The sequence below is a fragment of the Paenibacillus sp. 598K genome (genome assembly GCF_003851045.1).
In the GTDB taxonomy this organism is placed as follows: Bacteria; Bacillota; Bacilli; order Paenibacillales; family Paenibacillaceae; genus Paenibacillus_D.
On the sequence record NZ_BFBX01000025.1, the window covers coordinates 1 to 40970 of the forward strand.

General features: G+C 59.7%; 36 protein-coding genes. 11 read left to right on the forward strand and 25 right to left on the reverse strand.

The features are described 5' to 3' along the window. The 12 genes from PA598K_RS09455 to PA598K_RS09510 form a co-directional block, all read right to left on the reverse strand. The coding region (locus PA598K_RS09455; RefSeq protein WP_148091923.1) for an MFS transporter at nt 1-564 on the reverse strand (564 nt) is incomplete at its 3' end. A 10-nt stretch (nt 565-574) separates the two neighbouring features. Then, complete coding sequence (locus PA598K_RS09460) at nt 575-1246, reverse strand: cysteine hydrolase family protein (protein ID WP_185601768.1); 672 nt, start codon at nt 1244-1246, stop codon at nt 575-577. Nucleotides 1247-1348: 102 nt separating this feature from the next. Then, nucleotides 1349-2458: an ABC transporter substrate-binding protein gene (locus PA598K_RS09465; protein WP_128656717.1), complete on the reverse strand. Its 1110-nt coding sequence runs from the start codon at nt 2456-2458 to the stop codon at nt 1349-1351. A 53-nt stretch (nt 2459-2511) separates the two neighbouring features. Then, complete coding sequence (locus PA598K_RS09470; protein WP_185601770.1) at nt 2512-3285, reverse strand: ABC transporter ATP-binding protein; 774 nt, start codon at nt 3283-3285, stop codon at nt 2512-2514. Between the two features lie 17 nt (nt 3286-3302). Next, a complete protein-coding gene (locus PA598K_RS09475) occupies nt 3303-4130 on the reverse strand; it encodes an ABC transporter permease (protein WP_128656719.1) in 828 nt (275 codons plus the stop codon). Continuing rightward, nucleotides 4127-6229, reverse strand: coding sequence for a hydantoinase/oxoprolinase family protein (locus tag PA598K_RS09480; protein WP_185601772.1), 2103 nt, complete (start codon nt 6227-6229; stop codon nt 4127-4129). Before PA598K_RS09480 ends, PA598K_RS09475 begins: the two co-directional genes overlap by 4 nt. Nucleotides 6230-6234: 5 nt before the next feature. Then, nucleotides 6235-8460, reverse strand: coding sequence for a hydantoinase B/oxoprolinase family protein (locus tag PA598K_RS09485; protein ID WP_128656721.1), 2226 nt, complete (start codon nt 8458-8460; stop codon nt 6235-6237). Nucleotides 8461-8635: 175 nt separating this feature from the next. Then, on the reverse strand, nt 8636-9814 hold the full coding sequence (locus PA598K_RS09490) for a TetR/AcrR family transcriptional regulator (RefSeq protein ID WP_128656722.1): 1179 nt from the start codon (nt 9812-9814) through the stop codon (nt 8636-8638). A 347-nt stretch (nt 9815-10161) separates the two neighbouring features. Then, entirely contained in the window at nt 10162-10776 is a 615-nt protein-coding gene (locus tag PA598K_RS09495) for a carbohydrate-binding family 9-like protein (RefSeq protein ID WP_128656723.1), read from the reverse strand. Further along, nucleotides 10776-11546, reverse strand: coding sequence for an ANT(4')-I family aminoglycoside nucleotidyltransferase (locus PA598K_RS09500; protein ID WP_128656724.1), 771 nt, complete (start codon nt 11544-11546; stop codon nt 10776-10778). Before PA598K_RS09500 ends, PA598K_RS09495 begins: the two co-directional genes overlap by 1 nt. Nucleotides 11547-11790: 244 nt before the next feature. Then, the gene (locus PA598K_RS38855; protein ID WP_307719878.1) at nt 11791-12486 is read right to left on the reverse strand and encodes a CD3324 family protein; all 696 of its coding nucleotides are present in this window, start codon (nt 12484-12486) and stop codon (nt 11791-11793) included. Between the two features lie 56 nt (nt 12487-12542). Beyond that, complete coding sequence (locus tag PA598K_RS09510) at nt 12543-13247, reverse strand: hypothetical protein (protein ID WP_128656725.1); 705 nt, start codon at nt 13245-13247, stop codon at nt 12543-12545. Between the two features lie 291 nt (nt 13248-13538). Between PA598K_RS09510 and PA598K_RS09515 the strand changes: the two genes are divergently transcribed. Continuing rightward, on the forward strand, nt 13539-14519 hold the full coding sequence (locus tag PA598K_RS09515; RefSeq protein WP_128656763.1) for a BtrH N-terminal domain-containing protein: 981 nt from the start codon (nt 13539-13541) through the stop codon (nt 14517-14519). Nucleotides 14520-14535: 16 nt separating this feature from the next. Here the strand turns inward: PA598K_RS09515 and dnaN are convergent, their stop codons facing one another. Next, nucleotides 14536-15672: a DNA polymerase III subunit beta gene (dnaN, locus tag PA598K_RS09520; RefSeq protein ID WP_128656726.1), complete on the reverse strand. Its 1137-nt coding sequence runs from the start codon at nt 15670-15672 to the stop codon at nt 14536-14538. 5 nt (nt 15673-15677) lie between these two features. After that, nucleotides 15678-15932, reverse strand: a complete 255-nt coding sequence (locus PA598K_RS09525; RefSeq protein ID WP_128656727.1) for a ribbon-helix-helix protein, CopG family — start codon at nt 15930-15932, stop codon at nt 15678-15680. Between the two features lie 322 nt (nt 15933-16254). Between PA598K_RS09525 and PA598K_RS09530 the strand changes: the two genes are divergently transcribed. The 6 genes from PA598K_RS09530 to PA598K_RS09555 all read left to right on the forward strand — a co-directional run bounded on the left by PA598K_RS09530 (nt 16255) and on the right by PA598K_RS09555 (nt 23651). Next, complete coding sequence (locus tag PA598K_RS09530) at nt 16255-17244, forward strand: LacI family DNA-binding transcriptional regulator (protein WP_128656728.1); 990 nt, start codon at nt 16255-16257, stop codon at nt 17242-17244. 378 nt (nt 17245-17622) lie between these two features. Next, nucleotides 17623-18699 carry a glycoside hydrolase family 53 protein gene (locus tag PA598K_RS09535; protein WP_128656729.1) on the forward strand — a complete coding sequence of 359 codons (1077 nt, stop codon included), beginning with the start codon at nt 17623-17625 and terminating at the stop codon, nt 18697-18699. Between the two features lie 23 nt (nt 18700-18722). Then, a complete protein-coding gene (locus tag PA598K_RS09540; RefSeq protein ID WP_128656730.1) occupies nt 18723-19949 on the forward strand; it encodes a sugar ABC transporter substrate-binding protein in 1227 nt (408 codons plus the stop codon). A gap of 21 nt (nt 19950-19970) precedes the next feature. Beyond that, the gene (locus tag PA598K_RS09545) at nt 19971-20879 is read left to right on the forward strand and encodes a carbohydrate ABC transporter permease (RefSeq protein WP_128656731.1); all 909 of its coding nucleotides are present in this window, start codon (nt 19971-19973) and stop codon (nt 20877-20879) included. Between the two features lie 45 nt (nt 20880-20924). Next, complete coding sequence (locus PA598K_RS09550; RefSeq protein ID WP_128656732.1) at nt 20925-21752, forward strand: sugar ABC transporter permease; 828 nt, start codon at nt 20925-20927, stop codon at nt 21750-21752. Nucleotides 21753-22004: 252 nt separating this feature from the next. Beyond that, nucleotides 22005-23651 carry a glycoside hydrolase family 53 protein gene (locus PA598K_RS09555; protein ID WP_128656733.1) on the forward strand — a complete coding sequence of 549 codons (1647 nt, stop codon included), beginning with the start codon at nt 22005-22007 and terminating at the stop codon, nt 23649-23651. Nucleotides 23652-23760: 109 nt separating this feature from the next. Here PA598K_RS09555 and PA598K_RS09560 read toward each other — a convergent pair whose 3' ends face one another. From PA598K_RS09560 to PA598K_RS09575, 4 genes are all read right to left on the reverse strand, one after another. Further along, nucleotides 23761-24306 (reverse strand): 50S ribosomal protein L25, encoded by a 546-nt coding sequence (locus tag PA598K_RS09560; RefSeq protein ID WP_128656734.1) that lies wholly within the window; start codon nt 24304-24306, stop codon nt 23761-23763. 235 nt (nt 24307-24541) lie between these two features. After that, entirely contained in the window at nt 24542-25420 is an 879-nt protein-coding gene (locus PA598K_RS09565; protein ID WP_221414114.1) for a carbohydrate ABC transporter permease, read from the reverse strand. 32 nt (nt 25421-25452) lie between these two features. Further along, on the reverse strand, nt 25453-26328 hold the full coding sequence (locus tag PA598K_RS09570; protein WP_128656735.1) for a carbohydrate ABC transporter permease: 876 nt from the start codon (nt 26326-26328) through the stop codon (nt 25453-25455). 102 nt (nt 26329-26430) lie between these two features. Beyond that, on the reverse strand, nt 26431-27708 hold the full coding sequence (locus tag PA598K_RS09575; RefSeq protein ID WP_185601774.1) for an ABC transporter substrate-binding protein: 1278 nt from the start codon (nt 27706-27708) through the stop codon (nt 26431-26433). A 433-nt stretch (nt 27709-28141) separates the two neighbouring features. Between PA598K_RS09575 and PA598K_RS09580 the strand changes: the two genes are divergently transcribed. Continuing rightward, on the forward strand, nt 28142-29698 hold the full coding sequence (locus PA598K_RS09580) for an S-layer homology domain-containing protein (protein WP_128656737.1): 1557 nt from the start codon (nt 28142-28144) through the stop codon (nt 29696-29698). A 23-nt stretch (nt 29699-29721) separates the two neighbouring features. Continuing rightward, the gene (locus PA598K_RS09585) at nt 29722-32280 is read left to right on the forward strand and encodes a hypothetical protein (RefSeq protein WP_185601776.1); all 2559 of its coding nucleotides are present in this window, start codon (nt 29722-29724) and stop codon (nt 32278-32280) included. Nucleotides 32281-32379: 99 nt separating this feature from the next. Here the strand turns inward: PA598K_RS09585 and PA598K_RS09590 are convergent, their stop codons facing one another. Then, complete coding sequence (locus PA598K_RS09590) at nt 32380-33093, reverse strand: GntR family transcriptional regulator (protein ID WP_128656739.1); 714 nt, start codon at nt 33091-33093, stop codon at nt 32380-32382. 153 nt (nt 33094-33246) lie between these two features. Between PA598K_RS09590 and PA598K_RS09595 the strand changes: the two genes are divergently transcribed. Together PA598K_RS09595 and PA598K_RS09600 are read left to right on the forward strand one after the other, a co-directional pair. After that, nucleotides 33247-34233, forward strand: a complete 987-nt coding sequence (locus PA598K_RS09595) for an N-acetylglucosamine kinase (RefSeq protein ID WP_185601778.1) — start codon at nt 33247-33249, stop codon at nt 34231-34233. Further along, complete coding sequence (locus PA598K_RS09600) at nt 34226-35560, forward strand: 6-phospho-beta-glucosidase (protein WP_128656741.1); 1335 nt, start codon at nt 34226-34228, stop codon at nt 35558-35560. The genes PA598K_RS09595 and PA598K_RS09600 overlap by 8 nt, the downstream gene beginning before the upstream one ends. A 406-nt stretch (nt 35561-35966) precedes the next feature. On the opposite strand, the gene PA598K_RS09605 is transcribed toward PA598K_RS09600, so the two are convergent. From PA598K_RS09605 to PA598K_RS37285, 6 genes are all read right to left on the reverse strand, one after another. Then, a complete protein-coding gene (locus PA598K_RS09605; protein ID WP_128656742.1) occupies nt 35967-37124 on the reverse strand; it encodes a copper amine oxidase N-terminal domain-containing protein in 1158 nt (385 codons plus the stop codon). A 185-nt stretch (nt 37125-37309) separates the two neighbouring features. Further along, nucleotides 37310-38206 (reverse strand): AraC family transcriptional regulator, encoded by an 897-nt coding sequence (locus PA598K_RS09610; protein WP_128656743.1) that lies wholly within the window; start codon nt 38204-38206, stop codon nt 37310-37312. A 103-nt stretch (nt 38207-38309) separates the two neighbouring features. Next, entirely contained in the window at nt 38310-38753 is a 444-nt protein-coding gene (locus PA598K_RS09615; protein WP_128656744.1) for an SMI1/KNR4 family protein, read from the reverse strand. A 40-nt stretch (nt 38754-38793) separates the two neighbouring features. Then, nucleotides 38794-40095: a DUF1963 domain-containing protein gene (locus PA598K_RS09620; RefSeq protein ID WP_128656745.1), complete on the reverse strand. Its 1302-nt coding sequence runs from the start codon at nt 40093-40095 to the stop codon at nt 38794-38796. Then, nucleotides 40092-40637 (reverse strand): helix-turn-helix transcriptional regulator, encoded by a 546-nt coding sequence (locus PA598K_RS09625; RefSeq protein ID WP_128656746.1) that lies wholly within the window; start codon nt 40635-40637, stop codon nt 40092-40094. The genes PA598K_RS09620 and PA598K_RS09625 overlap by 4 nt, the downstream gene beginning before the upstream one ends. Nucleotides 40638-40757: 120 nt before the next feature. Next, a partial coding sequence (locus PA598K_RS37285) for a hypothetical protein (protein ID WP_221414115.1) occupies nt 40758-40970 on the reverse strand: 213 nt, incomplete at its 5' end.

Sequence of the window (40970 nt, forward strand, 5' to 3'; positions counted from 1 at the left end):
GACGGCGAGCAGCAGCAGCGCCCCGGCCGCTGCGACAAATACGAGCCAGACGACCGAGCCGTCGCCGAGCGGATGCAGCCAGCCCGAGACCGCAGGACCGGCCAGCGCGCCGAGACTAGCGGTCAGCGCCAGCATCTGCACGCGCTTGCGAGTCGCCTCGCCAGCCGCTGCGCTGGAGAGCCCTGGCGTCCCCGCCGACGATACGAGCGCCTGCGTCGCGATCCAGACGAGCAGCCACGCCAAGCCGTTCAGCACCTGTGCGATCAGCATCGCCACCACATACCCGCGATCCGGGAGCACGAGACTGCCAGTTGCCCAGTACACAACCCCGCTGCATAGCATTAACGCTGCGCCGACTGGCAGCATGAGGCGCGCGCCGAGCCGATCGCCGGCGATGCCGATCGGGATCGCCAGCAGGAGCGGGAGCAAGGACTGGACAGACAGCAGGAGGCCCAACGAGGTTGTCGACGACAGCCGCTCGGCCAGACTGAAGGCGACCGCAGGGCGGGACAGCTCCAGCGCGAACCAGAAGACCAGGTTGAGCAGCTGCAAATACCGATTCATCGGCGAGCGCTTACTTGGCTACAGCGGCTACGTCGGCCGCCTGATCGATCAACTGCACGATCGCGTCGGTGCTCAGGCACGCGCCGAAATATTTGGCCGCTGTCCGCATGCTCTCCTCATGGGCCTCGGGCGAATCGGTAGCGATCGCATCGGCAGCGATCAGGACATCGTAATCGCGCTGGTACGCGTCCCGGATCGTCGTCTCGACGCATAGCGAGGAGGATACGCCGCTGATGATGACGGTCCGGATGCCTTTCATGCGCAGCAGCGTATCGAGCCGCGTATCAAAAAATGCGCTGAAGCGATGCTTGATGATGATCTCCGCTGGCGCCTGCGACAGCGACTTTAACTCGTCGACGACCTCGGCATCCCATGTATTCACGAGCGCAGCCGGGCCGGAGCCAAAACGCAGCGTGTGGGGGATGATCCGGTGGCGGCCGCGCGTCGCATCGTCGGGATAATGATGCTGGATCGTCCACGCGTCGAGCATGGACGCACGGCGGCTGGCCTCGATCAGCTTGCGAACAGGGGCAATCGTATTGCGCATATGCGAGACATCAACGCCGTTTTTGCCCAGGGAGCCTTGCTGCGAGCAAAAGCCGTTCTGCATATCGATGACGAGCAGCGCCGTCTCCTCCGGGATCAGACGGTAGCCTTCGGGAAGCGAATGGGTAGTGGACATGAGATCTCCTCTTTTCTCTAGGGTAGGGTGTGAGCGCCCCGGGAGCGTTGCGGCTCCCGAGGCAAATCGTCTCATGGCTGGCGGCAGACACTGCCGACTGGCCTACGGCTGACGGAATATGCCCTCGGGCAGACTGCCGATCCCGAGCTGCTTTTCGCCCGCCTCCTGCAGCAGCACCTCGAAAATCGCCTCGATATGACCTTCCATCTCCGCATTCATCTCCGTGAAGATGTTGGTGCGCGCATTATCCTTCATCAGCTCGATGGTCGTCTCGTTATCGATCTTCATCCGCTCGGCGATGTCCTGCCAGATCGCATCGTCGCTGTTCAGCGTCTCGATCGCTTCCTTGTAAGCGGCGGCGAAGGCCTTCACCGTGTCCGGATGCGCGTCGACATAGCTCTCGCTAAAGGTGTAGAACAGGAATGGCGCATCGGTGGACAACCCGAGCTGGGTCATGACGTCCTCGATGAGGAACGGCTTCTTGTAGCCGCCCATACCGAGCAGGATGTTGTTCAGGTCGCCATAGTTCAGGGCTGCCTCTACCTTGCCCTCCTGCATTAGGCCTAGCAGCAGACCCGGGGCGGATTCGCTAACCGTGTTCTCCTTCTCCGGGTCGAATCCGTACAGCTCCTTGGCCGCCGCGCGGATGAACAGCCAGTCTGGGGCGAGCCGGTTGTAGACGCCAATGCTCAGTCCCTTCAGCTGCTCCAGCCCGCTCACCTCGGTCGCCTCGGGCACGACCAGGCCGTTGCCCCAGCCGAGGAATGGCACGACCGCCACCGCTTCGTCGCCCTGGTTGACGCTGCGCGCCAGACTGATCCAGTCCGAGATAATCGCGTCGACCTGCCCGGTCTTGAACGCCGTCCAGTTGCCGTTGACAGCGCCGGAGTCCGGCACGGACACCAGCTTGAAGCCATGCTTCTGATCCAGCGCGAGCTTCTCGATCAGGTAGGCCGGCAACGACTGGGTGCCGGTAGAGACGACGTTAAGTCGCAGTTCAGGCAGCTCGCCGGACGCCTCGCCCTCCTCCGGCGCAGACGGCGACTCCGCAGCCGCCGCTTCCTTCGTGCCCTCCGCGCCGCCTTTACCGTCAGCGCTACCGCCCTCCCCGCTGTTGCCGCCGCATGCCGCGAGCAGCATCAGCAGCAGTACGGCCCCCAGCAGCTTCCACGTGAATCCTCTCGTTGGTGACGCCTCGCTCATGTTGACCATGCTCCCCACTCCTCTATCTAGTCTGTTCCTGTCTTTGCCGTCATGTCTTCGTCTTAAGCGGGCTTGCCGCTGATGGCCACGAATTGGGAGATGACTTCCTTGTGCATGAAGAACAGCTCATCGCTCTCATACTGCCGCGGGCGGCTGAGCCGAACCTGCTCCACGGTGTCGATCTTGCCGGGATTGGCCGACATCATAAGGATGCGGTCGGCCATATACGTCGCCTCCAGCGTATTATGGGTGACGAACAGCACCGTCTTGCGGTCCCGCTGCCACAGCTCCAGCAGGTTGGCGCGGATGTCCCGCGCCGTCAGCTCGTCGAGCGCGCCGAACGGCTCATCCATCAGCAGGATGTCGGGGTTGACGGAGAAGGCTCTGGCGATCGCGACCCGATGCTGCATGCCGCCAGACAATTGGTGGATATAATGCCGCTCGCTGCCCGAGAGATTGACCATCCCGAGGTAATGCCCGGTGCGCTCGGGCCACTCCGCCGCCGGGACGCCGGCAGCCTGCAGGGCGAAGTGTATGTTTTTCTCCACGGTGAGCCACGGCAGCAGCCGCGGCTCCTGGAACAGGTAGCTGAGATGGGCGCTGCTCTGGGCGCGCGGCACGCCGTCGATCCGAATCTCGCCGCTATACTCCTTATCCAGACCGCTGATCAGATTCAGGATGGTGGACTTGCCGCAGCCCGACGAGCCGAGCAGACAGATGAACTCCCCGGCATCGACCTCGAAGTTGATGTTGTGCAGCACTTGCTTCCTCGCGTCCTGTACGGTGAAAAATTTATTCAGCCGCTGGACCGATATTTTCCTCGTCTCCGAGCTCATGGACATGGCCTCCTCTCTTATGGCGTCGTCTTGGGCCGCCAGGAGAACAGGCGCGGCTCAATGACCCGGCTGATGAGCAATTCGATAAACAGCATGACGATGATGAAGATGAGGGCGCTGCTGAGCACATAGGTCATGTTGTACAGCGAATACCAATGGTTGATCATGTAGCCGATGCCGTCGGGACGACCCATCAGCTCGACGAAGATGACCATCTTCCACGTCAGCCCCAGTCCGAAACGCGCCGAGGCCATAATATAAGGGAGCAGTTGCGGGACGATGACCTTGCGGAAGGTCAGAGACCGGTCAGCGCCGAACATCCGGCTCATCTCCATCAGCTTTTTGTCGAGCGACTTGACGCCCTCCCAGATGTTATAGCTGATCGTGAAGACGGTCGTGCACATCACGGCCAATATGGCAGAAAATTCTGATAATCCAAGCCAGAGGAAGATTACGACGATGTAGACCAAGGCCGGAACTGTCATCCCGACGACCATCCAGAGGTTGAAAAAGCTCGCCGCCTTCCTGGATAAGCCCAGCGTACAGCCGATCGCGATACCTAGCGCCATCGTCAGCGCGAAGGCCGCCGCTACCCGGAAAAGAGTGATGCCTAGATGCGAGAAAATCTCGCCGTCGACCATCTCCTCGAGCATCGCCGAGACGGCCTGCAGCGGCGTAGGCAGCACCTTGGCCGTCAGCATCAGCGACACGGCCCACCAGAGCGCGACCAGCGACAGCAGCGACAACAGCCATTTGAACTTGCCGAGCAGCTTCGCCGGATACAGCTTGCGTTCCTGGAGCCCGAAGTCGCCTTCGTTCGCAGGCAGGACGGTATCTTGACTCATGTGGCGTCTCCCCCTTCATTGTTCGTCAGCACCAGATTGCGTCCCTCGTCCAGTCGTACGCTGTAATCGGGCGCGACGTAGATCGTCGTATGATTAGAGATAATGATAGCCGGACCTTGACGGTCGAAGCCGACCGGCAGCTCGTCGAAGACGTAGAACGGCGTCGCTCGCCATCCGCCCGTCTCGCGGTAGTAGACGTCCCGGTATTGCGGCTCCGGCTCGGCGACAGCGCGCCCGCCTCCCGGCGAGTAGCTGCGCGGCGGCTGCACGGCCGCTGCCTTGACGCGCAAGCCGGAGATGCGCAGCCCTGCCTTGCGATAGGCGGTGCCCTTGCCGTACTGCTGCTCATACACCCGATCGTAATCGTCCATCAGTCGCTGGATGTCCGCCGCTGACTGCAACGGATAGTCGCACGCCACCGGTACGCCTTGCTTCTGCCCCTGATAACGGATCAGCACCTCGCGCCGGATCTCGATCGTCTCGAAGGAGGCCGCGATATCGCGCAGCTCCGCCAGCGCCCGCTCCTGCAGCCGCCCCAGCGCCGACGCGAGCGCGGCCGGCTCGCAGGGCAGGACGAGGGTCAGCGTCTCCTCGGCGACCGCAGCCGGATCGGACTGTACGATGCCGTAAGCGGAGAACACCGACGACATCGGCGGGATAACCGCCGTCTCGATGCCCGTGCCCCGCGTATAGCCGCATACATGGAGCGGACCAGCGCCGCCGAACGCATACAACGCGAAGCTCGCAGGATCATAGCCCTTCTCCACGGACATCTTGCGGACCAGATCGCCCATATGCGAATCGGCAATCTCGACGATGCCCAGCGCCAGCTCCTCGACGCCGATGCCCAGCCTCGCTGCCAGCGGCTCCATCGATCGACGCGCGCCCGCCGCATCGAGTCTGTGCTTGCCGCCGAGGAAGAAGTCCGGGTTCATCCGGCCCAGCACCAGATTGGCGTCGGTCACGGTCGGCTGCGTGCCGCCTCTGCCGTAGCAGACCGGCCCTGGCACGGCCCCGGCGCTGCGCGGCCCGACCTTGAGCAGTCCGGTGCCCTCCTCCACCCAGGCGATGCTGCCGCCGCCCGCGCCGATCGAGTCGACCTCGATCATCGGGTAGGTGACCTGATACTTCGAGAAGACCGGCGACTGTGCGAAGACTGGCTCGCCCTGCACGATCATGCCAACGTCGAAGCTCGTGCCCCCGACATCGGTCGTCAGGATGTTCCGCTGCCCCAGTCTGCCGCCAAGCGTTGCCGCGCCCATGACGCCGCCCGCCGGTCCCGAGGTGAGCAGTGCCACTGGCGTCTCCATGGCATGCTCGATGGAGGCGATGCCGCCCGACGACTTCATGACCAGCGGACGGTGGCGATAGCCTTCCTCCGCCAGGAGCGACTTCAGCTTGTTCATATAGGTTTTGGTCTCGATACTCAGGTAAGCGTTGATCGCTGTCGTCGCCGTCCGCTCGTACTCGCCGATGACCGGCGTCAGCTCCGAGGACAGCGTGACGACCCACTGTGGATGACGCTCTAGCAGATAATCGCGAATCTGCCGCTCATGCTGCGGGTTGGCGAAGGACCAGAGCAGGCTGACCGCGACCGCTTCGATGCCAGCCGCCTCCAGCTCGCCCTCGATCGCCGCCAGCGACACCATCGACAGCGGCACGACGATGTTGCCCGCATAGTCCACCCGCTCCACGACGCCGCGCACATAGCGCGGATCGTATGCCGGCGTCGCCTTCTCATGGCGGCTGTAGTCCATCACTTCATCGGAGCTGAGGCCTGCTACCTTCTGATACGTACGCCCGATCAATATCGCATCCTCATGACCGCGCGTCGTGATGACGGCAGTCCGACAGCCCTGGCGCGTCAGCAGCGCATTGGTCGCGACCGTCGTGCCGTGGGAGAACAACGCAGTGCTGCCCAGCAGCTCCTGCAGGCTCATCCCCATCACGGAGGCGGCATCGCGCACCGCGTCGACGACCCCGAGCTGGAAGGAAGGAGGCGTCGACGGCGCCTTGCCCGTCCACATCTCGCCGCTCTCGCCGATAACGACGCAATCGCTGAAGGTGCCGCCGGAGTCTACCGCTACGTAGTAGTTCATCTTCATCACATCCTCGTTCCGATTGGGGTAGGCGCAAGATGGAGCAAGTGATCGGAAGGCAGGCTCTCGTCGCCGACGCGGATCATGCTGCTGTCGAACTGACGATAGCAGGCCGGACAATAGTGAGTCCGCCAGCGGAACTCCGCTTCGCCCAGGCCGCAAGGGTCGACATACGGCCCGGACAGGCGAGCCGGCTGCTGCGCGCTGGCCATATAGCCGTAGGCGTCCTTGCCGTGAGGGGCGATCGTGCAGCCGCAGTCGCAATAGAAGTAATGTCCGCCATCCGCGCCCTCCCCGATCGACAGACCGTGGAACAGCCTCGCGACGGTCCGCTCGAGTCTCACGGGCGCTTGCGACCGTTGCGGCAGCTCGGCCGCCGCGCGCCGCTGCGCCAGCAGCGCCGCCCGCTTGGACCGGGTGGCCTCCTCATCGACGGCTCCGCCGCTAGTCAGCACGACGCCGTAGAGCGCCTCGGCGGCGGCGGCTGTACAGCGGCCGAGCGCCACATCCTCGCACACCAGGCCGGGATCGCGCAACAGCGCATCGCCGTAGCCGCCGCCCCCGTTGGAGATCGAGCGATAGACATCGCCCGCCGCCAGATAGCTGTGCGACATATTGTTATGGACCTCCGTCTCGCCCGCGATCTCCTCGAAGGTCGCCGGGAGCTCGCCGCCTGCCATCTGGGCATCGGTCAGCGCGCCGCGCTTAATATAGAACTGATTGGTCGCCGACGGATGGCCGCCCGCGATGCCGACCGTCGCCGGCGACTTGGAGCCCATACTATGCATGATGACATCGGCGATCCGCTCGACGCCATGCGGCACATACATCCGGTCGATGCCGTTGCCGCCTCTGAACATCCCGGCCCCGCCGGAGTCGGCTAGCTGCTTGCGGTACAGATAGAGGATCGGGTACTCCAGCTCGTATTGCTCGACATTGGCGATACTGCTCTTGGCCGCGCCGACGAGGCCGCCGGTGTCGATGCCGTCCTTGAATGTGCGCGCGCCGCCGCCGCCCGCCATGCCATCGAGGATATCGGCGCCGAAGGGCATTCCGAACTGATTGATCCCGTTCAGCTCCTCTTGCGCCTTGGAGCCGGGCCAGCCGCCCATCGCCCGATCGGTGAAATGTCCGGAGGCGAGCAGCATCTTGGAGACGATATTGCCGACGAGCGCCATGATCAGCAGACCGATGCTGGTCGTCGACTTGGAGACGCCTGCCGGGAAAGTCGGATTGACCAAGGTACCCTGCTCGGCATGCACCTCGATCGTCCGCTCTACGCCTGCCGTTGTCCACGGGATATCCCAGCATAAGGTCGAGACGAGCGTGCCGCTCAGCAGGGCGTGCAGGGAGGGGAGGGTAATATTGATTGTCGCGGGGGCTTGCTTGGCTGTGCCCGTAAAGTCGAAGCGGAGCGTATCTGCCTCCTTGGTGAGCTGCAGCGCGATCGGATAGATGGCGTCGTCGAACTCCATGTAGGCCCGGGAGTACCAGCTGCCGTCGGGAATCTTGCGCAGCTTGGCCCGCAGCAGCAGCTCGGCGTCGTTGAGGATGTCGGCCATGAAGTCGACCAGCCCTTGCTTGCCGAGCTTGCCTGCCAGTTGCAGCAGATTGGCGCTCAGCGTATTGCAGGCGGCGAGCTTGGCCCGCAGGTCCAGCGCCAGCAGATCGGGCACCCGACTCTTGCGCAAGTAGTTGCGCTCCACATCATGCAGCAGCTTGCCGTTTTGCAATATTTTGATCGACGGCATCAGCGGCGCTTCGCCGTAGATATCCTTGGCCCCGAGCTGCACCTGACCCGGCGTCGGACCGCCGACGTCAATCTGATGGATCTCGGCGCCTACCCAGGCGACTAATTCGCCCTCATAGAAGATTGGCATGACAAGCGCGATATCATTCTGATGCATGATGCCGATATACGGGTCATTGCACAGGAAGCCGTCCCCTTCGGCAATGCCCGGATTGTCCTGGTAGTGAGCCAGCACGTCCTTGACGACACAGCTTAGCGTCGAGCCTTTGGTGACGATGTATTGGCCGATCAGCACACAATCGCCGTCCCGGTCCATAATCGCTACATTCAGGTCGCCGATCTCTGTGGCGACCGGCGAGCCGGACACCCGCTTCATCGCCGTGGCTGCTTCCTCCGTGATCGATTGCAGACGATGGCGGAGAATCTCATAGTGGATCGGATCGGTCTTGCGCGTCGAGGTCGAGCTGCGAATGGTCTCCATCCCTATCCTTCACTTCCTCCCGTATAATCTTGCTGATGCGGACACTCCCCGCGGCGGGCCAAGATGCGCTGTCGGCCAGAGCATCCGCGCATGACAGACAGCACCCCTGTGCTGCCAGCTTCCTGCGTTCAATTCACCTGACCGATATCAGCTTGCCGTCTGTCGCGCCCGACATCTACAGCTTCATGCGCCGAGCGAACTCGGCGAATCGTGCGCCGTACTGCTCCGGCGTCTGTTCCGCTCGGCGGCTCAGCGGGAATGCGCCCAGCCGCCCGAGCTGCTGCTCCAGATGGAGCTGCAACGACTGCGCCTCGCGGTCGCCGCCGACGACCCAGACCGCTGCAGGCCGATCAGCCCATAAGCCGCCTGTGCCCGCCGCCCGCACCGCCTGCCATGCTGCCAGGCCCGCTTCCGTCAGCTCGCCGTCCTCTGTATGAACGACGATCAGCGTCGCATCCCCTTCTCGCAGCCGCCGCTCGATCTCAGCCGTCTCCGCTTCTCCTGTCCCGGCTTCCGCTGGCATGACGGTTCGAACACCTTGCGCTTGTGTCAGAAAACCTAATATTGACGAGACTTCCGTTTGCGCCTGATCGCACGTACCCAGCGTCATGACGGCAACCGTCACCTCCTCCGTCGCATCTACGGCAGCGTCGGAGCCAGCGTCAGACTTCTCGGCGACGACGCTCGAAGCCTCCTCCATTGAAGCGCCCGCCGTCCCTCGCGGCATCGCACCGTAGAGCGCCAGTTGGAGTATCGCATCTGTGCAGGCGTTCAGGATATCCTGCTCCCCGCCGAGATCAGTCTCGTCTCCGAGGAACAGCGCCAGCGACTGGCTGTTCAGCAGCAGCAGCCGATCCATCATGCCCCAGATCAGCGTCAGCAGCGCGCGCTCGTTGAGCTGCCCGGCCAGCTTTCCCTGCTGCTTCCAGCGCTCGAGCACCTTGAACTTGTCATGTACATCCTTCTCCCAGTACTGGTGGATATAATGCTCATAGATGCCCATATTGATGAGACTCTCCCATTGGAAGATACGTACCATGTTCAGGTTGCTGCGCTTGAATTCGAAATGCTTGCGAATATAGGCCGCCAGCACTCGCTCCGGGTCGTCGCCGTCCCATACCGCCTCGCGCACATGCTGCTCCCATAGTCCGAACAGCCGCTCCAGCACCCCGCGGTACAGGTTCTCCTTGGATTCAAAATAATAGCTGATCAAGGCCACATTGACGTCCGCTGCCTCAGCAATGTCGCTTACCCGAGTTCCCGCATAGCCGTTCTGTGCAAATTGCTCCTCGGCCGCCAGCAGGATTCGTTCCTGCGTGCTAGCCTTCTCCTCCTGCATCGTCTGTGCCGTCAACCTCGATCCCTCCCCAATTTAAATATCCATTTAACTTCTAACCCAATTATAGCCGCGTTTTCATCAATGTCAATATATCTTACGTAAAATATTGATATTTTCTCGAAATCACTTAAATATCCATTTAACTTCCCTGATATCCTCCATTAACCTTACACAAAACGATCAATACATAACACGTACCTATCGTATCACTAGCCAATACCACCGAACTAGCAGTCCCACTGCCCACGCTTGTAACCTCATCGGCAAGCGCTCGCTGATTAAATGCAACAAAAGAACGGCACCAGGGATCATCCCGGCACCGCTCTTTCGTTCATCTTCCTATTCCTGATCTCTCCTGCCAGCTACACAAAATCAAGCCACCCGAAACGCCGAGGCACATGGTAATCGACTGCGCCTGTCGGCGACCAGGCCCAATAATGCCGCTGACCGTCAGGCTCCGCGTCGATGCGGTATGCGTTCCAACGCCAGGATGTGCCGCGAGTCGGCGGCGCGGCGAAGTTCGCAAACGGGACGCCGATGACATAGACGCGTACGGATGCCTCCTCTGCGCATGACGTATACAGTCCCTCCGCATCCCATGCGGTGTCGACGCTGATCGATCCCTGCCCGTCATTGTCGATGATCGCATCGAAGATCACGCCGCGCGGGCTCAGCTCGAGCTCGAGGTAGCGCGCACCCGCGCCGGACTCGTCGAGGAACACCTCGACCACATCCTCCTCGTAGATCGGATCGTCTCGCTGCTCCATCGTCGCTACGATATAATCGTCCTCGCACTCAAACCGGAACCACACCGTGTCGTCCGTCCAGCACGCCTTGACTTGTGTAGCCAGTCGCGGGTTGCTGCCATCCACCGTATCGACCAGCGCTATCGGCGGCAAAGCCGTCCAATCCGACGCGGTCGGCTCGCCTTGTACATAGTTGCAGTTGTAACGGATGTTAACTCCTCCTTCGTTCATCAAAACGGAATGCGAGCGCTGCGGATCTTATAGCTATGCTCGCCCGCCCACTTCACCAGACCGCTCCATAGCCGCTCGCAGGCGGAGACGATAGCCGCAGGCTCGGACAGCTCGCCGGACATCGTCATCCGCATCACCTCATCCAGCCCTTCGGGGCGATCCGGCAGCTGCGAGGCCTCCGGCAGCACCATCGCGCCCGTGGAGAAGATCGCGCGATGATGCAAGCCGACCAGCATCGCCCCATACTGGGCAAACTCCATCGCCAGATAAGGCAAGTAGGTGGCCGGACCATGATAGCCGGCGTTGCGCAGCTTGCCGATGAATTCGTACATCTCTCCCACCAGCACCGCCTCGATCGCGGCCTTGAACTGCTGCGGCGTCGGCGACTCGGCAGCGGCTTGCAGTCTAGGGAAGAAGCTATGCGGGTCATATAGACTTCGCTGCGAAAAGTAGGGCCCGTGTGTGAGCGGCCAATCGCCCTCGACCGTCGCAGCCATGTCCAGGAGCAGGTCGGCGCGCAGGACATTAACCTCCGCCTTCCATGGGCCTGCCGACCACTCGTAGCTATAGTCGACGGGCTCATCCGTCTCGCTCAGGACGCAGAGCATCTCGATGTCCGAGAACGGGCCGTCGGTGCCTCTGGCCATCGAGCCGTAGACGCCGATAGCCAGGATGCGCTCGCCATACACCTCATGCAGTCTCGCAGCAATGTCGTCGCAGATTTGCAGTCGTTCCTGTCGTGATTGGGTTACCGGTCCATTCGTAAGCATACGCGTACATCTCCCTTGTTTTTAGGCTTGGGCGACTAACGACCATAGCTGCGAATGGCGGGGCACGGGCTTAACGAGGTACTTTGGCAGGCTGCATCTGGCTTTCCTCCTCAGCATTATTAAGACGATTGTACAGCACCTGCGTCGCAGGCGCTAGCTCGCATCAGCCCCAGGCGAATCCTTAGCAGAGATGTCGGGGAGCGCCCAGCCGAGCGGAACGACCAGTCGTTCACTCCGCAGCCGCTCACTCCGCGTCGACGAAGAATAGCACCGTGCCGTAATAGGTCATGAACCGCTTGTAGTCCTCGTTACCCTCCATCATGACGATGCTCGGGAAGGCATTGACCTTGGACGCCCTCAGCGCGCCCAGCAGCTCGCGCTGCTCCGGGCAGCAGAACTGTCCGCCGCTGTACGAGATGAGGAGCGGCGGATGCTCGGAGCGATCCCGGGCACCCGTCGTCTGTCGCTCCGCCCCTGCCTCCTCCTGCTCCCGCTGGATCAGCCGGATCGGGAACTTGACGACGCCGATATAACGCGTCAGCGATGTCTCGACTTCGGGGACAGCGCGGGCAGGCAGAGTCAGCGACCGGCAGCATTCGACCCATTCCTCCAGCAGCCCGGCCCGGGCATAGGCGACCGCCGAGGCTACCGTGGACGCATACGTCAGGTGATGCTCGCTCTTTTTGGCGTAGACGATTTTTTTGATCGAATCGAGCGAGAGGCAGTATTGGTCCGCCAGCTCCGATACGGTCATACCGTGGGCATACTTGTTGCGGATCATCCGGTTGCGGCGGATCAGCTGCTCCCGGTAGCCCGAGGCCTCGCCCCATGCTTTTTTGTCGGCTCCCTTGGGGATATACAGCAGCTTGCCTGCCGCATACTGCTGCACCTCCCGCAAGAGCGCTTCGGGCAGGATGTCGCCCGCGTTCTCGTATTTCATCGGATCACCTTCTATGTGAGCGTCGTCCTCACTTATAATGCGTCGCGAACAACCTCTTATAGCGCGTCCAGTCGGCCCTTCAGCTCGCGCATCGAGGTCATGATCGAGGCACAGGACACCTCGTCGTCGATGGAGGCGTGCCAGCGCAGCGTATCCAGCCCTTTGTAATAGCCCATGCACAGGAAGCGCTCGCGGAAATCCGGGATGTCGATCCCCCGCTGCCTCGCATAGGCGTGCAGACGCTCCGGGATGAGCAGATACGGCTTGTTGAGATCCATGATGGCGAAGTCCAGCAGGCCATCTGCGATCCCGGAGCGGCTCCAGTCGGGGAAGCCGATCTGCGACTTGCCGTCTGTCCTCATATGCACAAAGAAGGTATTGTTGTACACCAGGTAGCGGCGACCCTCGCAGTAGGGGATCAACGGCAGCATCTCCGCATAATAGTGCTCGAAAAACGACCGGTCCAGCACCGTCGTCTCGAACAGCTCGCGCCAGTTGTACCAGTACCCCTCGCGATCCTCGGCGAAGGTGTCCGTCAGATAGGTCCGGCAATCGGCATACCTCGTCCGGCAATCCTCATCGAACTCCCCGTAGCCCGCGATCCCGGACAGATCGGACTGGTGTATGCTCATAATCTTGTCGAAAAACAGCTCCTGCATCGCTGCAAATTGGTCCGGACTCAGCTCGTCGGCGACAAATCCGGTCGGCGTCATATCCACCTCGGCAGACAGCAGCGCCTTGATGATCGTGTCTTTACTCATGCTACATCGCTCCATTCTCTTGGCAGCCTCCTGCCATGATACTCAGATGCGCATCTGATTCACCCTGAGGATACCACGAGCCGCGTTGCCATTATAGACCGCGATCAAGTATAGCGAAGATTACACTGCGGCGGGGACTGCGCCAGCAAGCGGCGGAGATCCGCCTCTACCGCGACCCTATACCCGCCGTGCATGCCGATCGATCATCTTACAACTTATGGGCTGACAGCGCCGAGGGGATCGCGTAAAGTGAATAGCGTAAGATCAATTCAGGAATGGTGGTGCATGAGGATGCTTCATACCGTGAACCAATTCGTCGCCTACCCGGGCGAGCATTGCGAGACAACCGCGGTCGGCAATCTGCTCCAGCACAACGGTATTCGACTCGCCGAGCCTTTGCTGTTCGGATTGGGGCATGGGCTAGGCTTCATCTACTGGGATGCCAAGAGCATGGAGATCCCCTTCGTCGGGGGAAGGATCAAGGCTGACCTGCTGACAGAGAATCTCGCTGCGCGGCTCGGTCTGACCGTCCATACCCAGGAGACATCGTCTGTCGACAAGGCTTGGCAGCAGGTACAGCGGCATATCGAGCGCGGGGTGCCGGTTGGCCTGAAGCTGGATTGCTACGATCTGGATTACTTCACGAGCAAGGTGCACTTCGCCGGGCATTATGCCGTGCTGTATGGCTACGACGAACAATATGCGTACATGGCGGATACGAGTCAGCAAGGCGGCCTCGTCCAGACGCGTCTGTCTGGTCTGGCCCAGGCGAGAAGCGCCAAGGGTCCGATGAGCTCGCGCAATCGCTCCTTTACGCTGGAGCCCCCGGACGCGCTGCCGCCGCTCGGCCCTGCCATGCGGGCTGCCCTGACGGCTAATGCGCAGGACTACCTGCATCCGAAAATTCGCAATATCGGCTACAAAGGGATCGCCAAGCTGAGCAAAGAGATCCTCGCCTGGCCGGATCGTCTGAGCGATCCGCAGCGTGAACTGTCCCTGATCGCCAGCCTCATGGAACGAGGCGGCACTGGCGGAGCGCTCTTCCGCAATCTGTATCGGGACTTCCTGCGCGCCTGCGCCGAGCAGCTCGGCGAGACGTCCATCGAGCAAGCCTATCGCGCCTTCGTCGAGATCGCGCCGCTCTGGGTGAGCGTCTCCGATGCGATCGATCGCGCCGGCAGGACAGGCGAGCTGCAGGAGCTGGGACAAGCCTCCCGTCTGCTCCTCGAGCTCGCGGACCGAGAGCGGGCAGCGATGACGCTGCTCCTCTGAGAGCGTCAGCCTCGATTCAGCATGCTGAGCTCGCCGCTGCGGTCCTGACCGGAGTGATGAGATAGAGCAAGGAAGCCGGCTGCGGTGCGGGCACGATGACCAGCGGGCGCGAGTGACCCGCGTACCGCAGCCGGACCTGCTCGCTATCGTTGTGACGCAGCAGCTCGAAGAGCAGCTTGCCGTTGAGCGATAAGGCGAAGGCTTCGCCCTCTGTCGCGAGGGTCGGCAGCCGCTGCTCCATATCTCCAACCTCCGCCGTACGAGCTAGCAGCGTCAAGCCCTCGACCGTAGCCGTTAGCCGGATGACGCCGCCATCTCCCAGTACGGATGCGCACTCGATAGCGGACAGCAACCGGCGGGTGTCGACGACGATCTCGCTCGCATAGGAGGACGGGATGACATGATCGAGCGAGGGGAACACTCCCTCGATCAGCGCCGACTCGAGCTGCAAGCCCGGCATGCGGAAGCGAATGCGACTCGGACTGAGCCGCAGCTCTGTCGTGCCTTCGCATGGCAGCATCCGCGACAGCTCTTGCAGATGTCTGGCCGGGACGACCCCCTCCATACGAGCGTATCGCTGCCCCTCCAGGCGCAGCGTCCGGGACGCAAGGCGGATGCCGTCGGAAGCGGCGAGGCGCAGCGCATCTCCCTCGCACACGAGAGAGACGCCTGTCAGCACAGGACGCTGCTCCGATGTGGACGCCGCCGTCGCCACCTCGCCGATCGCCGACTTCAATCGCAAGTTGTCGATGACGAGGCCCGCATCGGCATAGCCCGCGCCTCCATCGCCCGGGTATTCGCTCGCCTCCATGCCGCATAGCCGGATACGAGCTGTGCCGGAGGACACTGTGACGAGGCCCGGCTCTCGCTGCTCGAGGACGAGGAGATCGCCATCGAGCTTGCGCAGCACCTCATAGCCATACCGCGCCGGGAGCACAACAGCTCCGGTGCGGCGCACGACGACTGTCTGATCGGCTGCCAGCAGCTCGCAAGCGATGGTCAGACTCGTGCTGGAGGCCGTCAGTCGGAGGCCCTCTTGCTGTGCGCAGAGGCGGACGCCCTGCAAGATCGGCAGCGGAGCATTGGCCGACACGGCACGCATCGCCTGCTGCCATGCGCGCAGCAGCAGCTCCCGGCTAACCTCTACCAGCATAGCGCTCACCTGCCCCCGTCTCGATGGTCGCTCACACTTGCCTCCAATAACTGACGAATCGCTTCGGAGCGGGAGACGCCAGCCTCTTGAGACAACGTCTCGATCGTATTCCACAGCGCCTCCGGCAATGTCAGCGACACCTTCCTCGTAATGCCGATTCGCTTGCGCCCTGCGCCTTCGCGCAGCCCGCCCCTGGCGAAGACGAAGCCCAACTGCCCCTCTTTATTGGACACGCCGACCTTGACTTGATCTGAAGACATTGGTCGCTCTCCTTTTTGATTAAAGTAACTAATTTCAATATCCACTAATTTTAGAATAACATGCCCTTCTGCCGATGACAATAGGTGGAATTCCTGCGCCTCGCTTATCGCATTCATAGCTAGCCCGGCCTTTAACGTCCGCCCCGCTCAGCGCCGAGGGAGAAGGCATCACCTTCCTGAATCAGTCCGGCTCTCAGTTTGTCGCCTTGCCAGACATTAGTTCCGGCAGATACATGTCACCGGTATGAGCGGTACAGCCTGGTTGACATCCGCCGAGATCCGAAGTAAAGTATTTACTTAATCCAAAACTCGGAGGTCCACAATGGCTACCGTCAAGAAAATCGCCGAAATGCTCGGTCTCTCCAATGCGACCGTCTCCAGGGTGCTGAACCACGACCCCAAGCTGTCGGTTAGCGAACAGACCCGGACCGCCATCTTAAAGGCTGCCGAGGAGACCGGCTACAAGAAGAAAAAAATTAATCCGAAGATCGACAACATCGCCCTGCTCTACTGGGTCGACGAGGGAGAGCAGCTCGATAATGTGTTCTCCGAATCGATCCGCAGCGAGGTGCTCGAGCAAGCCCGGAGCCGCAACATGGAAGTCGTGCAATACGACAAACAGGGCGGCATCGCCGCCGTCCAGGGAGATATCACGGCGTTTATCGCGATCGGCTGGTTCGACATGGCCGAGATCGAGCATCTCAAGCAGATTACGACCAAGGGCGTATTCATCAATACGAACCCCGACGAAAGCCTGTTCGACAGCGTGCAGGCCAACCAGGAATCGATGGTCAGACAAATCGTCGACTACTATGTGCAGAAAGGCCATACGCGCATCGGCTTCATCGGCGGGCCCGACTACGAGATGACGACCCGCAAGCCGCTGATGGACGTCCGCGAGTGGTCCTTCCGCCAGACAATGGCGTATTACAACTTGCTGGACGAGGATCGCATCTTCATCGCCGACCGCTTTACCGTCAAAGAGGGCTACCGGATTGGCTTGCAGGCGATCGAGCAGCTTGGCAATGCGATGCCGACCGCCTTTTGCGTCGCCAGCGACGCGTTGGCGATTGGCGCGCTCCAAGCCTTCAACGAGCAGAAGTGGGAAATTCCCGAGCAGGTCGCTTTTTTCAGCATTCACGATATCGGCATCGCCCAGTATGTATCGCCGCCACTGACGACGTTCCATATCGACATCTCCATCATCTGCAGCTCCGCCCTCGACTTGCTGCGCGAGCGCGTCCTCCACAACCGGACGACGACGAAGTCGGTCTACATCAACGGCACGCCGGTCTTCCGCAAGAGCTGCTGAGGGCGCTGCCCAAGGAGGCTTGCGTCCCCTATCTGCGCCTCCTGACAGCGAGGGACTTTTATCGGGGCCGTTTTGGCGGCACGGATGAATTTCGCGCACAAACAACCCCGTCCCGAACGTGAGATCATACCATTTTTCCGCCTGACCTTCATCACCAAACAAAGCGCCGTAGCCGTCGTTACTGTAACGCTCGCCACGGCGCTTATTTGCCGTTTTTTGCGTGCGTGAATATCTAGAATGGAAACTTTACTCCTTAGCACGTCACATTCTGGAAAACGCTATCTTTTTCGTTGACAGCTTTTTCGTCCCTGTGCTATTATGTCGTTGAGTAAATAATTTACTTTATTAAATTAAATAATTTATTTAAAGGGTGAGGTAATGACGTTTTTCAAAGGCGTGGACATCTCGATACAACAGGAGATCGAACAATTAGGGGCAAAGTATTATGATCAGGGTAAGGAAGGCGATGCGGTACAGATCCTCGCTAGCTATGGAGTCAATGCGGCACGGCTCCGGCTCTGGCATCATCCATACGACGAGAGTGGGCAGCCGTATGGCGGCGGGACCAACGATCTGGCTGCGACGATCGCGCTTGCCCGGCGAACGGCGCAGCACGGCATGCAGTTCATGCTTGATATGCACTACAGCGACTTCTGGGCGGACCCGACGACACAGGTGAAGCCCAAGGCTTGGCAGGAGCTGACCGGGACTGCGCTCGAGGACGCCGTATACCGACACACCTACGATACGCTGCAGGCGCTCGGCTCGCAGGGTCTGGCGCCGGAGCTGATCCAGATCGGCAACGAGATCACGAACGGCCTGCTCTGGCCGGATGGCAGCACAGACAACCGCGACGCGATGATCCGGCTGCTCGCGGCTGGCGTCCAGGCGGCCAAGGATTGTCAGCCCGAGATCCGCACGATCATCCATCTGGACTGGGGCGGGGACAATGCGCTGTACCGTCGCTGGTTCGACCCGATCGCAGAGGCGGGCCTGGACTACGATATCATCGGAATGTCCTACTATCCCTTCTGGCACGGCACGATGGAGCAGCTCCGGCACAACATGAACGATGTCACCGCGCGCTACGACAAGGACGTCCTGATCGCCGAGACGGCTTTTCCGTTTACGACGGAGCAGATCGCCAGCGAGACGATGATCTTCACCGCGGAGCATGCGGATACGGTGCCTTATACGATCGACCCGCAGGGCCAACTCGACTACATGGTCGAGCTGATGCAGACGATCCAGGCTGTCGAGGGCGGGCGCGGCCTTGGCTTCTTCTACTGGGAGCCAACCTGGGCCAATCTGCGGTCGGCCTGCTGGGCGGCCGAACCAGGCACCCGCTATCTGAACAAAGACAACAATGTCGCCAACGTCTGGGCCAATCTGGCCTTGTTCGACCTGGAGGGCCATGCGCTGCCTGCGCTGCAAGCCATCCGCGAGTTCAAATAATCAACATACGAGGGGGATACGCTATGAACAGAACACTTCGCATCAGTCTTGCATCGACAGCGCTGCTCGCCGTCCTGTCCGGCTGCGGCAACTCATCGACGCCGTCATCTGAAGGCGACAACAAAGGAACCAAGGAAGATAAAACATCCATTACGCTGTGGACCAACTTCCAGGTGGAGGCCGAGCTGCTGCAGCGCTACGCGGACAAATGGTCGCAGGAGACCGGCAACGAGGCCAAGATCGTCCACAATAGCATCGAGGTACAGCAGTTCGTCCAGGCGGCCAACAGCGCAGGCGGACCGGACGGCGTATTCGGGATCCCTAACGATCAACTCGCCAGCTTCGCGACTGCCAATCTCACCGCCGAGGTGCCGGCCGATCTATATCAAGACAGCGATTATGTCGACGCCGCCGTGCAAGCGAGCTACGTCAACGGCAAGCGCTACGGCGTGCCGATCGCCGTCGAGACGATTACGCTGTTTTATAATACGGACAAGGTCGACGCGCCTCCCGCCACCTGGGACGAGCTGCTCGAGAGCGCTCGCGCGAGCGGCGGCATCAAGTTCGATGCGACCAGCATCTACTACGATCTCGGCTTCCTCCGGGCCTTTGACAGCTATATCTTCCAATGGTCGGACAACGCCTATGATGTCGCCGACATCGGGCTGGGCAACGAAGGGGCCGTGCAGGCCTACAGCTACCTCAGGCAGATGGTCGACGATGGCTTCCTGTCCGCCGACATCACCTTCGATATCGCCCGCAGCGCCTTCGAGAATGGCGAGACAGCCTACTATATCGGCGGCCCGTGGGATATCGACGCCTTCTCCTCTGCTGGCGTGAACTTTGCCGTGGCGCCGATGCCGACGCTGAACGACAAGCGCTTCGTCACCCCGGTCGTCACCCAGGTCGGCTTCGTCAGCTCCAAGTCCAAGAATCAGGACGCCGTGTGGGAATTCTACAAATATCTGATCGACGAAGCGGCCGTGGAGTTGTATGAGACGGGCGACCGACTCCCGGCCAAGCTGGCCGTACAGGAGCAGATCGAGACGGATGCGATCGCGGAAAGCTTCATCAACCAGATCGCCGCTGGGGAGCCGTTGCCTTCCGTCGCCGAGCTGGGGCAGCTTTGGACGCTCTACACGGACAACATGCGCCTGCTCTTCGGCGGCTCGATCTCGCCGGAGGAAGCGGCCCAATACATCGAATCGCAGCTGCGGGATGCGATCGAGCTGATGCATTCCGGCTCATAGCGCAGTCAGGAGACAAGGACGATGAACAAAGTAAAATCCAATCTCACCGCGTATAGCTATTTGTCGCCGGCGCTGCTGTCGATCTTCTTCCTGACGCTGCTGCCGGTCGTCTACACGGTGTATATATCCTTCACCAACTACAACCTGTACCACTTGGACGACTACGACTTCGTCGGGCTGAAAAACTATCAAACGCTGCTCGGCGGGGCGATTCAAGAGGTGTTCTTCTCGGTGCTGCTGTGGACGATCGTCTTCGCCGCGCTCAGCACGCTGCTGGCTTATGCGACCGGGATGGGGTTGGCGGTGCTGCTGAACAACCCGCTCATGAAGGAGTCCAAGATCTATCGCTCGATCCTGATCATCCCGTGGGCGCTGCCGGCCACGATCGCCCTGCTGTCCTGGCAGGGGCTGCTCAACGAGCAGTACGGCGGCATCAACCAGGTGCTGATGGCGCTTGGCTTCGCGGAGGGGCTGCCGTGGATGACCGATGCGTTCTGGGCGCGGACGGGGATCATCCTCGTCAATATCTGGCTTGGCTTCCCCTTCATGATGAGCATCTGTCTGGGCAGTCTGCAGTCGATCCCGCCGACCTTGTACGAGGTGGCCAACGTCGAAGGGGCTTCCCGCTGGCACGCGTTCCGGCGCATCACGCTTCCGCTTACCTTGAAGGTGAGTCTGCCCTTGGTGGTCGCCTCCTTCGCGTCCAACTTCAACAACTTCGGCAATATCTACATGATCACCCAGGGCGGCCCGGCCAAGGTCAACTCGCCCTTCGCTGGCAGTACGGATATCTTGGCGAGCATGGTCTACAAGATGACGGTCTGGTCCAACCGTTACGACCTGTCGGCCACGCTCAGCATCGTCATCTTCGCGATCGTCGGTGTCCTCACGCTGGTCAATCTCCGATTGTCCGGCGCGTTTAAGGAATAGTGCCGCCATGACTGAACATAGCACCTGTTACGGGAGGCCCACTGTATGAAAAAAAATCAACGTCTCGGGCTCTGGCTCAGCCGGCTCGTCATCTGGCTCGTCATCCTGTGCACCCTGTTTCCGACCGTCTGGATCCTGATGGCCTCCTTCTCCGCCGGTCAGAGCTTCTTCAGCGCCTCGCTGGTGCCGACGAAGCTGACCGCAAGCAACTATTCGCGCTTGCTGGCGGAGACGGACTTCCTGACCTGGGTCGGCAACTCGCTGAAGATCTGCCTCTGTGTATCGGTCATTCAGCTATTCCTGACGAGCACGGCCGGTTACGCCTTCTCCCGCATGCGCTTCCCCGGCCGCAAGAACGGGCTGCTCGCCCTGCTCGTCCTGCAAGTATTCCCGAGCAGCATGGCTGTCTCGGGCTTCTACATCCTTATCTACCGGTTTGGTCTATCGGATAGCCTGCTGACGCTGGTACTCGTGCTGGCTGGAGGGAGCGCCTTCAACATCTGGCTGCTCAAGGCTTATATCGATACGATCCCCAAGGAGCTCGACGAGGCTGCCTTTGTGTCGGGCGCCAGTCATTGGGTCGTGTTCCTGCGCATCATCCTGCCGCTGGCGCGGCCGCAGCTCGCCGTCATCTTCGTATTTTCCTTCATCGCGGCTTACAGCGAGTACGTGATCACATCGATCTTCCTGAACAACCCGGCCAACCATACGCTGGCGCTCGGACTGCAGACGTTCATCACCAATCAGTTCGCCGCCAACTGGACGCTGTTCGCAGCGGCCGCCGTCCTGGCCTCGCTGCCGATCATGCTGATGTTCCTGTTCATGCAGCGCTACATCCAGAACGGTCTGGCCTCGACCGGTACGCAGGGCTAAAGCAAGAGAGATCTCGGCGCAGACGACGCAGACAGCGCTGATGAATTAGACGGCGCTGTCTGGCGCGCCGCGCGCCGTCTGCGCGAGAGGAGGTGAGGCGGTCGGCTTTACAGGCTGCCCTCAAAAGGAAGCCTACGATCACGAAATCGATCTTCCGACCGACCAGACCATCACATTTCAGCAGATTCGATTCCGTGCCTCTACGGCATTTTGAGGCCAACCTGCCATATGAAACATGGGAGGGACTAAGCGATGGTAAGGAATTGGGTGCGAAGGACGGGCATCGCCGCGCTCGCAGCGGTCGTGCTGCTGGGCGGGCAAGCCGTCACGCCGGTGACGGCGGCTAACGAGGCTTCATTTATCCGAGGTGTGGATGTATCGATGTTAAGCATGGTGGAGGATCTGGGCGGCGTCTACTACGACAACGGCGTAGCTGGCGATGCGCTGGAGATCCTGCACGATCATGGCGCGAACTTCGTGCGGCTGAAGCTGTGGGTCGATCCATACGATGCCAACGGCAATCCGTACGGCGGCGGGACCAACGACTATGAGACGACGCTGGCGCTCGCCAAACGCGCCGATGCGCTCGGCATGGGCGTACTGCTCAACTTCCATCTGAGCGACTGGTGGGCGGACCCCGCCAAGCAGATCAAGCCCAAGGCGTGGAGCGGTCTCTCTTATTCCAGCCTGCGGACGACCGTCTTCAATTACATGAAGGACACGCTTAACGACTTCGCGGCGGAGGGCATCATCCCCGAGATGGTACAGGTGGGCAACGAGATTCCGACCGGCATCCTGCATAACGACGGCAAGGTCGGCGGCGGCATCACCGACTTCAGCAATCTGGCGGGGCTTCTCGAAAGCGGTATCAACGGCGTGCGCGCCTCGGCAGCGGCGAACACCGAGATCGTCCTCCATCTCGACCACGGCGGCAGCTATTCGCTCTATCGCTGGTGGTTCGATAATGTGTTCGCTGTGAAGCCGAATCTTGACTTCGACGTCATCGGCCTCTCCTTCTACCCGATGTGGCACGGCACGATGGAGGAGCTGGAGTACAACCTCAACGATATCAGCAAGCGGTACGACAAGGATGTCGCGATCGTCGAGACCGCCTACGCGCACACGCTAGCCGACGGCGACGGCGCAGGCAATGTATTCATCAGCGGCGACGAGAACATCGCCGGCTACCCGGCCACGCCGCAGGGACAGTTCCAATTCATGAACGAGCTGGAGACGATCCTGCTCAATGTCGCCAATGATCGCGGGCGCGGCTTCTTCTACTGGGAGCCGACCTGGACGCCGGTGCCGGGCGCCGTATGGGGGACGGCGGCAGGCGTCGCCTACGCCAACGACTCCGTCACGCCGACCAACACGTGGGACAATCTGACGCTGTTCGACTTTGGCGGCCACGCGCTCCCCTCGATGTCGGTGCTGAACGAGCCGACAGCCAATCGGGTCGTCAACCCCAGCTTTGAGGCCGACGGCTACACCAATACGCCGTCCGGCTGGAATGTGTGGCTCCAGAGCGGCACGCCTGCGACGGCGATCAAGACCGAGAGCAGCTATGTGTTCGACGGCAGCCACAAGCTGACCTTCTGGCATCCGTCCAGCTACAGCGCCTCGATCTATCAGACCTTCAGCGGACTCGAGAATGGCACCTACTCGCTCAGCGTGTGGGCGATGACAAACGGGGATCAGAATGCGCTCCAGCTCTATGCCAAGCACTACGGCGGACCCGAGAAGACGAAGACGATCGAGACGAGCGACGTCAATTGGAACCGCTTCACCATTGACAACATCCAGGTGACAAACGGCTATCTGGAGATCGGCATCTATACCGATGCCAATGCGAATGACTGGGTCAATCTGGATAAAGTTACACTTCGCAAGGTTCAGTAGTACTTTGTATTACCTGGCTTCTATAGCCTCTATAAAGAGATCCTCGCATTAAGAAAGCCTCAAGCGAAGCTACATCGCTTGAGGCCTTTTCTTTTCAAAACTCACTTGATCAATGCTTCAACACCGACAACAGAATCTCGTTGGGCCCGGAGATGACGGTCACCTCGTCCGCGAACGGCACGTCCCGGACGAAGATCGTCTCGCCGATCTCCATCGCGCTAATGTCCACCTCGACCGTAGCCGGCAGATGCTGAGGCAACGCCTCGACCTCCACGTACGGATCCTGGATCTGGACGACGCCGCCATAGCGGGTGCCGTTCGGCGTGCCTGTGAACTTCACCGGCAGCTTGGTGCGGATGATGCCATCGGTCTGGACGAGCTGGAAGTCGACATGCAGCAGCTCGCGGGTGACCGGGTTGCGCTGGAGATCCTCCAGCATGACGGTGAGCGGCTGCTCGCCCTCCAGGTTTAGCTGGATGAAGCCCGAGCCTCCCTGCTTGAGCCACCGCTTGAAGTCGCCGGTCGATATATGAATGTGCCGATTGTCCGCGTGTCTGCCGAAGACGACGCCAGGCAACCGCCCCTCCTGACGCAGGTTTCGCAGGCCCGAAGGGTTCAGCTTGGGGCGCAGTTCCGTATGAATTAATGCTGTCATGTTTTACCTCTCCTTTGTATGAGTGATCTTCGCGCTATTAGCAGCCGTTGAACCTCCCCCGATTGGGGACAAATAGAGAAACATAACATCGCAACCTCCATCCCTTTTATCATCGCGAGACATTAAATGTAAAAACCCGCAAATACAGACGAAGGCACTCCGCTCGCGAAGAGCGGAATGCCTATGGGTTTCATATACCATATCATAATTTGACAGTTCTGTCACGGGATCGATCTTACTTGACCGCACCCTCTGTCAGGCCAGCGACGATATAGCGATGGAAGAAAATATAGAGCACGATCATCGGCAGCGTGATGAGCGCGAGCGCCGAGAAGAGCAGCTTGTAATCGGTCATGTAACGACTGGAGAAAGCCAGCAAGCCGACGGGAATCGTCTTCAGCGCATCGTTCTGGATGTAGAGCATCGCGAGCAGCAGCTCGTTCCACGTATTGAGCGCCGAGAAGATGCCGACAGTCGCCAGCGAGGGCATCAGCAACGGGAAGACGATCCGCTGGAACAGCACCCAGTCGTTGCAGCCGTCCATACGCGCAGCCTCGATAAGATCCTTGGGGATCGAATCGAGATACGCCTTGAGCAGGAAAATCGCCAGCGGCAGGCCGACACCGATATAGGGCAGGATGAGCCCCAGATGTGTATCCTTGAGATTCAACTGCTCGAAAATATAGCTCTGCGCGATAAAAAACGACTGCAGCGGCATGAACAGACCGAATAAAAACAGAAGCAGCATCAGCCCGCTGCCGCGAAAGCGCAGCTTGCTGAAGGCAAACGCGGCCATGCTGGCGAACAGCAGGATGCCGACGAGCGACAGCCCGGTCACGATGACGCTGTTCTTGGCGTAAGTGCTCATATTGCCAACTTCCCAGGCATCGATCCAGTTCTGGAAGTTGATCCGCTCCGGCAGCGCGAAGGGGGTGGTGAAAATATCGATATTTTCCCGGAAGGAGGAGAGCAATAGCCAGATCAACGGGTAGAAGGTTCCAAGCGAGATCAGGATCATCACGATATAATACACAAACCGGGCCTGCTTCCGCTTGCGGGAAGCGGTCGCGTAACTCCGGTTCGACTCTTGCAGCTTTAAGGCAGCACTCGACACCACAGGCACCTCCAGAGAAGTTGATCGTTCATTCAGTATTCCAGCGTGTTGCCCTTACCCTTCAGCTTGCCGGCCACCAGGCCGATCACAGCGATCACGACCGTCAGGATCACCGCCAGCGCCGAGCCATAGCCGATGCTCATATGACTGAATACGACCTTGACGAGGTACGTCGGTACGATCTCCGTCGCATTGTACGGCCCGCCATTGGTCATGACGTAGAACAGGTCGAAGGACTGGAAGCCGGTCAGCACGCAGAGCATGATGGCGGTATCGACGAGGCTGCGGATCATCGGGATCTTGATGCGGAAAAATATCGTCGCTTCATTCGCGCCATCCAGAAAGGCGGACTCATAGATCTCCTTGGAGATGCGCGAGATGCCGGAGTAGAAGATCGTCATGTAAAACCCGGCGTATACCCAACCCGAGACGACGCAGATCGCCAGCAGCGCGGTGTCCGGATTGCCGAGCCACACCTGCGCCCAGCTCTCCAGCCCGACCGACCGCAGCACGGTGTTAATCAAGCCAAAATCCGAGTTGTAGACGAAGCGCCATAGATAGGAGACGACGATCATCGGCAGCATAACGGGCGTGAACAGCGCGATCCGAAACAGGCTGCTGCCCTTGCGCCCCATCGTGATCAAGCCTGCAAGCCCCAGGCCGACCAGCACCTCGACGACAACCGTCACCGCGATATAGATCAGGATATGGGTATACGAGCTCAGATAGATCTTGTCGCCAAAGGCGCGCGTATAATTGTCGATGCCGGTGAAGCTCATCTCGCCGTAGCCGTTCCAGTCAAAGAAGCTGAAGGCAAACGTCATCACGATCGGCACCAGGATCGTAAACGCAAAGATGAGGACAGCAGGGGCGACAAACAGGTACGGCGATAATTTGCGCAAAGACATTTTGTGGCCTCCAGTTGCGTTTTTGGATCAACCTCATAATGCAAAATGGAGGCCGCAGACCTTGCGGAAAGCAGGCTTGGCTGCGGCCTCAGGGAACCAGCGTTATTTTTTGAGCGGCGCGATCGTGTTCTCCAGCTCCTTGAGCGCATCCTCCGGCGACTTGGCGCCGCCGATGACCTGCGATGTCGCCATGTTGAGCGCGTTGGCCACCTCGATGGAATAGCCTGTATCCGGCGGGGACACCAGCTCTGGCGCATCCTGCATCAGATCCGTCAGGCTGACGGAGATCGGATGCGTATTGTCGCGATCCAGTCCGGTCTTGGTGATTGGCACCGCGCCTGCAGCCGACAGCTTGGCCGAGGAAGCATCGGAGCTGTACAGCTTCATGAAGTCGATGGCCTCATCGATGAGCGCCGATTTCGAGTTGACGACCATGCCGTTGAGGACGCCGATGACGCTCTCCTGATTGCCCTTACCGCCGGCGATCGTCGGCGTGTTGAAGTAACCGAGCTCCAGATCCGGCGCTTCAGATGCCGCTTCCGGGACCAGCCAGCTGCCGATCGGGTGCATTGCCGCCTTGCCGGTAAGGAAGAGCATGTCGGATTCATTGTCGGCGATCGCGTTAATATTGTCGTTCAGATAGCCTTTGTCCCACAGCTCCTGGACCAACGCGTACGCCGCGATGAAGTCGTCGTTCAGGAACGGCTGCTCCAGCTGCAACGCATCGCTATACGCCTGCTCGCCGACGACCCGGGAAATAATATGGCCGACCCAGTTGCCCGCCGTCCATAGATCGAGGTTGCCGACCGTAATCGGGGTGATGCCGGCGTTTTTGATCGTCTCCGACACCTCGAGGAATTGCTCCCAGGTGGTCGGCACCGAAAGGTTGAGCGAATCGAAGATTTTCTTGTTATAGAAGATGACATTGGTAACATCGCCTGCGGTCGGTACCATATACGTCTTGCCGTCGACCTTCATGCCGTTGAAGGTACCCTCCTCGAACATGTCGCCGAGCCCGGACTGCTGCAGCTGCTCCGTGATGTCTGCGGCGAAGCCGTCCTTGATGCGGGTCTGCAGCCGCTCCCCCGCCCATTCGAAGTACAGATCCGGCGGCGTCTTGCCGCTCAGCAGATTCGGCAAGCCGATCGTCTGATAGGTGTCGTCGTCCTGATATGTAAACTCGACCTTGACGCCCGGATGCTGGCTTTCGAACTCGTCGCCGATCTCCTCCCATACCTTGATCAGCGCCTCGCCCGGCGAGCCCATCGCGATGCGCAGCACCTTATCCCCATTGCTTGCCGTGCTGTTGTCGCTGCTGCATCCCGCTGCCGCGGTGACGACAACGGTCAGTGATACCAGTCCTGCTAGCCATTTCTTCATCTTCAACACTCCTTGTTTGTATGGTGCCGTTACCTGCCAGACCACCCGATGCATGCTGCTGTGCAGCGCCCCCCTGCGAAATTGTCATTTTGCGGACATGCCCACCGTGGCCTATCGACCTTTTACATAACAACTGTCCACTTGTAGTAACAATTTAACTCTATATTAGGACGTTTCTTCATGATGTGTCAATGTATTTTTTCGATGATAGCGTAATCATCATTTTATCATGGCAAGAAACCTTCCCTAGACTATAAAATGTCTCTAAATCCCTTCTGCATATATTATAGAATCGATGGAAAAAGTTCACATTATGCTTCCACGTCAAAATAAATTGATTGACAATTTGTCATTAATAAAAATAGAATGAACCTATATGTTACTACAAATCGGGTGACATAGGACGATTGTTGACAATAAGGGAGGCGTAAACATGTTCATGCAATGGAGGCGCATGGCCGCTCCGCTATCCGCGGTTATGCTGCTAGGCGCGTTGTACTCTGCAGGATCGGCGTCAGCCGCTGGACCCGAGGCAGAGAAGCTGCCGGAGTGGGCAGCTGCGGAGATGACGTACTGGCAGTCCGCAGGACTGCTGCAAGGCAATGAGAAGGGCGAACTGCTACCCGCGCAACAGGTAACCCGGGCCGAGCTAGCCGCCATGCTCGATCGGATCTTCCAATTCAACGCACGCAGCGAGGCAAGCTTCACCGACGTACCGGCTAATGCCTGGTATGCGGACAACGTCAGCAAGGCTGCCGCAGCAGGTATCATCAAAGGAACCGGCGACGGTCGCTTCCAGCCGCAGAGCATCGTGACCCGCCAGGAAGCGGCGACGATGGCGGCGCGCGCCTTCCATGTATCGCAGGAGAGCGCGTCTGCTGCCCCGTTCGCTGACGATGCGCAGGTCGGCGCGTGGGCCCGCGAGTCGGTGTACGCCCTGAAGGCCGCCGGCTATGCGCAGGGCAATCCTGCCGGCCAATTCCAGCCACTCCAGGCGCTGACACGGGCCGAAGCCGTCAAGCTGCTGCACAACATTATGGGCGGACTGATCCATGACGCGAGCGAGCATCGCGAGGTCAACGGCCGCAACCTGGTCGTCAACACGGCTGGCGGCTCGCTGCTCGGCGCCGATCTGTCCGGCAGCCTGTACCTCGCGCCAGGCCTCGGCGAAGGGGACTTCGCCATCGGACAATCGACCATCGCTGGCACGGTCTATGTGCAAGGCGGCGGCGTCCACACCATCACCATCACAGACAGCACGATCGGCCAACTGGTGATCGACCGCGCAGACGGACCTGTGCGCGTCGTCATCGAGGGCGACTCCGCCATCGACGCGATCCTTATCCAGTCAGAGGATGCGCAGCTCGAGCTCGGCGAGGGCGTCTCGGTCGATCAGTGGGAGCTCGATGCCAGCTCGGTACTGGTCAATGGCAAAGCGAAGACGAGCGACACGATCGGCAAGCCAGAAGAGCAAGAGCCAGAAAAAGAAAGCGAGTCTGGATCGAACAACGGTGGCGGCTACTATGGAGGCGGCACTGTCGTCACGCCAGAGACGCCGAAGACCACTGCTCTCTATACGTATGAGCAAGCGCAGAGCCAGCTCGCGAATACCGGCGCCGAAGCGCTGGTCAAGCAATACCTGACCTTCCTGGCCGACCCGACGTACACGCCTGCCTTGGCCAGCCCGAAAGCCCCGATGCCTGATCTGGTCAATGCGAAAACCTTCGTCGACTACCAATTCACGGTCAAGCCGTCGATCTTCCCGTCGATGCGGGACATTAACAGCTCCGTCCTCAATGCCGCGCGGACGACGCTATGGCTAGGCACCGATGAAGGCGTCACTAAGGTCGACCTGGCCACCAATACGATGACCCCGTACACGACAGCCGAGAAGCAGCTGGTCGATAATCGGGTGCTGCTGCTCATCGACGATGGCGCAACCGGCGTCTACGTCATCACCGAGACTGGCGTCTCGCATATCTACCACTAATGGAGAGGGGATTGGGCATGTCTATGATGAAGAAAAATCGCATCGCGCTCACCGTCACGCTGGCCGCTTCCATGCTGTTTACGATGCCGGTATCGTCGGTATTCGCCGCGAAGCTGCCATCCGCCAGCTACGACACGATGCAGCTGCATGCAGTGCCGACCAAGCAAGTCACCTATTACAAGGCGGGCGTCGCCAGCCTGCCGCAGATTCAGTGGATCGAGAGCGTACAGGACCTGGCGTTCCTGCCCGTCCAGACGATCGGCGATGTCACCGCATCGCTGCGCGACAGCTCCGGCGTCTACTGGATCGGTACCGAGAACGGGCTGCAGCGCGTCAACTTCGCCGAGCAGGATGCGCGTGACATCGTACAATACTTCGCCGGCCCGCGCTACCTGTACGGCGGCGACGACCATGTGACCGGGATCGCCAGCGACGGCGCCGACGGCATCTGGGTGCGGACAGCCAGCGGGGTCACCCATATCGCGATGCCCAAGCAGACGATGCAGCAGAAGACCGAGACCTACGAACGGATCGTCCGTGATGTGCACGACCGCCGGGGTATGGTCTCCTCCTCCAGCTTCAGCTTCGCCGATCCCACCGCCGAAGCCGGCGTCGTGAACTACAACTCGCCGAAAGGCATTTTCTCCTCCGTCCCTGCCACCTCGGACAATGACGGCCTGTGGACCGCGATGTATGCGATGGGCGAGATCTTCCGCTACAAGTCGCTGCAGGAGCAGTATGGTCCCAATCCGGATGAAGCGCAGACCGCTGAGATCCAGAAAGCCAAGAATGCCGCCGTGCGGGCGACCAAAGCGGTGCTGGTGCTCAGCTATGTATCCGGCCGCGGCAACGGCTTCCCGTCGCGCTCCTATATGCTGACGAGCGAGTATGGAGCACAGACCAAGGACGAGACCATCTACAGCTTCCAAAATCAAAGCGGCTTCTGGTTCCAGAACATCGTAGGCGAGGATGCAGTCAATCCCAACGGCATCATCCCGAGCCTGAAAAAAGAAGGCGTCGAGCCGATCGGATACTCGATCGCCCGCGTGACAAAGGATGCGCAAAACAAAAAAGGCTCCCGTCTGTTCCCTAGCGGCGGCACCGATGTGATGAACTACAACGGTCTGGGCCTCAGCCAGGAAGCGATCGACGCGCTTAATGAATCGCGTCCCGACGGCCAGAAGCTCGGCATCGACATCAAAACGATCGTCGAGGTCGTCGATGGTCAGCCGGTATACCAGGTGCTGCCCGTCATCACCGCTGCTACTAACAACGCCAATGCCGCCGAGGACAAAACAACCGGCATCAACAACAAGCCGCTGTTCCAGCTGACGGCGCCGGTGTACGAGCAGATCCCGACGTTCTTTAATGAGCTGTTCCCTGAGTCAGTTATCAAGAACGGCAAGATCGATATGAACCAGATCGTCTACAAGGCCGATACGTCCTCTGATGAAGTGGACGGCCACTATGCGCTGTTCTTCACGGCTTACAAGTATCTGGTCGGCGACTCGCAGGATCAGGACATGCTGGAGATGAAGGGATATATCGAAGAGGTCACGCATCGCATGACGGAGCTGATCATGAAGGACAATCACTACTACATCGAGGACGCGACAGGCAAGTCGACGCAATGGTCGCGCTGGTCGGCGAAATACTTTAACGACAGTCTGCAGGTGATGGAGCAGCAGCTGGAGTGGGCGCACAAGGTTGGTGTCGATGCCAATGGCGACGATGCGCTGTCCTACGGCTACGAGGACGGACCGCTGAAGGCGTTGGAGATTATGGCGATCCTCAAGGCCGCGCTCTACATCACAGCCGGATCGCATCCCGAGACGCAGCAGAAGTATCAGGAGGCGTATGACCTGGCCTTCGCCAGCAGCTACAGCAAGGAAGAGCCTTTCATCAACGGCAAGGGTTACATCAACATGGCGCTGGAGTATATCGACCGCAGGCTCGTCCGTCAGGCCACCAATGCGTACAACGACAACGACAATACCGTCGTTACCCGCGACAGCCTGAAAGAGCCGAGCACCAACGCCAATGCGACGATCCACAACGACTGGACGCAATATATCAACTACTCGGATGAGGAGCTGGCCTGGTTCCCGACATACATCCTCATCCTGCTGGAGCAAGATCCGGTGCGGCATCAGCAGATCGTCAACGTATTCGACCAATGGTACACCAACGAGGTTCGGGAGAACAATCCGTTCTATACGTTCCTGTATCAGCTCGCCCACCCGAACAAGAAGGACATCGATATCGCCTCGGCTGTGCGTTACCTGTACCGCTCGTACGAATACATGATCGAATTCAATGTGCAGTGGAACCGTCAGGATGTGCTGTATATCGAGCCTGGGGATCGGGACGAGTCCAATAAGATTCCGAACAAACAGACCAACTATGCGCTCACCCCTGATGAGCGGAGAACGATCAAGCATAACAGCAACCCGTTCGAGTCGCGCAGTCAGACGACAGGCGCCAATCCGGGGTACAACTACAATACCGGCTCCATGGAAGCCGGCACGGTCTTCACCCTGCCGTATTGGCTGGGCCGTTACTTCGAGATTATTAAGGAGTAGCGCGAGCTGCTCGGGCCGGCAATAACGCTCCGATCTATGACTGAGGAGAGGGATACCCCTCTCCTCGCCTTATCGTCTGTTCCGTTAGGGCGCGCTCTGCTAGAAATGTCTCTCGATGGTGTAGCTGGGGTAATCGCCCCGGAACACCCCGAAGCTGTATTCGATCGGCGTCTGATCGGCGAGATACGTAATGGTCCGCACCTGCAGACAAGGCGCGCCCTCCTTGACGCCGAGCAGCTTGCGCTCCTGCTTGTCCGCAAGGATCGGCTTGAGCTGCTCGACGGAGCGATGGATCTTATGCCCGTACCGGCTCTCCAGGAAGGCGAAGAGCGAGCCTTCCTTGTAGTCGTTGACGAGGCCGGGCGCCAGGCTCCAGGGGATAAACGTGCGCTCGTACAGAAGCGGCTCGCCGTCGGCGAAGCGCAGACGCATGAGCTGGTTGACCGGAGCCTGCGGCGGGATGCCCAGATGCTCCTGCAGCGGGTACTCTGCGGGCACGACCTTCGCTTCGAGGATCTGGCTCGCAGGCTCCTGACCGTTCATCAGCACGTCCTCCGTGAAGCTGCGCGACTGGATGAGCTGCAGCTCCTTGCGCTTGACGAAGGTGCCTTTGCCTTGCAGCCGTTCCACGAGGCCCTGCACCTCCAGCTCGCTCAGCGCCATGCGGATCGTCGTCCGGCTGGCATTAAAGATTTTGCCGAGATCGGCTTCGGTCGGCAGCCGCTGCCCGACTTCATAGACGCCCGCTTGAATTTGCTTGAGCAATTGTTCTTTAATGGTGAAGTACAATGAATTATGGCTACGTTTTGTCATGACAACATGCTCCTAAATGTGAGTTTGTTGTATTATATTACGACAAGTTTTGAAAATAAACAACCAACGATACAAATTGTTAACGTGTGTGTTCAAAAAGATCGGTTTTCAGCACCGAGAAGATTGGAACAACCTCTTAAAGGAGATGAGCATGTGTTCGTAGCAGGAGTTGACGGTGGAGGCAGCAAGACAATCGCAGTCGTGGCGGATGCGCAGGGGCAGGTGCTCGGCAGCGGCCATGCCGGCTGCGGCAACTATCAGATCAACGGCATCGAGGAGGCATCGGCCCATATCCGGCAAGCGTTGCAGTCCGCGCTGGAGCAGGCCGGTCTGGAGGCAAGTCATCTGGCCTTCGTTCAGTACGGGCTGGCTGGTGCGGATCGCCCCCATGACTTCGCTGTGCTGGAGCCGGCGCTCGCCGCACAGCTGCCCCATGTCGCCCATGCGATCACTGGCGACGTCTTCGAGGGCTTGCGGATCGCGACGCCGGACAATACCGGCGTCGTGCTCGTCTGCGGCAGCAATACCAATGCGGCGGGCCGGCGCAAGGATGGCAGGATCGCCGTCGTCGGCGGCGCGGGCACCCTGTTCGGCGACCGGGCCGGCGGCTCTTACCTGGCCGATCAGGCCTTCGGCCGGGCGATCCGGGCCTGGGAGGGTCGAGAGCCGCATACGCAGCTCATCGATCGTATCCCGGCTGCGCTGGGCTTCCCCGGCATGGTCGAGATGCTCGACCGCTATCTCGAGCTCGACCCGCCCACCGCGCCGCTGGAGCTCGCACGCACCGTCCACGCAGCCGCCAGCGACGGCGACGCGCTGGCCGTAGAACTGCTCTTGGACATGGGGCGCGAGCTCGGTCTCGCTGCGACAGCGGTGCTGCGTCGGCTAGGAGAGATGGACGGGCAGCGGGTCCCGGTCGTCCTGACGGGCAGCATCCTGCAACAAGGTCGGCATCCGCTGCTGCTCGGGGCGCTGGAGCGCCAGCTGCACGCCGCATATCCCGAAGCCTATACGGTGATCCCCGCACTGCCGCCGGTATTCGGCGCATTGCTCATGGCGATGGACGAGGCGGGCATTGAGACATCTGAGGCTATGTTAGTACAATTTGAATCCTACCTGGAGGCCATAAGCCATGACTAAGACAAGCTTGAAAATTGCAGTAATCGGCGGCGGTTCCTCCTATACGCCCGAATTGATCGACGGACTGATCCGTTATTATGACGTATTCCCGGTCAGCGAGCTGTACCTCGTCGACATCCCGGAGGGCGCAGAGAAGCTCGGCATCATCGGCGCGCTGGCGCAGCGGATGGTCGAGGCGAGCGGCGTGCCGATGCGCGTCGTCACCACCTTCGACCGGCGCGAGGCGATCGCTGGCGCGGACTTCGTGACCACCCAGATCCGTGTCGGCATGCTCGACGCCCGCTCGCGCGATGAGCGGATCCCGCTGGCCCATCATCTGATCGGCCAGGAGACGACCGGCGCGGGCGGCTTCGCCAAGGCGCTCCGGACGATCCCGGTCATCCTCGACATCTGCCGGGAGATGGAGGAGTTGGCGCCCCAAGCCTTCCTGATCAACTTTACCAATCCGGCGGGCCTGGTCACCGAGGCGGTGCTGAAGTACTCCTCGATCCGCACCGTCGGCCTCTGCAACCTGCCGATCGACACCAAGATGCAGATCGCCGAGCTGTACGAGCGCAAGCCCGAGGAGCTGTTCATCGAGATGGCCGGCATCAACCATCTGAACTGGACGACGCGCGTCGTCATCGACGGCATCGACATGACGGACGACTTCCTGGGGCGGCTCTCGGATAGCAAAGGCTTCTCGATGACGAACATCCCCGATCTCGCCTGGGATCAGGACTTCATCCGCTCTCTCGGAGCGCTGCCATGCGCTTACCATCGCTACTATTATATGAAGCAGGAGATGCTAGGTGAGCTGGAGCGCAAGCTGGCGGATAAGGGGACGACGCGGGCCGACGATGTGAAGGCGGTCGAGGCGGAGCTGTTCGAGCTGTATAAGCAGCCGGAGCTGAAGCATAAGCCTAAGCAGCTCGAGCAGCGCGGCGGCGCTTATTACTCCGAGGCGGCCGTGCGCCTCATGCGGTCGATCTACAACGACACCGGCGATGTGCAGACGGTTAATGTGCGCAACAACGGCATCCTCTCCTGCCTGCCGGACGATGCGTCGATCGAGGTCAACTGCGTCATCAAGTCCGACGGCCCTCATCCGCTCGCCCTCAGTCGACCGCTGCCATCGCAAATACGGGGACTGCTGCAGGTCGTCAAGGCGTACGAGGAGCTGACCGTCGAGGCCGCCGTCCATGGCGACTACGGCAAGGCGCTGCAGGCGCTGACGATCCACCCGCTCGTCGGCGACGAGCAAGCGGCGCGCGCCGTGCTGGACGATCTGCTCCATGCCAACGCAGCCTACCTGCCGCAGTTCCAGCAGAGCTTGCCGACGGCGTGATTACCCATCATAGTGTGATGAACGACAACAACAACGGCTGCCCTCGCCACGGGGCAGCCGTTGTTGTTGTGATGTACGCAGTCTCAGCCCGCCCCACGCATCGGCGGTGTTGGCGGTGTTGCATAGCACGATCGCTAGATGGCGAACCACATCACCAAGCTTCCTTTCATTTGGACCTGGCAAAGGAACATTCATAACGTTATTTCGCTCAAATCGACGATTTTAGCGGGGTATACGAACATGGGTAACGCTATTCGTGATCCAATCGTCAAATTTGGGGGCCCACGGACAAAATAAGAACACTCATGTTCCTATCACCACTCCAATCGCCTGTTTTTCGCCAAATAACGATACAGAAGTTCCTTTCCTATTAAGCAGCGAGAAAGGCTGTTGTGCGATAGCCCATTCACTGGATGAACTCATGGTGATGACCGGTCAGCTCGATTTGGTACTGTCCTAACGTCTTCAATCGCTCCTCCTTGGTCAGATCGCCATAGCGGTACCACCCGAGCGTCGTGATGCCGTTCGCCCCGATGGACCAATCAAACGCCTTGCCCATGATGTCATAGCCGTAATAGTAGCCGGGCTCGCCCAAATACGTAACCGACCATTTTCCCTCGATGAGCGCTGCCTTTTTGAGATTGCTTGTTTGATCGGGATCAGCGATGCCGTACATATATTGCGTCAAGTAAAAGACCTCGTCTTGGTACGTTTTTACCGACTTAATTGGTGCCTTTTCAATGCCTATCCTTGAGATCGCATCGCCATCCACACGATATAACATAAAGTCCTTCGTAGTATCCCATGCGTGATCGAGATAAAACTGGCTCGTCTCCGTTTTAAACCACAAGTCTCCGATCTTGCTTTCATATTGCGTTGGAATATATTCTTCGTATGCAAAAGGGCGGAAAGAAATATCAAAGCTAGGAGAGAGATGGGTGACAAGCAACTTGCTATTCTCTTTAATGACAGCAAGATAACGGTCGCTATAGACGACGGCTTTTCCTTGGTATAACAGATCCAGCACACGAATGAGATTAAGATTTTCAATTGCTGTGGCGTCACCACCCCGAAGGATAATGAAGCTATTGGCTTGAGAATCTTCCTTTTGTAGATAGATTGCCTTTTTATTTAAAGCCTCGCCAATGTCCCTCAGAGGAATGTACGTGACATGGTTTTGAATCCTTGGCACCACGTCCATATTCTTGGATTGACCGTCGATGGAGATGCTTTTACTCCCCAGCTTCAAGGAAACGGTTTTGCCGTTATATGCAATGTTGATGGATTGATTGCTCGAATTGAAATCGACCTTCGCGCCCAATCCCTCCGATACAAAACGAAGAGGCACGAATGTTCTACCGTCTTGCACAATCGGTTGCACAGCTGACACCTGTTGTCCGTCCACAAATCCAATCGAGCTTTCTGGCGAGAGAATGATGCTGTTCTTCAAATCGGCTGCCGTTACATCCTCATAAAGGTGGGGCAGGCTGTCGGCATGAACGGTATAACCAAAAGCCAAGCAGCATACAACTGCGAATAACACGGATATTCGTCTAGCTTTCATGAGATCCACCTCTCAACAGATTAGAATGCCATATCATCGGGCAGTTGGCGGAAGCTAGAGTATCGACAACGGGCAGCATGCCGCTACTCGAGCAGTTGGCGATGCTGCAGACGGAACGCCCCGCGCAAGGCTATCCGAAAGACGGAATGTCTGCACATCGACATCCGCGAGGCTGAACCCGCAAGCTACACCTTCCGAACCGCAAACCATAGCTCTACGTAGTTCAAGCCGTCCTTGGCGCCGTATACCTCCAGCTCGACGCCGTCCGCCTGCTCATAGCCGGCTGTCGGCAGCCACTCGGTGTAGAAGCGCTTGTACAGCGACTCGATCGTCTCGTCGAACTGCTCCCACGGATGCGGCTCCGACGGGAAGATCGCCCACTGATGCGCAGGGATCGTAGCCCGCGTGTAGCCCTCTGTCTCGCTATCCTCGCTCTCGAAGGCGCACACCATATACGGGAAAGTATCCGGACCGGTCTGCCGGTAGCTGCACACCGCATGCACGGCATGCAGATGCGCCCCGATGCTTGCGGACGCGCTGCCCGCGCGATCCGCCAGCTGCTTCACCTCACCGCTCGCATGACTCTGTGCCCAGAGCTGAGCCGGTGTCTGCGGTGCTTCGCCGCCTCCGTCGACGCGGAATACCCCCTCGATGCCGAATACGTCAAAGCTCATCTTCGATTCCAGTCGATAATTCATTGCCTCTGCCCCTTTGATCGTGATGAGGAAGGACAGGCGGGGATAGGCCTTGAGCGCCGCCCCCGGCTGGCGAGCCATCGCTGGCGCGATCCCGTGCAGGGCGTGGAACGCCCGCGCAAACGAAACCGGCGATTCGTAGCCGTATTTCAACGCGACATCAAGCACGCGAGCCGTGCCGCCCTCCTGCAGCTCCAGCGCCGCGAGCGTCAGCCGCCGCCGCCGGATGTACTCGGCCAGCGTCACGTCGGTGATGAACGGGAACATCCGCTGGAACTGGTACGACGAGCAGCAGGCCCGGCGGGCCGCCTCAGCCAGCTCGATCTGTCCGGTCAGATTCGCCTCGATATAGTCGATCGCCCGGTTCATCCGCTCCAGCCATTCCATGGCCTTCCCTCCTCTCACGTTCCAGTATAGGTGCGGCTGTCTTACGCGAGCGCAACGTTTTGTGCCCGAGAAAGTTGCTAAGAGGCCGCTGGACTTAGACGCCTCACCACGCCATGAAGTTGTCTTCGATGAGCTGCTCGAAGGACTCGGCCAGCTGCCTGTATTCGCCTGTGTCGTGATACAGGATGTGCACATGCCCGTCTGCATCGATGAAGATCGGGTCGCCGGACCCGTCGAGCGAGATGACGTAGCCGCGCTGCAGCGCCTCGGCGAAGGGCACATCCCGGTATTGCTCGCGGAACGACTGTGTAAGTTCGACTACCGTCTCGCGGCCGATACTCGAGCCATTGACGAAGGCATGGACGGCTAGCCCCGCATAGGCTCCTCCGAACATCGCGATAAACTGTACATAATCCGGGTGAAAGGCGACCTGGAGCTCCCGCTCCGCTGCCGCAATCTCCTCTTGGCTCGCAGGCGAGCCCACCAGACTCTGGTTGTCCTCTCGCCACAGGAATTGCTTCAGCTCGTCCATTAAGGCTGCATTCATGCGCTCATCTCCTCTGCTTGTTGTAGTCTATCGCGCTCACTCAGGACTGTTGATACTGAACCGCTGCATGCTGGCAGGGCGAGCAGACAAAAGCATAGTAGATCCCCTCGCTGTCGTCCGCTTGCTCCAGATCGACTTGACCGATAAAGCGCATCGTCTCTGAGCAGCAGGGACAGGCGGGATAATCCGCGTCCTGAACCCAGGTTGGGTGACCGCCGATTTTGGAGGTCGGGGCTTCCAGTAGCCACCATGCCCCGTCATAAGCATCGCGCGGCTGCTCAGATAAGCGCAGCGCATGCCTCGGTATCGCTTCATCCGGCATCGCTGTCGGCAGAGGGTCTGGCGCTATATTGAATTCGCTCCACGCATAACCGCCTGCCCAGTCGAAGCGTGTATACACCGGCGTATAAGCAGCGCAATGCAAGCAAGCTGCGATCCGCAGCCGCTGCCCGGGGAGATCCAGGGGCCGCAGCAACGGTGCTTGCAGCCAATAGTCCAGCAGGACAGATAGCTGACTGCCGCACCATGGGCAGTGATGCTCCCCGGCCTGCAGAGCAGTCGCCGGTGGGGATACCTTATCCGCCTCCTCCAGCTCCGAGCCTGCGATGCGCTCGCTCGGGTCGACCTCGAAGTGATAGCTCTCCGGGTAGAACAGCAGCCGCTTCTGACCGTCTGCGTCCAGCTCCCACCCCGCTTCGCGGGCATACGACTCTGGCGGCACATGGAGCTGGCCGGCCCATGACGGCGGGTGCTGCCGCCACCCGGCGAACAGCCGTACGATCTCCTCGTCGCCGATCCATGCAAGGGCGAGCAGCAGCAGATTGCGACTCGCTGTATCCTCCTCGACTCGGGAGATCAGTGCGTCGCGAATCGCCGGGCTTACTTGCTTGTAGAGCATGCCGGGGTCATATCTCTCCTCCCGATACATCGCCTCCAGCCCCCGCTCGATGCGGGCGCCCGCGAAGCTCACAAGCGACAGTAGGATCAGCTCGGCCTGATCCTCATCCCCTTGCTCCAACTGCTCGATGGCGTAGCTCTCCATCCGTTCTTGCTCCGCTACCGTCAGTTGACGGTAGAGCTGACGCGCGCTCTTCGGGTACGGCACCTCCTGCACCAGAGGATCATAGACGCGCGGCGCATGCATCAGCTTCAAGATCTCAACAGGGTCGCTCACCCCTGCGTAACGGTCGACATCGCGGCGATGCTGCGCAATATAAGCCTTATGCTCCTCGGCCAGCTTCTGCTGATGGCACGGCATACAGACGCCGCCCGTCTTCGCCGCCGTAGCCGGTAGGATCGTAGCCGTGCAATCTGGCGTTTGACAGGGCACACGCTCGCTCATACGATCCTCTCCTTCGGGGGAGGACCGACGAGACATCGAACCTCGATGCCGCGCTCCCCTGTCAACGCTTCCAGCACCTCAATGATGAGGGGCGTATATCGATGACGCAGCCACTCCGCCGAAAAGGCGTTCGGACTGTAGACGAGACAGACGCCATCGTCATAAGTGGCGCTCGTGCCCTTAAGCCAGGTGTCGAAGCTGAGCCCGGACACTCTTCGGCGCAGCGCTTCCAGCGCCTGCGCCCAGAGCGAGGACGACTGCTCAGCGCGCTGATCTGCTGGCCTCGAAGGTGCGGGAGCTGCGAGAGGAGCTGCGACGGGAATCGCGGCAGCCTCTTCATCCAACAGGATCGACTCCATCGATGTATCGAACATCCGACTAAGCTGCAGCAGCACGTCGAGATCCGGCAAGCATTCGCCTTGCTCCCACTTGGAGACGGCTTGGTGGCTGACGCCTACCCGGCCAGCCAGCTCTACCTGTGTCCAGGCTCGTCCTCTGCGCAGGGATAATATGTTACGGCCTACCCGCTGGTTATCCAGCATGAAGAGCGCACCTCCTGTCTATGTTGCTTTGCTCTCCTCATCGTATCACGAAGCGCTGCCAAGCGATATCGAGCCTAAGTTGCAAATATCGAGCCCTTTTCGCAACCTTGGGTTGCAGGGTCATACTAGTAGATTGCTCCCTAATTTAACGCTTTCCATCTCACGCTTTAGCCCTAACAAAAGCCCCTCGGGCCGGATAGAGATAAATGCAAAAGTACGTTTATATTCGGAGAAACGGACTAAAAACAGGTAAATAAATGCAAATGTGCACTTATTCGGATCGAGATTTCCTCCTAACGTGCCGTTCCCCGAAAACAACTGCACTTTTGCATT

Excerpts from the sequence above, each read along its gene's own strand:
- PA598K_RS09460 (WP_185601768.1), bottom strand. The coding sequence starts at position 1,246 with ATGTCCACTACCCATTCGCTTCCCGAAGGCTACCGTCTGATCCCGGAG.
- PA598K_RS09465 (WP_128656717.1), bottom strand. The coding sequence starts at position 2,458 with ATGGTCAACATGAGCGAGGCGTCACCAACGAGAGGATTCACGTGGAAG.
- PA598K_RS09470 (WP_185601770.1), bottom strand. The coding sequence starts at position 3,285 with ATGAGCTCGGAGACGAGGAAAATATCGGTCCAGCGGCTGAATAAATTT.
- PA598K_RS09475 (WP_128656719.1), bottom strand. The coding sequence starts at position 4,130 with ATGAGTCAAGATACCGTCCTGCCTGCGAACGAAGGCGACTTCGGGCTC.
- PA598K_RS09480 (WP_185601772.1), bottom strand. The coding sequence starts at position 6,229 with ATGAACTACTACGTAGCGGTAGACTCCGGCGGCACCTTCAGCGATTGC.
- PA598K_RS09485 (WP_128656721.1), bottom strand. The coding sequence starts at position 8,460 with ATGGAGACCATTCGCAGCTCGACCTCGACGCGCAAGACCGATCCGATC.
- PA598K_RS09495 (WP_128656723.1), bottom strand. The coding sequence starts at position 10,776 with ATGAACGAAGGAGGAGTTAACATCCGTTACAACTGCAACTATGTACAA.
- PA598K_RS09500 (WP_128656724.1), bottom strand. The coding sequence starts at position 11,546 with ATGCTTACGAATGGACCGGTAACCCAATCACGACAGGAACGACTGCAA.
- PA598K_RS38855 (WP_307719878.1), bottom strand. The coding sequence starts at position 12,486 with ATGAAATACGAGAACGCGGGCGACATCCTGCCCGAAGCGCTCTTGCGG.
- PA598K_RS09510 (WP_128656725.1), bottom strand. The coding sequence starts at position 13,247 with ATGAGTAAAGACACGATCATCAAGGCGCTGCTGTCTGCCGAGGTGGAT.
- PA598K_RS09515 (WP_128656763.1), top strand. The coding sequence starts at position 13,539 with ATGCTTCATACCGTGAACCAATTCGTCGCCTACCCGGGCGAGCATTGC.
- dnaN (WP_128656726.1), bottom strand. The coding sequence starts at position 15,672 with ATGCTGGTAGAGGTTAGCCGGGAGCTGCTGCTGCGCGCATGGCAGCAG.
- PA598K_RS09525 (WP_128656727.1), bottom strand. The coding sequence starts at position 15,932 with ATGTCTTCAGATCAAGTCAAGGTCGGCGTGTCCAATAAAGAGGGGCAG.
- PA598K_RS09530 (WP_128656728.1), top strand. The coding sequence starts at position 16,255 with ATGGCTACCGTCAAGAAAATCGCCGAAATGCTCGGTCTCTCCAATGCG.
- PA598K_RS09535 (WP_128656729.1), top strand. The coding sequence starts at position 17,623 with ATGACGTTTTTCAAAGGCGTGGACATCTCGATACAACAGGAGATCGAA.
- PA598K_RS09540 (WP_128656730.1), top strand. The coding sequence starts at position 18,723 with ATGAACAGAACACTTCGCATCAGTCTTGCATCGACAGCGCTGCTCGCC.
- PA598K_RS09545 (WP_128656731.1), top strand. The coding sequence starts at position 19,971 with ATGAACAAAGTAAAATCCAATCTCACCGCGTATAGCTATTTGTCGCCG.
- PA598K_RS09550 (WP_128656732.1), top strand. The coding sequence starts at position 20,925 with ATGAAAAAAAATCAACGTCTCGGGCTCTGGCTCAGCCGGCTCGTCATC.
- PA598K_RS09555 (WP_128656733.1), top strand. The coding sequence starts at position 22,005 with ATGGTAAGGAATTGGGTGCGAAGGACGGGCATCGCCGCGCTCGCAGCG.
- PA598K_RS09560 (WP_128656734.1), bottom strand. The coding sequence starts at position 24,306 with ATGACAGCATTAATTCATACGGAACTGCGCCCCAAGCTGAACCCTTCG.
- PA598K_RS09570 (WP_128656735.1), bottom strand. The coding sequence starts at position 26,328 with ATGTCTTTGCGCAAATTATCGCCGTACCTGTTTGTCGCCCCTGCTGTC.
- PA598K_RS09575 (WP_185601774.1), bottom strand. The coding sequence starts at position 27,708 with ATGAAGAAATGGCTAGCAGGACTGGTATCACTGACCGTTGTCGTCACC.
- PA598K_RS09580 (WP_128656737.1), top strand. The coding sequence starts at position 28,142 with ATGTTCATGCAATGGAGGCGCATGGCCGCTCCGCTATCCGCGGTTATG.
- PA598K_RS09585 (WP_185601776.1), top strand. The coding sequence starts at position 29,722 with ATGATGAAGAAAAATCGCATCGCGCTCACCGTCACGCTGGCCGCTTCC.
- PA598K_RS09590 (WP_128656739.1), bottom strand. The coding sequence starts at position 33,093 with ATGACAAAACGTAGCCATAATTCATTGTACTTCACCATTAAAGAACAA.
- PA598K_RS09600 (WP_128656741.1), top strand. The coding sequence starts at position 34,226 with ATGACTAAGACAAGCTTGAAAATTGCAGTAATCGGCGGCGGTTCCTCC.
- PA598K_RS09605 (WP_128656742.1), bottom strand. The coding sequence starts at position 37,124 with ATGAAAGCTAGACGAATATCCGTGTTATTCGCAGTTGTATGCTGCTTG.
- PA598K_RS09610 (WP_128656743.1), bottom strand. The coding sequence starts at position 38,206 with ATGGAATGGCTGGAGCGGATGAACCGGGCGATCGACTATATCGAGGCG.
- PA598K_RS09615 (WP_128656744.1), bottom strand. The coding sequence starts at position 38,753 with ATGAATGCAGCCTTAATGGACGAGCTGAAGCAATTCCTGTGGCGAGAG.
- PA598K_RS09620 (WP_128656745.1), bottom strand. The coding sequence starts at position 40,095 with ATGAGCGAGCGTGTGCCCTGTCAAACGCCAGATTGCACGGCTACGATC.
- PA598K_RS09625 (WP_128656746.1), bottom strand. The coding sequence starts at position 40,637 with ATGCTGGATAACCAGCGGGTAGGCCGTAACATATTATCCCTGCGCAGA.